Below are 57,671 nucleotides of genomic sequence, written 5' to 3'. Positions count from 1 at the left end.
ATCATTATGGTAAATGGCATACCTATGTGATTCCATTGAAAACTGTTCAAGTTCAAGTGAGCCAACAAGACTCTGTTCGACAAGCTTTAGCCATAGAGCTCGCAATCAACATGTTTTTACCTTATTTAATCATTATGCCCTTCGCGATTTATGGCTTAGGTTTTATAATTAGAAGAAATTTTGCTCCATTTGAGCAATTTAAATCCGAATTAAGTACACGTAAACCAAATGAGCTGACCGTAATTGACCCTCAACAGTACCCTATTGAGCTAGTACCCAGCATTCAAGCAATCAATCAATTATTTCAAAGGATCTCTGATGCCCAACAAGAACAAAAACAATTTATTGCAGACGCCGCTCACGAATTAAGAACACCAATTACAGCATTAAATCTTCAAACTAAAATTTTACTCAAAGAGCTCCCCCATCACGAATCATTAATCAAAATGAATAATGGTTTACACCGAACTCAGCATTTGGTCGGACAGCTTTTAAATCTCGCTCAACAAGATTCATTGAATGCCAGTAACGAGAAAAAAATGAGTATTCGGTTAGATGAACGTGCTTATCAATCTATTGAACAATTGATTCATTTAGCTTTAGCCAAAGAAATCGATTTAGGTATGGAACGTTATGAACACGTTCAAATTATAAATTATTCATCTGCTATAGATTCAATATTAACCAACTTAATAGAGAATGCGATTAAATACACGCCTCCCAATGGCATCATTAATGTTTCGACATTTCAAGAGAATGATATAGCTATCATTCAAGTCGAAGATAGTGGCCCAGGAATTTCAGCAGATCTCTATGAACGTATTAAAAAAAGATTTTATCGAGTTGAGCAACATCAAGAAATTGGTAGTGGCTTAGGTTTATCAATTGTTGAAAAAGCGGTAGAACGTATGGGGGGTAATCTTATCTTTGATCGCAGCCCTCAATTAGGTGGTTTATTGGTGAGAGTGGAAATTAAACTACATTAATTGCTTAGGCTAATTTAACCTTTTCTTTTAGACTAAATATTACGACATTGAACATCCAAATCAGCCAACCAGTCCAAAGATTATGACTAAAAAAATGCGCTCCTCTGAGCATTTGTGTCCATCCCATAAGCATTCCCAAGAGAATTGCACTCAATAATGCAAAACCTGCAGAAGCATGACCTCCAGGAAAACAATGCCCAACTTTACTAATGAGACTCCAGACAACTGTCATTCCCTGAGGTTGAGCTGCATCCCATGGACACATCAAGTTCGACTGTGATTTGAACAACGCTATTAAAATAATTGAAATTAAAGCAACTGCAAAAATTGTGATGTAATTTTTAGAGGTTTCCAAACGTTGATTTCTCGATTTGGGATGAGCAACCATGACTGCAGATATCAGCATACTGCAGTACATCGCGATTAGCACATATTTAACCCATTCATGCCCGACTACACTTGGCCAAAATGCATCTTTTAAATAGAACACTCCTTTTGAATTTAAGCCTAATTGAATCAATTTCATGTCGACTGCACCATGTACTGGAAATAGATTGACCAAAATGAAATAGCTCAAGATTAAGGCGATACATTGCTTGCGATAGAAAAAACTCATACGAATACATCGAATAAAAATGTATTTAAATCAATCAGGCTTAAAATTTTCTGAACGATTTGACATCAAATAGACTTTTATACTGCATAACGATATGCTTAAACCAACCTGAGTTGGGTTTAAAAAATAAAAAAGTGTTAAGGATAACCACGATGCAAACTCAAGAATTACTCATTCCGAATGGCAGCTATCAAATCCAAGCGGATTTATATATGCCAGAGCCGATCACAAAAGATTCTAGTATCATCATTATGGCTCATGGCTTAGGTGGAGAAAAAAGCTGTGGCTTAAACTCTTTCGCTGAAGCTTATGCAGAATTGGGATATAACTTATGCGTATTTGATCATTCTGGTTTTGGATTAAGCAGTGGTCCTGTTCAGCATCTTGTCGATAAAAATAGTCAACTTCAGGATTGGAACGTCGTTATCGACTATATTCAATCCCGATTCTATATCCCGAAAAAAAATATCATTTTATGGGGGTATTCGTTCAGTGGTGCGCATGTTCTAACATTAGCAAGTGAACACACCTTTAAAGCAGTGATCTCTAATTTTCCACACGTTGATGGTTTAGCGAGCTTGACACTGTATCCGAAAAAATATTTATTGCCTGCAACCATGATTGCATTACAAGATTTAGCCCTAGCAAAAATAGGTAGAGTCAAAACCATGCCTGTAGTTGCAAAAGATCGGTTTGCCATTTTGGCGGGTGAAGATTGCTATGATGCATATTATCGACTGATCCCAGACGGGATACATTGGAAAAATGCTGTACCAGCTCGAATCGTTGCAACCATTGGTTTATACCGACCAACAATGATCGTACATAAAATTCAATGCCCTGTTTTTGTGTCAGGTGCGGAACTAGATTCACTTATTCCTATCAAAGCAACACGTAAACTCGCACAAAAACTAAAACAAGGTGAATATCGTGAGTTCGTCTGCGGTCACTTCGATCTATTCCATTCGCCCGTTTTTGATCAACTCATCACAGCGCATCAACATTTTTTGGAAAAACTAAAATAAACTTTTAAAGGTGGTAGTTATATCCCTTACTGCTTAAGTAAAATTCACTGATGAAATGGCATTCTTTTAGAATGTCATCAGTGACTTGTTGATGCTGATAGTAGCTGTGTTTCATTAATGCAAAAACCATTTCAACCAAATACACCGCTTCCTCTTTTCTATTCAATTTCAGCGGATGAACTTTCTGCTCAAATACCGCTTGTAAATCATGAGCAATCTTCTCAATGACGATTTCCTGTAAATTAAAACCATCAACATGTACTGGCCCACCCAGAATCAAAATACTTGCAGCAGGATTTGAATTGTAGAACTCAGCCACCTTAGAAATTAGATCCAAACAAATATCACGTGTTGACCAAGTTTGATAGCACTCATTTTTAAACAAAACATAGGCCTGCAGTTCATCTAAATAACGTTTCACCAATATGCTGAACAAATGATTAACTGTTGGAAAGTATTGATAAATCGTAATCTTAGGAAGATCGGACTGTGCTGCAATTTCGGGAATAGTACAGTGATTGATGCCTTGTTCTTCTAATATTTTCTTCGTTGTTTCTAATACAAGTTCTAACCTTGCTTTACTTCTTTTTTGTACAGGAAGCTTAATTTCATCAAAAAGCATTTAAACAAATCCCCTGTCTTGCTGTTTAAAAATAAATCGATTATAGTCATAAAACCAACTATAGTTGGTTATGAATAAAAAGAACATCATTCAAGGATATGAATATGAACACAGTCTGTATCATTGGTGCAGGTCCGTCAGGAATTACGGCTGCTAAAAATTGTCAACAAAATGGTATTGCATACGATATCTTCGAGAAGAATGACAAAGTCGGTGGGAATTGGGTGTTTAATTCTAAAACTGGTCATTCTTCAGTCTATGAGAATACACACATTATTAGCTCGCGTACAATGTCTGAATATGAAGATTATCCAATGCCAGACAGTTACCCTGATTATCCACGACATGATCATTTGCAGCAGTATTTTGAAAATTATGCCAAACATTTTGGTGTATATGACAAGATTAAATTTCATCACACTATTAACCATATTCATAAAAATGAAAATAAAAAATGGGTGGTGGATTACACCGATGATCAAGGTAAAGAACAACAGAAAATATATGACTATTTAATGGTTGCCAATGGTCATCACTGGAAACCGAAATACCCTGAGTATGAAGGTGAATTTACTGGCAAGTGGATGCATTCACATGATTTTAAAGGTGTAAATGACGACTGGCGTGGAAAGAAAATTTTAGTCATTGGTGCAGGTAATTCAGGCTGTGATGTTGCCGTAGAATCAGCACGTGTCTCAAAAGATGTGTATATATCGATGCGCAGTCCACAATGGTTTGTTCCAAAATTTATGTTTGGACATCCCGCAGACATACTCGTCAAGTCAATGGAAAAACTTCCGCCCAAAATGCGCCAAAAAATTCTGACCAAATTGGTAAAAGCATTCAGTGGAAATTACGCAGATTTTGGCTTGCCTGTAAATGACAAACCGATGCTGACACAACATCCAACGGCGAACTCTGACTTCATTGACTATGTGCGTCACGGTAAAATCAAACCAAAACCAGCGATCAAGCGTCTCAATGGTAAAATTGTAGAATTCGTCGATGGTACTCAACAAGAGTTTGATATTATTTGTTGTTGTACTGGTTTCTGGACCGTCTTCCCTTTCTTCGATAAAGATTTTATAGATTTCCAACATGCTGAAAAATTACCGCTTTACCGTAAAATGATGCATGCAGAACATGACAATCTTTATTTCATTGGTTTATTCCAGCCACTAGGTTGTATTTGGCCAATTTCAGATCATCAAGCCAATTTGGCATGTCAGGAAATCTTAGGAAAATATAAACGTCCTGCTGATATGAAAAAAGCGATTCAGCATGAGTTAGATCATCCACATTACAACTTTGAAGGCGGTCAACGTCATGCAGCAGAGGTTGACTATAATGACTTCCGCGCTGAACTCGTGTCAGACCTTAAAACTGCTGGGGTCATCATTCCAGAGCGTAAACCTTTGGTTTCAATCCGTAAATTAGTTGGTTCTTTACTGACTGCATAATTTAGTGTATTTCTAGGTCATCAGTGAGTGTTACGTTAATCGTGAGCACTCACCTTACATAAGTATAATCAACTCAAAATAACAACTTAAATGATCAATAGCAGGAGCTTTGCATGCACGGACGTATGATGTTTCAACCTTTATTAATCAGCAGTTTACTAGAACATGCTGCTGAATTTCATAAAGACACCCTGATCGTTTCAAAAAACACCGATGGCACACTTTACGAAACCAATTGGGGCGATGTATCGGATAATGCTAAACGTGGTGCAAAGGCATTGAATGAACTTAAACTCATTCACGGCGATTGTATTGCAACATTAGCTTGGAACAATCATCGTCATTTAGAGGCTTGGTATGCTATTTCTGGTAGTGGTTTAATCTGTCACACCATTAACCCAAGATTATTTCCAGAACAACTGATTTTCATTATTAATGATGCACAAGATAAAGCGATTATTTTTGATAAAACATTCCTACCTTTGATTACAGGAATAAAAGCACATATTCCCCTTGTGCAACATTTCATTTGCTTAGATGCACCTGATGAAAAGATTCGTCAATCCTTACCCGAAGTCTTGTTCTACGATGATTTAATTGCACGTCAAACTGCAGAATATACATGGCCTGAATTTGATGAAACCACTGCAAGTTCACTATGTTATACCTCTGGAACAACAGGCAATCCTAAAGGTGCTCTCTATTCTCATCGCTCAACTGTTCTTCACAGTTTAGCGGCCAGCTTACCTGACTCACTCAATCTATCAGCCAAAGATATTATTTTACCTGTAGTTCCGATGTTTCACGTTCATGCATGGGGAACACCTTATGCCGCAGCGATGGTAGGTGCTTCAATTATATTACCAGGGCCGGGTCTTGATGGTGAGAGTCTAGTTAAACTCATTGATCAATATGAAGTGACTGTTGCACTTGGTGTTCCTACCATTTGGCAAAGCTTGTTGATTGCTGCAAAAGCAATGAACAGTTCACTGACCTCTTTAAAACGTAATGTCATTGGTGGCTCGGCTTGCCCACCAAGCATGTTAGCGACATTCCGTGATGTATATGATTGTGAAACCATTCATGCATGGGGGATGACTGAAGCTAGTCCACTTGGCACTGCCAATCAATTCAAAGCCAAACATAAACAACTTTCTCAGGATCAACAAGCAAATCTACGTCTTTCCCAAGGTCGCCCGCCGTTTGGAGTCAGGATTCGTTTAGTGTCTGAAGAAAGAGGAACCGATCTTGTTCCACATGATGGTGAGACTATTGGTAATTTACAAATCAAAGGACATTGGATTGTTGACAAATACTTTGGTCAGTCCGACTCACCATTGACCAGTGATGGATGGTTTGATACTGGAGATATTGCGTCTATAGATGCTGATGGCTATCTGCATATTAGTGATCGTGCCAAAGACTTGATTAAATCTGGTGGAGAATGGATCTCTTCTGTAGAGCTTGAAAATATCGCAATGGGTCACCCAGAAATTGCGATGGCTGCGGTCATCGCAGCACAACATCCAAAGTGGGATGAAAGACCTGTCTTAATCGCCGTTAAACATCCTAATAGCCAAATCACTGAACAACAACTCATTGATTACTATGCTGATAAAATTGCTAAATGGCAAACTCCAGATAAAGTGATTTTTGTCGATGCCATACCGCTTAGCGGCACTGGAAAAATGCTAAAAAGAAAACTTCGCGAAGAATATGGACATGTATTAATGTGAGTTCAGGTTAATTTCTCAACTCACTCATACTAACTAAATAAAGCTGTAACTGTACATCAGTTACAGCTTTATATTTAAGCCATTACGAATAATTAAATTAGCAGTATCACGACCTGACAGATATGCACCATGCACAGTGCCTGCATAATCGGTATGACAATGTTCACCTGCAAAATATACTTGCGCTGGATGCTCTTTTTTAAAGATCTCTACATCATCTTTAGTATGTTCAACTTTTGGAAAACTAAATGAACCTAAACTAAACGGATCACTCCCCCAGCGGGTAATTATGATGTTCTGAATTTCATTGGAGTGCATGCAAATCTTCAATATTTTCTTGATATATTCATGCACCTGTTGATCCGTTGCTTGATCAACCCATTCTGACTTTGTACCTCCAACGAGAAGTAGATAAGTCGGTTTATTATATAAACGACTAAAATCTAAAATACTATACAGCTCACGCTCATCCCAAAAAAATGCCGTATTGTGTTTAAGTGCATTCCCATTAAATTCTAGAGCTTTTGAAAATTGTATAAATATTTTATTGAAAGATCCAAAACCCAGCTTTTGAATCGATCGGACTAATCCACTAGGCAAAGGCGGCTCAAACTTAATTTTATCTTGCTTTAAAATACCGAGTGGAACTGTCACCACAACTTGAGAACCTATGTAAAGCTGTCCACATGCTGTTTTTATCTGCACTTGATGAGAGTCATGATCGATTTCAACAATATCTGCATTCGTATGAATCTCTAAATCAGTAGCCAGAACTTTAACAATCTGTTCATAACCTTTTGAGAATATCACTTCATCGCCTGAGAAGTAGCCTTCAAAATCCATAAAATTATGGGCTAATTGCTCTAAATCAGTCGCAAAAGGATCATTGGCAAGCCTTGAGTAATACTGCTTAATTTTTTGTGTGATGACGTCTCGATCAAAATAATGAAGTTGAAAACGTATCGTTCCTAAAAAATTCTCAAGTTGCTCAAAAGCGGAGATATCCTGCTCTTTTGATTTATTTTGAAAAACCTTCTGAACATCACGAAGGCATTTTTCAAATTCTAAGCTCTCTTGTTCGGTAAATGGCTGACCATTGGCATGAAAATAATCCACTTGATCATAATTAAAAACTTGAGTATTGATCCGATTGGACTCTGCAATTTTCCATATCGGATTATTATCAATACCATGTATCCATGATGCACCAAGGTCAAAACAATGACCATCAATGTTTTGTGTATGTATTCTCCCACCTATACGATCACGTGCTTCTAAAACAACAACATTAAATCCTGCTGATTTTAAATGCTGAGCACAACTTAATCCTGCAACACCAGCGCCGATAATATAAATAGGATGATTAAAGTCGTTCATTCATTTTTTTATTAGAAAAAATTCGCTTAAAGATATCGCGTTCAAAACTGTGAAAATAGTCGTGTGATGTAATAAATTTAAAATGATTGGTAACTTAAAAAGAGTTTAAAATTGTTTGAATCGAATAAATCACAAAAAAACGGCCATGAAGACCGTTTTTTTAGAATGCTTTGACTTTCTCATTAATCTGCTGATATATCTTCGAATAAAACTGAAGATAAATAGCGCTCTCCAGCATCAGGTAAAATCACCACTATGGTTTTACCTGCATTTTCAGGACGTTGAGCAAGTTCATGAGCGGCCGCTAATGCTGCACCACTTGAAATCCCCACAAAAATCCCTTCTTTGATTGCAGATTGACGAGCAAAATCAATTGCTGTTTGATTTTCAACCGCGATAACTTCATCCACCAAATCTAAATCTAGGTTTTTAGGAATAAAGTTTGCACCAATGCCTTGGATTTTATGTGGTCCCGGAGTGAGTGTTTCGCCACGCTTCGCTTGTCCAATAATTGGTGAGTCTGCTGGTTCAACTGCAACTGAGTAAAGGGCTTGATTTTTAACTTTCTCAAAATAACGCGAAATACCAGAGATCGTACCTCCCGTACCTACACCAGCCACTAAAATATCAACCTTACCACCCGTTGCTTCAAAAATTTCAGGTCCAGTTGTAGTTTCATGAATGGCAGGATTTGCTGGGTTTTCAAATTGCTGAGGTAAATAATAAAGCTCTGGGTTCTCAGCAACTAAACGTTCTGCTTCTTGAACAGCACCATTCATCCCTTTAGCTGGATCGGTTAATACTAAATGAGCACCCAATGCTTTGAGTACTTTACGGCGCTCGATACTCATACTTGCAGGCATAGTCAGTGTGATGTCATAACCTTTAGCAGCAGCAACAAAAGCTAGCGCAATCCCTGTATTACCACTCGTCGGTTCAACAATATGCATGCCTGCTTTAAGCACACCACGTTGTTCTGCATCTGCAATCAAAGCAGCACCAACACGGCATTTTACTGAAAATGCTGGGTTACGTGCTTCCACTTTAGCAAGAACTGTAGCCCCACCCTGTACTACACGATTAATGCGAATAAGCGGTGTATTACCAATCGCTTCAGCGTTATTACTGTATACCGCGATTCCGCGATTTGAAGTTTGTGGAAATTGAGTCTCTGTGGTCATGAACAATCCTTATATTCATAAAACAATACTTTTATCATAATCCTTTTTCATTTTAGATATATAACCATTTGTACGATTTTCATATAAGATAAAATGAATAAGTTATTCTAAATATGAAATTATCACTTTACTGCTTTTAATCCATAAAAATTAGACATTTGACAAAAAGTTCTTAAATTTTGATAACCAGCCTGAAGGTATAGATTCTTAATCTCTTTCACCGTCATTAAATTAAAGTCATCATGTATTCTTTCCAACATGACCTGACTTTGTTTTTCACTTAATCCTATTTTTGTCACCAAATTTTTTAATACTAACTGATCATTTGGTTCTTCGAATTGCATCAGATCGAAACTCAGAACCACACCATCTTGTTTCAAAGCATGGTAAATATCACCTAAAAAACTCTTTTTGTATGCATGTGAAACAAAATGAAAAACCAAAATACTCAATACTGCATCAAAATTTTCAGAATATTTCTGGAGCACCGTCGTGTCACCTTGCAGAATTATGACTCGGTGCATTTGCTGCTTAAACTGAACGATCTGTTTTGTTTTTTCAAGCATCGCTGCCGATGGATCAAACACAACAAACTCCGCCTTTGGAAAATGATCTAATAAATAATTCAGTTCAAATCCAGTTCCGCACCCGACAATGGCAATTTTAGCCTCTTCTTTGAGATGAGTTTCAAGCAGCGCTAATATATGTAGATGCATCAGTTCATATCCTGGTATGAGCTGCCTGATATGTTCATCATAGTTTTCTACGATTTTTGGGTGATCAAAATTCTTTGCCATATCGCTCTTCTACTATTTTTTAAAATTAAGCCGAACTTAGTGAACTAAGTTCGGCTTTGTTGTTTTTCTAGCTTGAAGTTAAAAATATTACTCAATGACGATTAAGCACTCTCATCAAAAATATTGAGTTGCTCACGCATATATTCTTGGAGTTTAAACTTCTGAGCCTTACCAGAAGCAGTCATTGGGAACTCTTTAAGAAAATGTACATATCGTGGCACTTTATTATGTGAGATATTGGCTTTGCAGTAATCTTTGATCACTTGTTCAGAACATTCATGTCCTTCATGCAAAATAATACAAGCACATAACTCTTCGCCATATTTCGGGTCAGGAAGTCCAATCACTTGGACATCGCTAACAGCAGGATGTTTATATAAGAAGTCTTCAATCTCTTTAGGGAATAAATTCTCACCTCCCCGAATCACAACATCTTTAATGCGACCTTTGATTTTGATAAAGCCTTCATCATCCATTTCAGCGATATCACCGGTATGCATCCATTTTGCGACATCTACGACTTCTCGTGTTTTTTCTTCTTCATCCCAATAGCCCAGCATGACTGAGTATCCTCGTACACACAACTCTCCGAGTTTGCCACGAGGCACTACTTTACCGTGTTCATCGACTATTTTAATTTCGATATGTGGATGAACTCGACCAACAGTGCTCACTCGTTGTTCTAGCGAATCTTTGATCGAACTTTGTGCACTTACTGGCGCTGTTTCAGTCATGCCATAACAAATCGTGATATCTCGCATATGCATACGCTCAATGACGCGCTTCATGATTTCTTTTGGACATGGACTGCCAGCCATAATGCCAGTACGCAATGTAGTCAAATCAAATTCGTCAAATTGCTCATGATCAAGCATGGCAATAAACATGGTAGGCACACCATATGCCGCGGTACATTTCTCTTGTTCAATCGCTTTAAGACTATCAAGAGGATTAAATACAGCTGATGGATAGATCATGGTTGATCCATGTGTAATACAGGCGAGATTACCCATCACCATACCAAAGCAATGAAATAACGGTACAGAAATACAAACTCGATCTTGAGAAGTCAGTTTGATTGCCTCTCCCACAAAATACCCGTTATTCAGAATATTATTGTGTGTCAGCATGGTCCCTTTGGGGCTACCTGTCGTTCCGGAGGTAAACTGGATATTGATGGTTTCATCGAATTGAAGACCAGATGCTATCTCATTAAGTTGATCTAACTGCTCTGAAGTCGGTTCAACCAATAAATCACTAAAGCGATAAAACCCAGTATGTTGTTGATCATCTATTTTGATCAAATACTTTAAATGCGGCAATTTTTCAGCATTTAAAACGCCATTGGTCGTATGCAAAATTTCTGGTGCAATTTGCGTCAAAATTTCTTGATAATTGGTCGTCTTAAAGGTCGATGCAATGATTAATCCTTTGCAAGATACTCGATTGAGTACGTATTCTAGCTCGTAGCTTTTATACGCAGGATTTAAGTTGACCAAAATAATTCCAGCCTTGAAGGCTGCAAATTGTGCGATCGTCCATTCCACACAATTAGGGGACCAAATCGCTAGACGATCTCCCTTTTCTAAACCGATTTTTAATAAACTACATGCAAAAGCATTTACTTTCTCTTGTAACTGCTGATAGGTCAAACGTACATTTTGATGCACACTGACCACAGCATCCTGATCGGCATATTGTAGGCATGCTTGATCAAATTTATGGCCTATGGTCATACCCAATAAGGGTTGCTCACTGGTGCCATAGGCATAACTGAGTCGTAATTGCGTCATTGAATCATACTCCTTGATTCTATTTTCTTATATCAATCCAATATTTCGTTATTAATTACGCGATTACTCGTTTAAACACGACATCCTTTTGTGTGAATTAAATTAATTTTCCTCCTTTGCCTTAACTGCATTGACACAAAAGTCTGCAATTTGCTTAACGAAATAACCTTTATAACCGTCATCAAACATCACATTACGCGATGGATTTAAAGGTTCAATCACAACGAATGTCATCGCACCAACCACGCATAATGCAGCTGTATTTAAATCTTCAAATTCGAACTCACCATTGACCTTTCCTTCGGCAAGAATCTCCTTAATGGATTGTTTTATCAGTTGCTTACTTCTAAAACGTTCATGCTCAATCGTTGGGTCTACGGGCTCAAACATGAGTGAATATGCAAGTTGAGGGCTATTCAGAGCACGTTTTACGAAAGCAGTGACGGCCTTTGTCAACTTCTCAGTCGAAGTCCAATCATTTTTTGCAATCTGATTCAGAATATCGACCTCACCTTTGATGGCCTGTGAAAGCACTTCAATCAAAATCTGATTTTTGTTCTCAAAATAGCGATAGACCAAACCACTCGAGACACCAGATTTATCTGCAATCGCTTGCACTTGTGCATCTTTAAAACCACCACCCGCAATAAGTTCGCGCGCGGATTGCAATATCGATTGACGATTTTGCTCCATACGCTCTTGCATCAAAGTGGATCTTTTATAACTCATAATTGTTCACCCAATCAACTAAAATGAATTATAAATCATTTTCTGAATCTATATTCACTTTTTTAAAAAATAACTGTATTGTATTTCTCAAGCAAGGACAAAATGCTTCACTGGAAATAAAAATTAAATTTTAGGATGAATGAAAATGAATTTACAGAGTATCGACTTTGGACTAGACGAAACACTAATCGCTTTACGTGATTCTGTAGCTGCATTCTGTGCAAAGGAAATCGCACCTATTGCTCAACAAGTTGATCAAGACAACTTATTTCCAGCTCACTTATGGAAAAAATTTGGTGATATGGGGTTACTTGGACTTACCGTGAGTGAAGAATACGGTGGTGTCAATCTGGGTTATTTGGCTCATATCATTGTCATGCAGGAAATTTCACGAGCATCTGCTTCCATTGGACTTTCATATGGGGCACATTCAAATCTTTGTGTGAATCAAATTAACCGTAATGGTAGCGAAGAACAAAAACAAAAATATCTTCCTAAATTAATTTCTGGCGAATATGTCGGCGCTTTGGCAATGTCTGAACCGAATGCGGGTTCAGATGTCGTTAGTATGAAATTACGTGCTGAAGAGCATGGTGATCACTTTGTACTTAATGGCTCAAAAATGTGGATTACCAATGGTGGAGATGCTGACGTGTTGGTGGTTTACGCCAAAACCGACATCAATGCTGGTGCCAAAGGCATGACCGCTTTCATCATTGAAAAAGGTATGGATGGCTTTAGTCATGGTAGCCACTTAGACAAACTCGGGATGCGTGGTTCAAATACTTATCCCCTATTCTTTGACAATGTCAAAGTGCCTAAAGAAAACGTCATGGGCGGTGTAGGTAACGGTACAAAAGTGCTCATGAGTGGATTGGATTACGAACGTGCAGTTCTCAGTGGTGGACCTCTAGGCATTATGGATGCATGTTTAGATGTTGTTATTCCATATATCCATGAACGTAAGCAATTCGGTCAATGTTTAGGTGAATTCCAACTCATGCAAGGCAAAATTGCGGATATGTATTCTACATGGTTGGCAAGCAAGGCTTTGGTTTATGCCGTGGGTGCAGCGTGTGACAAAGCTGATCATGATCGTGGTTTACGTAAAGATGCAGCAAGTGCCATTCTCTACTCAGCTGAAAAAGCAACCTGGATGGCTGGTGAAGCAATTCAAACCCTTGGGGGCAATGGTTATATCAATGATTACAGCACGGGTCGATTATGGCGTGATGCCAAACTTTATGAAATTGGTGCAGGAACTTCTGAAATTCGACGCATGTTAATTGGTCGTGAGTTATTCAACGAAACCAAATAATTCAAGTTAATACAAGGAAGTCATTGATGAACGAAATTAAAAGCAAAATCAATCCACGTAGTGAAGAGTTTAAAATCAATCAAGCTGCGATGCTTGAATTGGTCGCAGACTTAAAAAAACAAGCTCACACCATTGCCTTAGGCGGTGGAGAAAAAGCACGTCAGAAACATTTAGCACGTGGCAAATTATTACCGCGTGAGCGCATCGATCAACTCATTGATGCAGGAACTGCCTTTCTTGAAATTGGTCAACTCGCTGCTTATCAAGTTTATGCTGACGATGTTCCAGCTGCAGGTGTGGTTGCAGGTATTGGTCAAGTGCATGGTGTGACTTGCATGATCGTTGCCAATGATGCAACAGTTAAAGGAGGTACATATTATCCTTTAACTGTAAAAAAACATTTACGTGCGCAAGAAATTGCTGAACAAAATCATCTTCCTTGTATTTATATGGTCGACTCAGGCGGTGCATTTCTGCCAATGCAGGATGAAGTATTCCCTGATCGCGATCATTTTGGACGAATTTTTTACAACCAAGCACGCATGTCGAGTAAAGGTATTGCACAAATAGCCGTGGTTATGGGGAGTTGTACTGCGGGTGGCGCATATGTCCCTGCCATGTCCGATGAAACGATTATTGTCCGCAATCAAGGTACGATTTTCCTCGGTGGTCCACCTTTGGTAAAAGCTGCAACAGGTGAAGTGGTGACTGCTGAAGACCTTGGTGGTGGCGATGTTCATACCCGTTTATCTGGTGTCGCAGATCATCTTGCAGAAAGTGATGAACATGCGATTCAAATTGCACGCAATATTGTTCAAAACCTAAATATCGAACCGAAAGCATTTAAGACCGAAATTGAAGAACCACTTTATAGTGCTGAAGAACTCTATGGTGTCATTCCGAGTGACTCACGCAAACCCTTTGACATCCGTGAAGTGATTGCACGTATCGTGGATGGTTCAAGACTTGATGAATTTAAGGCTCGTTTTGGTACAACCTTAATTACAGGTTTTGCATCTATCTACGGCATGAAGGTCGGAATCATTGCCAATAACGGAATTTTATTTTCAGAGTCTGCACAGAAAGGCGCGCATTTCATCGAATTATGTACGCAACGCAATATTCCACTGCTCTTTATCCAAAACATCACCGGTTTCATGGTTGGTCGCCAATATGAAAATGAAGGTATTGCCAAAAACGGAGCTAAATTGGTGATGGCAGTAGCGACCGCAAATGTTCCTAAAATCACCTTGGTGGTCGGTGGTTCTTTTGGTGCAGGCAACTATGGAATGTGCGGTCGAGCATATTCTCCTCGCTTCTTATGGACTTGGCCGAATTCACGTATTTCCGTGATGGGCGGTGAACAAGCTGCTAGTGTTCTCTCCACGATTAAGCGTGATCAAATTGAGCAACGTGGTGAAACTTGGTCAGCTGAAGAAGAAGATCAATTCAAACAACCTTATCGTGATCAATTTGAAAAGCAAGGACATCCTTATTATGCATCTGCACGTTTATGGGATGACGGTGTGATTGATCCAGCAGAATCACGTCATGTCTTAGGTCTGAGTTTGGCTGCTGCATTGAATGCACCCATTGAACCAACTCAGTTCGGCGTGTTCCGCATGTAAGGAGAAAATGACATGAGTTATGAATTTTTACAGCTTGAAATTGAACGCCAAGTTGCGACCGTTTGGATTAATCGTGCTGAATTACACAATGCATTCAATACACAAGTGATAGAAGAGCTGAATCACTGTTTCACAACTTTAAATGCTGATGATGACGTTCGTGTTGTCGTTTTGGCAGGTCGTGGTAAAAGCTTTTCTGCAGGTGCGGACCTTAATTGGATGAAGCAAGCAGGTCAAGCATCAAAAGTGGAAAATGAAGAGGATGCTTTGAAACTTGCCAAAATGTTACAAAGTTTAGCCACGCTGAAACAACCGACTATTGCACGTGTCCATGGTATTGCATTTGGCGGCGGCATGGGGCTTGCTTCAGCATGCGATATTTGTGTGGCTTCCATTGATGCTAAGTTTGCCACTTCAGAAGTGAGATTAGGTTTAGCACCTTCAACGATTAGTCCATACGTGATCCGTGCCATCGGTGCTCGTCAAGCATCTCGATACTTTCTCACGGCTGAACGTATTTCTGCAGAGCAAGCAAAGCATATTGGTCTCGTCCATGAAGTTTGTCAGCCAGAACAGTTGGATGCCACCGTATCGGAAATCATTGATGCAATTTTGCTTGGTGGCCCTGAAGCTCAAGCTGCATCAAAGTCTTTGATTCGTTTAGTTGATCATCAAGAAGTCACAGAAGATTTACTGATTCAAACCGCCCAACACATTGCGCACGTACGTCAAGGTGATGAAGCCAAAAATGGCTTAACTGCTTTTTTAAATAAACAAAGCCCAGCATGGATTCAAGCAACGGCAGAACAATAAAAAGGAATTCAATATGTTTAAAAAAATTCTCATTGCAAACCGTGGCGAAATTGCATGTCGTGTGATTCGTAGTGCACAAAAATTAGGTATCGCAACGGTTGCAGTTTACTCAGATGCAGATACCCAAGCGCAGCATGTCAAATTAGCCGATGAAGCTATTTATATTGGTGAATCCCCTGCTGCACAAAGTTATTTACAAGCAGATCGTATTATTCAAGCTGCACTTAAAACAGGAGCTGAAGCCATCCATCCAGGTTATGGTTTCCTATCTGAAAATGATCAATTTGCGGAAGCTTGTGAAAAAAACAACATCACCTTTATAGGGCCTCCAGTGGCTGCCATCTTAGCCATGGGTTTAAAGGCAACATCTAAAGCATTGATGGAAAAAGCAGGTGTACCACTCACACCTGGGTATCATGGCAGCAATCAAGATGCAGATTTTCTTAAACAACAAGCTGATCAGATTGGTTATCCTGTGCTGATTAAAGCCAGTGCAGGTGGTGGTGGTAAAGGCATGCGCTTAGTTGAGCGTGCTGAAGACTTTCTTCCTGCACTGAACTCATGCAAAAGTGAAGCGAAATCAAGCTTTGGCAATGATGACGTTCTAATTGAACGTTATGTTGTCAATCCTCGTCATATTGAAGTGCAAGTTTTTGGTGACAAACATGGCAATTATGTTCACCTCTTTGAACGTGATTGCTCTGTGCAGCGCCGTCACCAAAAAGTCCTAGAGGAAGCCCCAGCCCCTAAAATGGCCGAAGTTAAACTCGAAGCGATGCGTGAAGCTGCGATTAATGCTGCCCGAGCAGTAGACTATGTCGGTGCTGGAACGGTTGAGTTCATTGTTGAGCAAGATGGTACAGCTTACTTCATGGAAATGAACACTCGCCTTCAAGTTGAACACCCTGTGACGGAAATGATCACAGGACAAGATTTGGTTGAATGGCAATTACGTGTTGCTTATGGTGAACCTTTGCCAAAACAACAGTCTGAATTAAAAATTCATGGCCATGCCCTTGAAGCTCGTGTTTATGCAGAAGAGCCAGAGAAAGGATTTCTCCCAGCAATTGGAAAAATTAATTATCTTCATTATCCGACTCAAAATGAATGTGTCCGTGTTGATAGTGGCATTGTGCAAGGTGATGAGATCACAACGTTCTATGATCCAATGATTGCTAAACTCATCGTATGGGGAGAAAACCGTGAAGCAGCTCTCGTCCAGATGCATCATGCTTTGAGCCACTTTCATGTCGAAGGCTTAGGCAACAATATTGCATTTTTAGATCGCTTAGTGGCATGTGACTCTTTCAAAAATGCCAATCTAGATACCAATTTAATTCAGCGTGAAGATGAGTTCCTATTTAAAACCACTACCCCTTCTTCGGCTGAAACAATTGTCACAGCAGCATTTATTGAACTGCATTCTCAGTTAAATGAATCCAAGCGTACAAGCCATCCAGTTTGGAAAGCAAAACCCCTTTGGAGAAATAATGTTGATGCGCGTACACCGATAAAACTTGAACATCTCGGACAAACGTATCAAGTTGAATTTATCTCAACTTCGCAAGGGTTCGAAGCACAGCTTGATGGCCAAAGCTACGCTATCTCAGGTCAGTTGCTCAATGAAAATCTCATAGCGATCTATACCTCTTTTGGTCAAGAGAAAATCAGTTTCAAAAAAACCAATGATGCGGTCACCCTCTTTAAAAATGGGCAGACTTTTAAATTTGAACTCATCAAACCTAATTTTAATACAGATGATCAAGCCTCATCTGACTCAAATCTAAAAGCACCAATGCCGGGTGCAGTGACACAAGTATTTGTTTCAGCAAATCAACGTGTAAAAAAAGATGAAGTGTTATTAACGTTAGAAGCAATGAAAATGGAATACGCTATACGTGCACCATTTGATGGTGTCGTAGTCGCAGCTTATTTCCAACAAGGTGATCAAGTGAAAGCTGGTGATGAGCTGGTTGAGTTTCAAGCTGCTGAGGAGAATGCGGCATGATGAAAACAACCAATCAAACCACACCAAATCACGATAATTTTGTGAAAATCGTTGAAGTTGGACCTCGTGACGGTCTTCAGAATGAAAAAATACCTTTAACATTCGAAGACAGACGCAATCTTATTCTTGATTTGATGAAAACTGGCTTGAAGAATATCGAAGTCGGTTCTTGTGTATCTGCAAAGTGGGTACCTCAAATGGCAGAAAGTGATCAACTCTATGCTAGCCTACCACATGATGAAGATATCCAGTTCAGCTTACTGACACCAAACCTTAAGGGATTCGAGTCAGCTTTAGCTGTAGGCTGTAAAGAAGTTGCGGTTTTCACCGCTGCTTCTGAAAGCTTCACTCAAAAGAATATAAATTGTTCAATTGAGGAAAGTTTTGAGAAGTTTGCTGATGTATTACAGCTTGCTCAACAACATGATATTAAAGTACGTGGATATGTTTCATGTATCGTCGACTGCCCTTATGAAGGTCCAATTGATCCATCTAAGGTTGCTGAAGTCAGTGCAAAGTTAATCGATCTAGGTTGCTACGAAGTATCCTTGGGTGAAACCATCGGCACAGCTACACCTGATCGAGTTGCCAAAGTTTGGAATGCATGTTTGGAACGAATTGAAACACAACTTTTAGCAGGTCATTTTCACAATACCTACGGCATGGCAATTGCCAATATCTATCAATCACTGACACAAGGCATCCGCATATTTGACTCATCGATTGCAGGACTTGGCGGTTGTCCTTATGCCAAAGGTGCTTCGGGTAATGTATCCACTGAAGACTTATTTTATCTCTTGTCCAATATGGGCTATGAGACTGGCATTGACCTAGATGCCCTGATGCTTGCGAGTCGTAACATTAGTCAAGTTTTGCAACGAAACAATCCATCTAACTATGCCAATGCGTATTGGCAAAAAAAATGTGCTTAGTACGTATCAGCATTATGAAATAATGAAGATCAGAAGCTGATTCAGGATGAACAAAATAAAAATACAATGAGGTGTTCAATGACGAACAAAGTGTATGAAAGTGCTGAAAGTGCACTGAACGATATCATTCAAGATGGTCAAACCTTAGCTGTTGGTGGTTTTGGCTTATGTGGTATTCCTGAGGCTTTGATTGCTGCCCTGAAACAAACAGGAGCTAAAGAGCTGACTTGTATTTCAAACAATGCAGGTGTAGATGGTTTTGGTTTGGGATTACTACTCGAAACAAAACAAATTAAAAAAATGATCTCTTCCTATGTCGGAGAAAATAAAGAATTTGAGCGACAATACTTAAATGGTGAACTTGAAGTCGAGCTAACCCCTCAAGGCACTTTGGCTGAAAAACTCCGTGCTGGTGGAGCTGGGATTCCTGCATTTTTTACCCAAACAGGCGTAGGTACGTTGATTGCAGAAGGTAAAGAAGTACGTGAGTTCAATGGTAAAGAATATATTTTAGAACCCTCTTTAACTGCAGATGTCGCTTTGGTCAAAGCGTATAAAGCAGATAAGGCAGGTAACCTAATCTTTAGGAAAACAGCTCAAAATTTTAATCCCGTTTGTGCGATGGCTGGGAAAATCACAGTCGCTGAAGTTGAGGAAATTGTAGAGATCGGTGAGCTCGATCCCGATTCGATACATTTGCCCGGCATTTATGTAAATCGTATCGTTCTTAACACCACACCAGAAAAAAGAATCGAACAAATGACCTTAAAGGCGGAGGCATAAGTTATGGCATGGACGCGTAATGAAATGGCACAACGAGCTGCCTTGGAACTCGAAGATGGATTTTATGTCAATTTAGGGATTGGATTGCCAACATTGGTTGCGAACTATATTCCTGAAAATATCAATGTTTGGCTCCAATCTGAAAATGGTTTGCTGGGAATTGGCGAATTTCCAACAAAAGAAACCGTAGATGCTGACCTGATTAATGCGGGTAAGCAAACTGTTACGGCGCGAGCAGGCGCTGCATTCTTTTCCAGTGCTGATTCATTTGCCATGATCCGTGGTGGGCACGTGAATATAGCTATACTTGGCGCTATGGAAGTCTCTGAGCAAGGTGATCTTGCGAATTGGATGATTCCAGGGAAAAAAGTCAAAGGTATGGGAGGAGCAATGGATTTGGTGGCTGGCGTACAAAAAGTCGTCGTGCTAATGGAACATTGTGCCAAAGATGGCACCCCAAAAATTGTTCCGCAATGTTCACTGCCCCTTACAGGTAAAGCAGTCGTTCATCGCGTGATTACAGATCTAGGGGTTTTGGATATCACGCCTCAAGGGGTAAAACTGATAGAACTGGCTCATGACGTCAACTTTGATGAAATACAGAAAGTGACTGGAGTTCCCCTAATTCAATCGCAATAAGATCGCTAAAAAAACCACGCCTAAGCGTGGTTTTTTTATTTAGAAAGCATTCATTAAAGAGACGCCAATACCCGCATAGGTAGCACGATGATTATAATCAATCAAACTCTCACCATACCCATCGAATAATTGAAAATGACCTCTAAGTTTGCCACTGATTGGAAATGCCCAATCAAATTGAACAGCTCCTCGAGAATCATCCCCACCCTTAAGTGAATGTCTTAACATCAAACTAAAATCATGATCATTCCAACGGTAAAAAGTCGTTAAATCACCACGACCAATATAGTTTTTAATGTCAGGATTGTTATCATCATTGAAATCTTCTTCGATTCGATACCAAGGTCGAATCATCATAGCGAAATTATCACGCTCAAATCCTAAGCTCAGCATCACACGGTTCCAACTACGTGATAAAGGATCCGAACGTCCATTTGATTGATGATTTAGCGTTAAACCGAGTAAGCGACCATTTAAACCTAAAAATTCATAGTTGGTTCGAAACACAATACTTGCTTCAGGTTCATAATTCGTTTCACGAAATGGTCGTGATTCTTCAGAGTTGTAAACCTGCCAACGAGATGACTGGGTATAACCTAACCAAATATCGCCATTATTCCCGATTAAGTTTTCAACAGCTTTGGTTTTCAGTGAAATTTGAAACTTAGACTCTAAAGACTTAAGGTTTTGATCATCTTCTACGGTGTTTTGAGGGTTTGGGCTCGATGGAAATTCGTTCTTATCAGACGTCCAAAATGCAGGAAGTAAATATACAGGTTGATGTGCACGTATATTCCATGTACCTAATTTACTGTCTTCAGCCAATTCCCATCGTTTATCAAGCAACGATGAATTTGGTGTAATTACAGGACCTTCCACTGAAAACAAGTTTTCAACTTTTTGTTCGATTTTAGACTTTAAATCCTGTGGTTCAACCTGCGGTGCTGGTATTTCACGCGCAGCCTGACGCTCAGAAACATACGCAGGTTGCTCAAGTTCAGGGGCTTTGAACAATGCATCATAGCAGGCTAAACGCTCTGCATTTGAATCAAGTGCAACGCACGCTTGTGGTGACGCTGGATTCGCTGGTACCACATCTGTTGCCCAAACAGTCTGTATAGGCAAACACATGAACGACGACACACCCAACCATATTGGTGAACGTTTTATTCTATTTCGCATTGGCAAAGCCCCATTTATAATTTTAATTCACTTGTTTTATTGCAAATCCAAGTTCTGCAAGTTGCTCTTTTTTAGCCATTGGTGCTACAACAGCCTTCGTTGGTTTTTGATTCACTAAATACGTTTCTGCTACACGTTTTAGATCATCTAACGTTACATTGAGCAAACGCTCTCGTAAAGTTTTTCTGAATTGAGGCGTACGTCCATGCAATAATGCATAACATGCAGTAATTGCTTCACCTGCTGGAGAACCAGGCTTATCCATGCTCGATACAAGACCAAGAATCGCCTCTTCAAGTTGGTGTGGTTTTTGTTCAGTATTCAATAACCAATCAATACTTGCTTCAAAATCTTGGAAAGTTTCTGCTAAACGTGGATCACGATAACTATAGAATCTAAATGCACAAGCATTGCCATCATAGCTTGCACCACCACCATAAGCGCCTCCTTTTTCACGGATTGCACTATGTAGGAAACCATTACGTAGATAACCCGCAAGCACCATTAACGGTGCTGCATCCGGATGAGAAACTTCAACTGCTGGATAAGCAGAAGCACAGAATTGGACATTGGATTGAATCAGCCATGCTTCGTCATTTTGCGTTTGTTCAAAATTAACTTCAGCAAGACGCACTGGCTCACGCTTCACTTCAAGTTTATCCCAAACATTTTGAATTTCTTCAATTAAACGTTCAGACTGTTGCTCTTCACAGACCAGTAGGAACTGTTTAGGCGCGAGTAACAACAAACGGTGAATATTTTGCAACTCTTGAATGAGGTTCGCATATGCTTGTTCATCTGTTTCAATGCTTTGAACAAGCTCGCTCAGCCAATTAAGCGCACCTAAGCCGGTATTATTATAATCACGCAATGCCAATGCACTCATATTACGAGAAGCAATCTGCATGGCATAGCTATGTCCAGAGCCAGACAAACGGGATGCCCAACGCGTCTTACGCTGTTGTAAAAGTTCAATAATACGGTCCTTTTCATCAAAACGCAGTTTCTCAAATGCCAGTTTTAACAATTGAATCGTATCTAGTTTGTGGGCAAGCGATTTGGTTGTCAGCGTTAAAAATGCGCTAATTTTACCTTTATCATCAACTTTACTACGTAGAGATGCCCCCATACCAAGGCCACCACTTACCGCTGTTTGTAATTGCTGTAATTCTAAATAATTATATTGACCTGCACCAACCTCCCCCATGAGCACGGAGAGTAAGTTAAAGTAAGGTGATTTCACGACTTGATCAGGAATTTGAATAATCACTTGTTGATAATAAATTCCGTTAGTACCAGCATGGTATAAGTTCAAGGGTGTATCTAAGTTATTAGAAATGATTTCTCTCAATTGACCTTGAACGACTGGAAGTTCGGCAGGAATATCGTCTAAACCAACTTTCGGCAATAAATCTAAGTTATCCGGAGTCGCCTGTCTTTCATTTAATGCCTCAGTCTGGCGTACAATTTCCGCTTTTTCATCATCTGTTAAGCGTGCGCCTATATCAGCTAAACGCTGTTTTTCTGCTTCAGCCTCTAATTTCGACTTATTCGCATCTGGTACAAGCGTCATCTGTACACGATGCGGATTATCAATCAAATGGGTCTTGATCAGATTAGGCAACCACATCGGGTCTTTCAACTGCTCTTTCACTTGCTCAATGGTCGAATCTACGTCCCAAACATGTATTGGATCATTATGATGAATTGCACTGCTTAAACCATTGAGGATGAGGCTTAGACCATAAGGCGTGCCATCTCCACCAATTTCTCGTTGGTGTAATTCAATTTGATGCAAAATCGCATCAACCAATGACTGATCTACAGGCTTCGAGGCAACCTCGTTCAGCACATTCAACACACCGTTTTTGAATGTTTCTGCATGTTCAGGATTTGAACCTTGAATACCACAGTAGAAAGTCATTTCATAGTTAGAATCATCAAGACCTAAAATTGGTCCTGTAGATTGAGCATAACCACACGTTTCTAAATAGTGACGTAATGGTGAAGCAGAATCTTCCAATAAGATCCCTTCAGCCAAACGTAAGCCTAAACGAAGTTGAATATCACTAGATTCAGGAAGTAACCATGCCAGTACATGGTAGGTTTTATCTTTCAAATCTTCAGCATCTACCGCGTAAGTCTCTGTCACCTCAATAGGTGCTTCTAGACGCTCTTCTGGTGTCGAATATAAGGTTTGACCTTTCTTAAACTTAGATAACGCTAAAGTTTCAAACTGCTCTTGTAACTCATAGGCAGATTGATTACCAAAAGTCATGAAAATAGCGTTACTTGGATGATAATGTGACTTATAGAAACTGACTAACTCTTCGTAAGTTAAATCAGGAATATCCTTAGGATCACCACCTGAATTATAGTGGTAAGTCGTTTTAGGGAATAAATGATGAGCAAGTTGGTGATATAACTGATCTGAAGGCGAACTCATTGCACCTTTCATTTCATTAAAAACCACACCCTTGTAAACAGGCTCACCATTTTCCAACTCAATTCGGATACCTTCTTGAGCGAAATCCAAAGGGTTTAAATTGGCTGCAAATGCTGCATCCAAATAGACGGAAAGTAAGTTTTGGAAATCTTTTTTATTCTGTGTCGCAAATGGATAAGCTGTCCAATCGGCAGCTGTAAATGCGTTCATAAACGTATTTAGAGAACGACGGATCATTAAAAAGAATGGATCACGTACAGGAAATTTTTCAGAACCACATAATGCAGTATGCTCAAGAATGTGTGCTTCGCCTTTTGAATCCATCGGTTGTGTACGGAAAGCAACTAAAAAAACATTTTCATCATGTTCAGTTGCTAGATGAAAATGCACAGCGTCAGTTTCTTTATGACGGTATTCTGAAACTAATATATCGAGTGCGGCTACATGATGTTGACGTACCAACTGAAACGCGGGATGAACGGTGTTTTGAATGGTTTCAGTAACATCTACGGTCATGTGTGCTCCTTAATTTACATAAATTTTAACAAAGATCATTATACTGATAGTTCAATACAATTCATCATTTATACAACAAACTCTAACTATTTTCCGAGTAAAATAGTCAGATTAAAACTAAATCAATAGAACTATATCGGAATTAAATAATTCATTTCGATTAAATGCGGGTTAAAGCTTGAAAATCAAGCAATACGCTACTGAATTCAATCGCATTGGTGTAAAATCGTTTTCTTTTTTCGTGATGTGAATTTAGACATGGCTAAAGTTGACCTTTTTGCGATTGGCAATGCCCTCATTGACCAAGAATTCAAAGTATCTGATGAATTTCTTTTAGAGCAAAATTTGCAAAAAGGTACTATGCAGCTTACAGATGGGGAAACTCAAGCCCGTTTATTTCAAAGCTTAAAAAATTCTCAAGAATATAAAGGTCAAGCCTCTGGGGGATCTGCAGCTAACTCAACAGTGGCTTTTAGTGCCTTAGGTGGTCAAGCGTTTTATGGATGCCGTGTTGGCAATGATGATCTTGGAGCGTTGTACTTAAAAGGTCTAAATGATGCAGGAATACAAACCTCTGAACGTTCGATCAGTGAAGGCGTAACTGGGACTTGCATGGTTTTGGTCAGTCCTGATTCAGAACGTACCATGCATACTTTCTTAGGTATTACAGCTGAACTCAGTAATGAACAAATTGATTTTGAAGCGCTAAAAACCGCTAAATGGTTATATATAGAGGGTTACCTTTCTACGAGTGATACGGCACGAGCTGCCGTGAAGCAAGCGCGTGCAATTGCGAAAGCAAATAATGTTAAAATTGCGTTAACGCTCTCTGATCCTGCTATGGTGCAGTACGCGCGTACAGGCTTGGACGAATTATTAGATGATGGTGTAGATGTTCTATTCTGTAATGAACAAGAAGCATTGATGTATACACAAACTGATGACTTACAAAATGCTCTTGCTGCACTTAAAAAATTAAGCTCTACCGTCATTATTACGCTTGGAGCAGACGGCGCTCTTGTAGCAACGGAATCAACTGAACTTCAAGTGAAAGGACGTAAAGTTGTTGCTTTAGACACGAACGGTGCTGGTGATGCTTTCTCTGGTGCATTTTTATATGCATTAAATGCTGGTAAAGATTTACAAACAGCGACTGAATTGGCTATTTTAATCTCAAGCCAAGTGGTTGCTCAATTTGGTCCACGTTTAGACGTAGCTGATTACGCTAAACTTCTTAAAGAATTTCAAATAGAAGTCGCATAAAATGAATAAAATTTGCATGACTGAAGACATTCCTGAAAGAGAATCTCGATCTTTTGAAACTGAAAATGGTGACAACATTTTCATTACGCAACGAGATGGTTGCTTCTATGCGTATCAAAATGTATGCCCACATTTGCAAGTTGAGCTCGAGTTTCTTGAAAATCAATTCTTAGATCGTGATCAAGAGTTCATTGAATGCTCTACTCATGGTGCTTTATTTGATGTAGAAACTGGTGTGTGCATTTCAGGCCCATGCCAAGGTGAATCTTTAGAAAAAGTCGAGATTAAAGTTCATTCTGATGGTGGAATTTACTTAGAATCTTAAGTCATGAGGTGAATGACATGCTGGCATTTTTAATGGAAATTGATTTAATGCCATTTCATATGTGCGTGTTTGCATTGCTAATGCTCAGCATGGCTGAAACCTTAGGCTATTTTGTTGGCTTAAGACCTAGTCAATTTATAAAAAAATTAACACCTTATTGGCTTATTCGCCTTCCTTTGCTTCAAGTTAAATTTTCCAAAGTTCTCATTCTTGTTTTTTTTCTGATCAATTTTAGTTTTGCTGGATATTTTCTTCAGCTCATTGTATTTGCAAGCCAGAAAACCTTTCTAGCTTGGTACTATGTTTTATTACCCGCTTTAATTATCGCAATCTTCTTTACGGTATTTATGATTCATTGTTTGGATCAAGTGATCAAACCCAAGTACAAATCCGAGCACTCAAATTTGCTTGGTCGACTAGCAACTGTTTCCAGTGGTAATGCACGACCTGGCTTCTCTGCTCAAGCACGCGTTCGCGATGAATTCGGTCAATTACATTATGTACAAGTTGAACCAGAGTTTGGGGAACTTGAATTTCAATCTCAAATCCTCCTGATCCGTGCAAAAAGATCTCATTTTATTGCTAAAAAAATTGCAAAAACAAATCAACTTTTCAATGTTGATCAGCATTAATGAGCTATTAACACCCCACTTCAATTATATGCATTTGATTTGAAAATAGTTCATTCAAGGTATTTTTGACGCCTATTAAATTTAAATCCAATCAACTCAACGATTATATAAAATTAATAAAATCTTTATAACCAACCATTTTAATCAGATTTAAAACCAACCAATTTAATAAGCTTTAAAACAACAATCCTATTATTTTAGTTGGAATTAAAATATTAATACCAAGTAATTTAGTCTATTTTATTTTTAAATATAACCATTTTAGTCGGATTTAATTTTATTTAAAATAAAATTATAAACAACTGTTTTTATTATATTTTTTATACTAAAAATATTTATAACTATAAAGTATTTATTTTAAATAAAAAAAAGATAATAATAATTAAAATAGATTCAAATAATGCATTTAAATATGGTGATTAAACCTTCAAGTTTAAATAAAAATTTAATCAAAGAGATTACTCTGATTCTAATTATCAAAGTAATCATTCTTATCGTGATTAAAAATATCTGGTTTGATGCACCTACCATTCCCAAAAACTTTGACCATCAAGTCGCTGAACGAATTACGGGCAGCGAACTTAAAATGAAGGAGACACGTTGATGATTTCTGAAAGCGTGGTCGATCTATCGCGGTTTCAATTTGCAATGACCGCAATGTATCACTTTATATTTGTACCCCTCACTCTAGGTTTGGCATTTATCCTTGCCATCATGGAGACCACCTACGTCATTACAGGTAAAGAGATTTACCGAGACATGACCAAGTTTTGGGGTAAGTTATTCGGGATCAACTTTGCTTTAGGGGTAACCACTGGACTAACGATGGAATTCCAGTTTGGTACAAACTGGGCTTACTACTCACATTATGTAGGTGACATTTTCGGAGCGCCATTAGCAATCGAAGGATTAATGGCCTTCTTTTTAGAATCTACTTTTATTGGTTTATTCTTTTTCGGCTGGGAACGTCTTTCTAAAGTCCAACATTTATGTGTGACATGGTTAGTGGCTTTAGGCTCTAATATGTCAGCACTTTGGATCTTGGTTGCAAATGGTTGGATGCAAAACCCTGTCGGGGCCGCATTTAACTATGAAACCATGCGTATGGAACTGGTAGATTTTGCCGCACTAATATTTAACCCAGTGGCACAAGTTAAATTTGTCCATACTGTTTCTGCGGGTTATGTGACTGGTGCAATTTTTGTATTGGCAATTTCAAGTTATTACTTACTTAAAAAACGTGATTTGGCCTTTGCCCGTCGTTCATTTGCCATTGCTGCTATTTTCGGTCTTGCTTCGACATTATCCGTAATTTTACTGGGTGATGAATCAGGATATGAATTAGGTGATGTTCAGAAAACCAAACTCGCTGCAATTGAAGCAGAATGGGATACACATCCAGCACCAGCTGCATTCACATTATTTGGTATCCCCAATCCCGAGACGCAAACAACAGACTATGCTGTGAAAATTCCATATGTCATGGGTTTAATTGCGACTCGCTCTACAACTGAACAAGTCACAGGGATCAAAGATTTAATCGCACAACATGAGCAACGTATCCGTAATGGTATGGTCGCTTATGCACAGCTTGAACAACTTCGTGCTGGAGATCAATCACCAGAACTCAAAGCTGCATTTGACGAGACTCAAAAAGATTTGGGTTATGGTCTATTGTTGAAGAAATACACACCAACTGTGGTTGATGCTACTGAACAACAAATTAAATCTGCAGCTTTAGATACTATCCCTCATGTTCCAAGTTTATTTTGGGCATTTAGAGCGATGGTGGCGTCAGGTTTCTTGATGCTCTTGTTGTTCATTCTTGCAACGTACGCTGTCATGAAACGTAATGCTGAAAATAAAACTTGGTTGCTCAAGTTTGCACTGATCGCCCTTCCACTTCCATGGATTGCAGCTCAAACAGGTTGGTACGTTGCTGAAGTTGGTCGTCAACCATGGACTATTGGTGAAGTTTTACCAACACACCTATCTGCATCAAGTATTAGTTCAGCGGATGTATGGGGTTCAATTTTAGCACTCGCTGCTTTCTATACAGTGCTGCTCATCATAGAAATGTATTTAATGATCAAATTCTCAAGACTAGGACCAAGCTCTTTACATACTGGAAAGTATCATTTCGAAAAACTAGCAGCAGCCAATAAGTCAACTGAGGAGATTTAACATGATTGAATATGAACTTCTCAAAATCATTTGGTGGGTATTGGTCGGCGTCCTCCTTATTGGGTTTGCTTTGACTGATGGATTTGATATGGGCTCTATGGCACTGATGCCGTTCGTCGGTAAAGATGATGAAGAGCGTCGTGCTGCTATCAACACGATTGCACCACATTGGGATGGAAACCAAGTTTGGTTTATTACGGCGGGTGGTGCACTTTTCGCAGCTTGGCCAATGGTATATGCAACAGCTTTCTCGGGTATGTACTGGGCGCTGTTACTCGTATTATTTGCTTTATTCCTTAGACCTGTTGGTTTTGACTATCGCTCTAAGCTCGAAAATACTAAATGGCGTAATGCTTGGGATTGGGGCTTATGTATTGGCGGCGCAGTACCAGCACTCGTTTTTGGTGTTGCATTTGGCAATATGTTCCTTGGCATCCCCTTTACACTTGATGAAACTGTTCGTTCAACTTACACAGGAAGCTTCTTTGCACTTTTAAATCCATTTGCCTTGGTCTGTGGATTGGTCAGTTTGACGATGCTTGCTGCGCATGGTGGTGCATGGTTAATGCTACGCACTGAAGGTGCATTAAGAACACGATCTGCTCAAGCTACACGATATATGAGTATTCTTTTTCTCATCTGTTTTCTCGGTGCTGGTGCATGGTTGTATTTCGGCAATATCGAAGGCTACACGCTTGTAACACCTTATGATACGAATGGTGTAGCTAATCCACTTGCTAAAGAAGTACTCACTAATGCCAATCATGGCTGGATGAACAATTATTCTATTTATCCAATCACAATATTGGCACCGGTGATGGCAATTATCGGAGGAATAATTGTGTTTTTAGCATCGTCTAAAAATAAAGCGGGACTTAGCTTTGTGGGTACATCGTTCGCTGTGATTGGCACAATTCTCACTGCTGGTTTTGCCCTATTCCCATTCCTGATGCCATCTAGTATTCATCCAAACATTAGCTTGACGATGTGGGATGCAGTATCTAGCCAAATGACGCTTTCAGTAATGACTGTTGCTGCATGTATTTTTGTTCCACTGATCTTGGCATACACCACTTGGTGTTACTACAAAATGTGGGGTGTGATTACCAAGAAACATATTCAAGACCACACGCATAGTCTGTATTAAAACCGAATCACTGTTAGGAGAAAATTATGTGGTACTTCGCATGGATACTAGGTGTGTTAATGGCATGTTTCGCGAGTGTACTTGCCGCCATTTACATGGAACAACATCAAGACTTAGATGGTGAATGAGATGAGTGAGCTTGCGATGTCAAATTCTGAAAAACGTAAATACTCATTTGCAATGATCATTTCATTTCTGATGGCATTGCCTCTCGCTACCATATTACTCATCCACCCAAGTCTGATGTTGGATGCAAGTGGTAATTACAGTCATCGTGCCATGATGCTGATTATGATTGGAATATCTGGTGGATTTATCCATGGCGTAGGGTTTATACCACGTTATTGGATATGGAAGTATTTATTTAGTCCATTTGTAGCATGGCCATTGATGATTTATGGTTATTATACTTGGCTGTTCACTTAATTTATAAAAAAGCCCTCTATGAGGGCTTTTTTATATCTGTTTAAGCATTTCGACTAAGTGAACTTCTTGAATTGGCTGCCCAACACCCGAATCAACTGGATAGCTATCCGTTTTTGTTGTTATTTCATACCCACATCTTTGATAGTAATGAATCAATTCTACACGTTGACTCAGCACCCACATTCTTATGAAGTCTAGATGTGAATAGTTTGATTCGACTCGATTCTCAATAAACTCAAGTAATCTTTTTCCATAGCCACAATTTTGCAGATCTGGATTAACGGCAAATGTCCCTATTTCAGCAGCACAATCAGAAACCGTTAAAGCTATACACCCTACAATAGAGTGATTTTCATCCAGAGCAACATATAAAATCTCAGATGATTCAAGTTGCTGTGATCCTAAAATCAGATTGAGTAAAGCTTCTTCAGTAATGCGTAAACCCTCAACTAACATTGCTTCATTGGTCCATGATCCAACATGTTGATCACGATATGCTGAATTAATTAACTTAAATAATTCAGCATGATCATGAGGTGAAGCAATTTGAAATACTAAATCTTTCAATTTTAAGCTCTAATTTTTTTGCTTAAGCATACATTCAGATGGCCACATTTTGTAATATTAAATGTTTTATTGCGTTGCAAGCCAAGTCATAAATTTTTGACGTTCCTGCTTTGAAGAATTTTTCCATACTTCAATCAACGTCTGACCATCATGAGTATTTGAATTTGTATTTTTAATGTCAGCTTGTTCCACTGTTTGATTATTTATTGATGGTGAACTTGACTTGATCATTGGGCTAGCTTGTGGCTCATTATGCAATATCTGATTGATCGTACCGCCTAGCAAACTTTGCGAGGTCATTTGAACAATCAGATTATTTGAAATGAGTTGATTATTTTGATTATAAATTGCCAATTGAGGATTTTTGGCGAATGTTTTTGCTTGGTCCAAATCTCGTGGTGGATGAATTAAATCCAATTTGTATGACTTATTATCCTCTAGGGTTGGCAATTTCAAAGTAAGAATATCCGACTTTACGATCTCATGATTATTTAAAGGTAGTTCAAAGTATTGATTATATCGAACATTCACCAAAGGTTGATTCACATCAATTTGGTATTGTTTTTTTGATTTAAATAGTCCTGATTTAACCTCTTGATTATTCACTGAAATTACGACCAGTTCCTCTGGAACCACCAAGGTCGCCCCTGCAAAAATTTGACTGCTCAAACCCGTAAATATCAATGCAGACGCAATTTTTAATTTCATAAATAACTCAATATTAGATTGTTAGATATGACTACTATGCTACCAAGCGATGACAATTTAATGACAGAACTCGTCATAAAAAAAGGCACCGAAGTGCCTTTATATGATTTGGATTAATTAAAAGTTTTAAAACGAATCTCGTCATCAATAAACGTTTTATCTCCAGCGGGCGCTTCGATTGAACCGAGCACAAGCTGAGCACGAAGTTTCCAAGAAGCTGGAATTTCAAATGTTGAAGACACTTCTTCATCCACAATTGGATTGTAATGTTGTAATGATGCTCCAATATTTTTTTCTGACAATGCAGTCCAAACCGCAAATTGAGCAATAGCTGTTGAATGTTCAGACCAGATTGGGAAATTCTCAGCATAAAGTGGGAATTGCTCTTGTAAACCTTTCACCGTATCTTGATCTTCATAAAACAATACAGTTGCATGACCCGCTTTAAAGCTATTGATCTTATTTTGAGTTCCCTCAAATGCTTCTGCAGGAACAATTTTACGTAAAGTTTCTAAAACGATATTCCAAAATTTGTCATGTGACTCACCAAAAAGTGTTACAACACGTGATGTCTGTGAGTTAAATGACGATGGACTTTGACGTACCGCTTCTTTAATGGTTTCTCCAATCTGAGTATTGTCTAAAGAAACATTCTTACCAATTGAATAGATGGTACGGCGATTTTTAATTTGATTTAGAAAAGACATAACTTATTCCTTATTTTTAACATTCATTGTGTGCTAACGATGATGCTATCTTATTCATATTACGAAACCTTTTCAGCCTTATCTTTATAACAAAGTGTTCTATTTTTGGAACAAATTGCATATTTAATGTATTGAGTCAAAAAATTCGGCTTTCTCATATTTGAATAACTTTATGAATTTTAAGTATTTATAAAAAAAGCTCCGTATAAGGAGCTTTTTAAATTAACCCAAGAATAATTATTTTTCGTTATCGAATAATGCAGCGACAAATGATTTTGCTGAGAACGGTCTCAAATCATCAATCTTTTCACCTACACCAATAAATCGGATTGGCACATGTGTACGGCTCGCAATATTAAATAGCACACCACCCTTTGCCGTACCATCCAATTTAGTAATAGTAAGACCCGTTAAACCTACAGCTTCATCAAACATTTCAACTTGGTTAATCGCGTTCTGTCCTGTGCCAGCATCCACAACAAGCATCACTTCGTGCGGTGCAGTCGCATCAATTTTTTGCATAACGCGTTTTACTTTTTTGAGCTCTTCCATCAAGTGACCTTTGTTATGCAAACGCCCTGCGGTATCTGCAATCAATACATCGATCCCTTTCGCTCGTGCACTTTCAAAAGCATCAAAAATTACAGAAGCACTGTCTGCACCATGACCTTGTGCAACGACATGAATATCGTTACGTTCACCCCAAATTTGTAGCTGTTCAGTCGCCGCAGCACGGAAAGTATCGCCTGCCGCGAGCATGACTTTTTTACCTTCGCCTTGCAATCGTTTTGCGAGTTTACCAATCGTGGTTGTCTTACCTACACCATTTACACCTACAACCAAAATCACATAGGGATTTTTATTCGGATCGATATGTAACGGTTTGACACGTGGTGCTAATAAAGCAACTAATTCTTCTTGAAGAGCTTTATAGAGAGAATGAGAGTAGATCAAATCGCCACGCGCAGTTCTTTCAGTCAAATTGGCAATAATTGTTTTCGTCGCCTCTACCCCAATATCTGCGACCAATAATTGCTCTTCAACTTCTTCGAGCAGCTCATCATCAATCTCTTTACCACCGACTAGAATATTCATCATTCCATCAGCTAAATTTTTACGAGATTTTGATAAGCCTTCTTTCATACGACTGAAGAAACCACCTTTCGGTTTTGTTTCTTCAACGGCCGGCACCGTTTCCAGCTTTTCTACTTCATTGTTTTCGATAATAGGCACATTAACGGCCGGGAGGCTCGGTAAGGTGACATCGTCATCACCAATATCCGCATCAATCAAGAATTTATTTTGCTGTTCTTGCATGCCGATTCCTTGAAAAGCATTGCGATTAAAAGAATGGAGTTTAGCATAGATTGCTTTAAATTCACGATCTGCAATTACTTTTAAAACGATCAACCAAATTGCAACAGTTCAATCTTGAATAAATATACGACATCATCAAGAATAATTTTAAAGTCATTATTCGGATTAATTGTGTCTCTCAGCCGGCTCAAATTCTCTCTGCAACTCATTTTCAAACAAACAATCATCATTGCTGCGATTACATCAGCACCGATGATGACATTTGCAAATCAGCAAACTGCTCAACTCTCTCGAAACACCGTCGAAACAACACTGGATAATGGTTTAAGAGTCATTATTAGAGAAGATCACCGCGCACCTGTAGTAATTAGCCAAATTTGGTATGCCGTCGGCAGTAGTGACGAGTCAGGGAATTTACTCGGTATTTCACACGTTCTAGAACATATGATGTTCAAAGGCACTAAAAAAGTACCGAATGATGAATTTACACGCCTTAGTCGAATTTATGGTGGTAGTGTCAATGCATTCACATCCACAAATTACACCAATTACTATCAATTCTATCCTAAAAAATATCTTCCACTGGCATTAGAGTTAGAAGCAGATCGAATGCAAAATTTAGTTCTGCGCCAAGAAGATTTCGAACCCGAAATTAAAGTTGTAATGGCTGAACGACGGCAACGAACAGAGGACAATCCTCGAAACCTTGCTTTTGAAAGATTTAAATGGATAGCATACCCGACCAGTCACTATCGCCAACCAGTGATTGGCTTAATGAAAAATCTGAATAACATTCAATTGAATGATTTAAAGCAATGGTACGAAACTTGGTACGCGCCGAATAATGCAACATTGGTCATTATTGGGGATGTAGATCCTGAACAAACCATTCGAGATGTCAAAAAATATTTTAATAAGATTCCCAAAAAATCAGTTCCTGAGCGAAATGATGTGCTTGAATTTTCAAGAATTGGATATCGCTTCATGCAGCAATATCAGGCTGTACATGTTCCCAACTTGTTTATGGCTTGGAATGTCAATTCCATTAAAACAGCAAAAAACCCTCAAGACGCCTACGCTTTAACCATTATTCAAAATCTATTGGACGGCGGAATTTCAGCACGTCTACAAGAGAGACTGATCCGAGATAAGCGAATTCTGACTTCAATTAATGTGAGTTATGATCCATATAATCGTGGGGATAGCCTATTTTTAATCTCTGCCATACCAGCTGAAGGTATTAGTCTTGAGCAAGCGCAAAAACGCATACAGCAGGAACTAGATTTATTCAAATCAGAATTGGTCAATGAAAAAGAACTCAATCGGGTCAAGGCGAATTTCATTTCCAATTTAGTGTTTAGCCAAGATGATGTTATTGGGCAAGCTCGACTCATTGGTTTGCTCAGCATCAATGATCTAGACTATCGCATGATTGATCAACTCCCTGATTACTTCGATAAAGTCACACCTTATGATTTACAACGCATTGCCAATATTTATTTTAATCGTGACAATTTGAGCGTTTTACATCTTTATCCTGAACAGAAAAACAATAACTAGGTGTTTTATGAATTATTTGTCTTCTCTATTTTTAACGAGTGTGTTGTTTAGTGCCATTTTGAGTTCACTGTCGCATGCGGAGGAACTTATAGAAGCGGAACCAATTGAACAGATCATCGAAGAAGATCCCAGTGGTCTAAGCTCGATTAAAAACTTGTTAAGCTTAAAAGAGATCACAAAATCTTCCCAAAATTATAAAGCGCCTTTTGTTCAAGAACTTAAAAACTCTTTAAATGTACGAACCTTATTTGTCGAAACGAATGATCTGCCAATGGTCGACATTCAAATTACATTTAATGCTGGATCTGCACGAGATGAAGTCATTGGTCAAGGACTTTACGGTATATCCAATATGGCAGCTCGCCTTATGCTTGAAGGAACAGATCAGCTCAGTGCCAAACAGATTACCACCACATTTGAGGGATTAGGCGCCAAATATTCTTTCAACGCCTATCGTGATATGTTTGTTGTTCGACTAAGAGTGTTAAATGATCCTGAAAAATTTGACCCTGCACTGAACTTACTACTGCATTTAATCAAGCATGCCACCTTTAAACAATCAGGCATTAATCTCGCGCTCAGTAATACTCAAATTGGGCAAAAACAACTTCAAGAGAATCCATCCAGACTAATGTCAATACAACTGTACCGTATGCTGTATGGGGATCATCCATATGCTCAACCAACAGCTGGGACAGTCGGTAGTTTAAAAAAAATTACGCCTGAATTACTCAAAGAATTTAGGGATCGATTGCTTGTCGCTCAAAATTCCAATATAGCAATCACAGGACAACTCACTCAAGATCAAGCTCAACAGATCTCGGAACTGATTAGTATCAATTTACCGCAAGGGCAAAGGCAGCCTGACCTTCCAACTCCCGTAAGTGAATCAGGTTTTAAAATTTCAGTACTAAAACGCGAAAGTCTACAAGCACATGCATTATTGGGTCATTTATCTTTAGAACGAGCACATCCAGATCGTGCCGCTTTGGAAGTTGCCAACAGAATGTTTGGTGGTGGGAGTTTTAATTCAATCTTATCAAAAGAGTTACGAGTTAAACGAGGACTCACTTATAGTGCATCGAGTACGCTGACTACACCACAAGTACCTGGCGTTTTTAGTTTTGGATATGCGACACAACAAGACCAATTGCTTGAAAGCTTAAAGCTCGCACATCAAGTATTCATTGACTTCAAAAAACAGCCGATTACTGACTCTTTACTTAAAGAAAATAAAGAAAGTATTCTTCGGTCTTTTCCAATGACTTTAAATAGCAATGCAAATATTAATGCCCAAATCGCATCAATTGGATTTTACGGACTTAATTCCAATTATCTAAATGAGTATCAGGAGCAGATTCGAAAATTAACTCGCCAAGATATTCAAAATGCAATACAAAAACATTTACACCCCGATCAAATGACTGTTATTGCTGTCTCTGACCGTGTCACTGCCAAGGAGATCGAAGAAATACTGAATCAAAATCTTGGGCTCAAGCTGAATAAGATTGAAAACTAATCCAACTTTTCAATCGCTGGATAAATTTTTATATGAGCATTCTCGATATGATAAGCATTCAGCAAACGATAAAATTCAATATTTTTAATCTTAGGTTTTGCAAGTAACAAAGTTGCCATTTCATGCGTTCGCTCTAAACGATTTTGAGCCGCGAGCGCTTGAACTTGTTCAAAGTGAGCTGAATTAATTGGACGATTCAGTGCAATACTAGAGACAATAAGAATAAAAAGTACAATGCCTATGATGAAAGCATTTTGAATCTGCTCAATATTTAATTGTGAGAAAAGATCAGACGAAATTTTTTTTAAATGGAGCATGTACAACCTCGGATTAGCTTAAGTGTAATCCGAGATGCTTTAAAAATATAGTGTTAACGTTGATTTAAACAAGAACCATTATGCAAAAAATGGCGCTTATTCACCTTTAAGAGACAACATTCTGCACAACACCAAAATATAAGATAGCAGCGATCACCGCGAGTACGATAAAAATAGTGAAAACACTTAAACCACCTTCAGCATCATCAGGGTGTTCTTCGTCAATGACGGCGATACGTTTTAATTCGCCGTCATAGTAGCGATAAAATTCAGCTTTTGCTGCAGGATCAAGCGTCTGCGTATAATCATGCACACGTTTACGCTGCTCTAAACAGTAGTGACCTAAATGGATTTCTTGATGAAAAATTGCTTCATCAAGTTGTTTTTTATGATGATGTGCAAGCGCAATAATATCGGATGGCTCTGGTGGATTGCCAAATGTGAAACCATCAATGGTATTAGTCATAAGTCATTCTCCTTTATAGTTATTTACAGTTTTATCATAAACCCAATATAAAATGATAAAAGTTTAATCCTGTAAGTATTTTTTAAAAGATTTATCTTGAAAATTTATTTGACAATTAACGCAAATTGTAATATTAGTTTAATATTACTTTGTTATATTCCATTTTGACCTAATTTAGGTCTTTATAACTGTAGTACTAATCATAATTAGAATAAGGAGTTTTATATGATTAAACAATTCTCTCAACAAGACCTCGAACATATGTATTCGAATGCTGTAAATACCATTCAATTTGAAATGAATTTTACAGACGCAGTTTCAGAACTTGAGAATGCAGCACGTGCGGGTCACGGTAAAGCAGCGATGTTTCTAGCTGAACTCTATCTTCAAGGTTTCCGTGTAGAACGTGATTCTTTGAAAGCACAGTATTGGCAAAACATGGCCACAATGCAAGCATAAATAAACGTCACATTCGTGGCGTTTTTTTAGCTTTTTCATTACATATTTGCTTACCAAACTTTAAATTAATGCAACTAAACTTTAAGAAAAAAACATTAGACTGAACTTATCATCATTGGTATTGAATCATTGAACGATCATGAACACCTTTGTACAGTTGCAACCAAATTCAAAGCATTTTTTACTCAAAGTTAATATCCTTAAAACCATGATGTATTGTGGAGTACTGTGGGGACTGTACAATCCAGAACATCAAGGTTGGGCCATCCGATCAATCAATCAAGAATACATATTCCCCTTCTGGCTCAATTCAGTGCAGGCTTTACATTATGCAAAAATTCACTGGCCGCACTATCAGCCTCGAAAAATAACGCCTGATGATTTTAAAAATTCATTACTCCCAACCCTAACGCGACTAAAAGTCACACCTGCACTCTGCAATCATCGAGATCGCCACTTTAAGCTCACTATTCCACACATGCAGATGCTATTTTTTCAAAATCATTTGAGCCCATCTATTTAGCAGAAAATTCTACTAAAACAATTGTAAAGATTTAAGATTTCAGTTATTAACTTATACATGGACGAATAACCAATAAGAGGAAACTTTATGACAACAGTAGCTCAAGTTCTACAAAATAAAAACAATTCAGAAATCTCTACCATCACACCTGATGCTACGGTTTTAGAAGCAATCACATTAATGGCAACAAAAGGTATTGGTGCCGTTGTTGTCGTACAGGATGAAAGACTTGTTGGAATTTTATCTGAACGGGATTACACGCGTAAAATTGCACTTATGCAACGTACATCTGACTTAACTACAGTCTCAGAAATTATGACTGGTACGGTTTTATCTGTAAGTAAAACCAACACCGTAGATGAGTGTTTAGATTTAATGACAGAACGTCATATTCGCCATCTGCCAGTATTAGAAGACGATAGACTCGTCGGAATTGTATCTATTGGTGACTTAGTTAAAGCCGCGATGGAAGACCAAAAAGTGTTGATCGAACAACTTCAACAGTATATTTCAGGATAAAGCTAAGCTCCCATCTCGGGGGCTTTTTTGATAATTCCATCATGATCTCAATTTTGAACAATAGATTGAAATTGGTCATCTTTTACAATGATTTTCTTTTATTGAGTCATTGAACTATTTAAACAGCATCAGTAAAGTCATTACATTATGGAATTTTTTTGCCTAAGGACTGATGATGTATAAAAAGTTATTGTGTTACACCGCTTTATTTGTAACTGCTTCCACTTATGCATCTGAACTTGAACCAACGATAAAGAATCAAATAGAGCTGCTAAAAAAAGCAAAAACATATCAAAAAAAGACACTTATCACGCCTGCATGTAATACCTATGAAAAAGCCTACAAAATGGGATATTTAGGGGCTGATCAAGATATGAAAAATCCAAGAAAAAACAAAGAATTTGTTGAAGCCGCCCTGCAAACTTCTGCCTGTTATACAAATTTGAATTATACAGAACAACCCCAAAAATGGCTCGAAGGCACTGTAACACTATTTAAGTTAAAAAATTATTTTGCAGTCCCAAACTTAGATGGCCGACTCAAAGAAATTCAAGATGAAATGATGTCGATCGCAGAAGTGCTATATTTCAAAAAAAATGCTGACTATCGCAATCCCTCTTCTGAAGTGACCAATGCCTGTGCTGCATCTGAAATTGGCTTCAAAATTGGTTATTTAGGTGATCCTGATAAAGCTAAAGATCCTGCATACAATGCAACATACGTACAACATGGTTTATTTCATGCCGCTTGCGTTTCTCTACTTCCATCCAAGGCTAAATCTGAGAATCCAGCATTTACGAGTTATTTGTCTTACGCAATTTTAAAAGAACTTGCCACCAAATATGACAGCAAAAAAGCACACGAACTAAGTGCACCAGCTGATGAAATTATGAAAACCATGGTTCAAGCTCAACAAGCTCAACAAGCTCAACAAGCTCAACAAGCTCAACAAGCTCAACAAGCGACTGAAACACTTGTTCAAGATTTTTCAATCGAAACGCCGCTCATTCCTATTGAAATTTCCTCCTTTGAAAATATTCTTACGCCTTTGAATGAAGAACCACCAGAAATGTAATTAAAAAAACCAGCCTAAGCTGGTTTTTTTATGTGTTAATTTAAACCTAATTTTTCTGCCACATAGTCCGAGTCTTTATCACCTCGACCTGATAAATTCACCACCACAATGGTATCTTTGGACAATTGTGGAGCTTCGCGTATCGCCCAAGCAACAGCATGTGAACTTTCTAATGCAGGCACAATCCCTTCAACTCGAGATAGAGTCATGAATGCATTCAGACATTCTTCATCAGTTGCTGTTGAGTACTCAACACGACCAATATCTTTTAAGAAACTGTGTTGAGGCCCCACACCAGGATAATCTAATCCAGAAGCAATTGAATGCACAGGTAATGGCTCGCCATTTTCATCTTCCAGCACATAACACGCCATACCATGAAGTTGACTTGGTTTACCTAAAGTTAATGTTGCCGAATGTTGATCAGTATCTAAACCATGTCCTGCTGGTTCAACACCAATCAATTTCACACTACCATCATTAAGGAATGCACTGAATGCTCCCATTGCATTTGAGCCACCGCCAACACAAGCAACAATATAATCAGGATATTTGTTAAATCTGTCTTGTGATTGAACTTTAATTTCATCACCGATAATTGCTTGGAAATCACGCACCATTTTAGGAAATGGATGTGGACCAACGACTGATCCGATGGCATAAATAAAGCTATCAGGGTCTTTCAAATACTCTTCGAAAGCACTATCAACAGCATCTTTTAATGTTGCTGTTCCACGAGTGACTGAAATTAGATTCGCACCCAAAATTTTCATTTTCACGACATTTGGATGTTCTTTTTCAATATCAACTTGACCCATATGAATTTCACACGGGATACCAACCAAGGCACAAGCGGTGGCTAATGCGACACCATGTTGACCTGCCCCAGTTTCAGCAATGACTTTTTTCTTGCCCATGTATTTAGCAAGTAAAGCTTCACCCAAACAATGGTTAATTTTATGCGCACCTGTATGGTTCAAATCTTCACGCTTCAGATAAATTTGAGCACCGCCCAATTGTTCTGAAAGTCGTTTGGCATGAAATAAAGGACTTGGACGACCTACATAATGCGCAAACAGCTCTGAAAGCTCATTTTGAAATTCAGGTGTTTTACGAATTTCTTCATAAGCAACATTGATTTGATCCATTGCTGCTTTTAAATGAGGTGGAATGAATTGACCACCATATTCACCAAAAAAACCTTCTTCATTTGGCAATGCCACACCATTGATTTGATAGCTCATATCAAGATCCTTTAGATGAATATAATTTAAAAAAGTTAGCGCGAGAGGAATTTAGTTATATCTTCAATGCCTTTTAAAGTCATTGGATACATATGATCTTCAAATAATTCTTTGATCATTCCTATCGTTTGAGTGTAATGCCAGTAATTCTCAGTTTCAGGATTCAACCAAGCCGTCTTTTCATAATGCTGGCGCAAACGACGCAACCAAATTTCACCCGACTCTTCATTCATGTATTCGACAGAACCACCAGCAGATTTTAATTCGTATGGCGCCATACTTGCATCACCAACAACAATCACTCGATAATCTTTACCATAGGTATTAAATAAATCTAAGGTATTCATTTTTGTCGAAGTACGGCGATGATTGTCTTTCCACACGTAATCATAAAGACAGTTATGGAAATAGAAATATTCTAAAGTCTTAAATTCTGTTTTGGCTGCACTAAACAGTTTTTCACATTGTGCAATATAGGCATCCATAGAACCGCCTACATCGAACAACATCAAAACTTTAATTCGATTACGACGCTCTGGCACCATCTGTACATCAAGAATTCCCTGCTTAGCCGTTTCGCGAATCGTTTGATCTATATCAAGCTCTTCTTCAGCACCTTGACGCGCAAATTTTCTCAGACGACGCAACGCCATTTGCATATGACGTGTTCCCAAAATTTGATCATCATCAAGATTTTGGTATTTACGTTGTTCCCACACTTTCACCGCAGATTTTTTACGTCCCGGCCCTCCAATTCTCACCCCCTCTGGGTGATCACCAAAAGCTCCAAACGGTGAAGTGCCACCAGTGCCAATCATACGATTACCACCTTGGTGTTTTTTATGTTGCTCACGCAAACGCTCTTCCAGCATTTTCATGAGCTCTTCTAAAGAACCTGCTCTTTGTAGTGCTTCACGTTGCTCTGGCGTTAAGTGTTTTTCAAGGAGTTCTAAATCAAACCATTCTTTAGGAAGTTGATTAACTTTACTGAGTAAATCATCTACATCAAAGGTTTGAATGCCCTGAAAATAATCCTTCATAGCACGATCATACTTATCGAAGTAACGCTCATCCTTGACCATGACTGTCTTCACAAGCTGATAAAAATCATCTTGATCTGCAAAAACCAAACCTAGACTAATTGCTTGATTTAAATCAATCAGCTCGCGCGTCGTTACGGGAATTCCGTATTTTCGCAAGGTGTAAAACAGTCTTACGAACATAGTATCACCTATCGACGAGTCATAAATGCGAGGCGCTCAAGTAGCTGCACATCTTGCTCATTTTTGATGAGCGCACCATACAGCGGTGGAATTGCTTTTGACTTATCATGGTTTCTTAAAATATCTTCAGGCATATCATCAGCCATCAATAAGCTTAACCAATCAATTAATTCAGAAGTTGAAGGTGGCTTCTTAAGACCAGGTATTTGGCGAAGCTTAAAGAAGACCTGAAGTGCCTCACTGACCAATGTCGTTGAAATTCTTGGAAAATGAACTGCAATAATTTCACGCATGGTCTGTTCATCTGGGAATTCAATATAATGAAAGAAACAACGGCGTAAAAAAGCATCAGGAAGTTCTTTTTCATTATTTGAAGTGATGATCACAATTGGACGCTGTGTTGCAGTAATTGTTTCACCAGTTTCATAAACAAAGAATGACATTTTGTCTAGTTCATGAAGCAAATCATTTGGGAACTCGATATCTGCTTTATCAATCTCATCAATTAATAAAACGCAACGTTCTTCAGAGGTAAATGCTTCCCACAATTTACCTGGTTTAATATAGTTTTTAATATCATAAACACGCTCATCACCCAATTGACTATCGCGTAATCTTGAAACGGCATCGTATTCATAAAGACCTTGTTGAGCCTTCGTCGTTGATTTGATATGCCAAGTAATCAGTTTTAAACCCAGGCTATCAGCAACTTGTTCAGCCAATAATGTTTTACCTGTACCTGGCTCACCCTTCACTAGAAGAGGCTTTTGCAACGCTCGAGCGGCCTTCACAGCAAGCTTGAGACTATCTGTGGCGATATATTGATCAGTACCCGTAAATTGATGTGCATCAACAGACATAATGAAACCTTATTTTTTTATTTGGATAATTAAAGTGGTGGTGTCTTCACTGACGATGTGTGTCTCGGATTCTTTTGTTTAGAAGCGTACTTAGACCAGAAATAACCTGCCAATAACCCTAAAGCAATAACAAAGGCAATCAATGAGAAATTGGACCAGATCAACGGTGAATCTTTTGTTAATACCCCAAAGATCAAACCAAAAGTAGCGGGTGCTAAGGCGGAATTGGGACCTTCAGAAATCGTTGGTGTTGCCAAAATAGCAAACACAAAAATCCATGTCACTCCACCTAAAGGTGAAGGTAGGCGTTTCGCTATGCCGTACCAACACCACAGAATAATCAAAGTTCCGAGAATATAGACGGTAATTGCAATGTTATATTCTGGAATTGAATCCAACATTGAAACAAACTGATCCCATCCTCCAACTTGATTATCACGCACCGCGTAGTCCCTCTGGCTCTACCGCATTAGGATTGATCAATCCTTCAGGCGGCAATTGTAAAAAGAATCCTTTCGTCTGAATTGAATCCATCACATGTAAAACATTTGCACGCGCCAATTTGCGTTCTGCATGTAATTCCAGTGACATCACAAATGTCGCTCGGCCAAATGCATTTTTCATTGCATCAGATAATACTGATAACGGATCAACAGCTTCTTGGTTTTCCGCTTGTTCAGGACGCGCAACGTAAATATACATTTCGTCTTTCTTACTAGATTTGTAGATTTCACACCACATGATTCAAACAACACCTTTTAAACTCAAAGCAAAGCATACATCAAAAAAAACAGCGAAACATTAGCGTTTGTTAACGCATCAGTCTAGTTTAGGATGACTGGTAATTCTTTAATCAAATTTTGAGAGAAGTCATTCATTGACTTTCATTTGCATACTCAAATATTGTGCATCTTTATGAAGCAACTCAATTAATGGCTTCGTCAGTAAATCATAACGCCAACCAAGTAAATACTGAGGTAAATCTTGTTCATCGCCATGAAAAACCACATGCTGATATAAAGCACCAAGCCATTTTTTTCGCATTAACACTTCTTTGGGGATCACCAACTCTTCTGCAAGATTACCAATCATGTTATCAACATCATGGGTAATATCTTTAGATGAATGTTTAATTGGTCGAGCAATTCGTAATGGCCATTCTTCCATTGGGGGCAGCAACGCCATAATATCCAAAATCGTTTTACCGTGCTCACGAACCACATTCGGACGAATATTTTTAACTTGAGATAATTGGAAGGTATTTTTTGGATTTTTTTCCACCAAATCAATCATAGTGGCATTTTTCAGAATAAAACTTCGAGGCTGATTTAAAGCCTTCACCATTTCTTCACGCCAAACACTGAGCAATTGTAGCTGCATTAACTGCTTTCGAGAGTGTCTATAATTTCCGACATCTTCGTATAGTTTCTCTTTCGGTGTTTCTGTCGCAATCTCAAGCGTGAGGCTCTTACAGTCCTCTAGTACATACTGATAATGCCCTTTTTTCTCTAATTCATTTTTTAGCACATCGGCTAAATTCATAATATATAAGACATCATTCGCTGCGTATGCTTTTTGCTCTTCAGTTAAAGGACGTGCAAGCCAATCTGAACGTGTTTGATCTTTATCAATTTCTATATTTAAAATTTCTTTAAGCGCATTTTGATAACTGACCTGTAATCCGCGTCCGAGAAAAGACAAAGCCACCTGAGTATCAAATACATTATTAAGATGATTGCCTTTTGAATAATGGTAAATCAGATCAATATCTTCACCACAAGCATGGAAAATATTTTGCTTTGCAGCAAAAACTTTAGGCCAGAAACTCGAAAAATCTAGACGTGTACCGTCTAATAAAAACACCTGATCTGCGACATTGATTTGCAAGACACCCAATTTTGGCCATAGTGTATCAACTTTGATAAATTCAGTATCTAAACCATAAACATCTTGTTGACTCATTAGTGTCAAAACATGCTCGAGTTCTTTTTGCTCTTGGATAAATTGAAACATCATAAAAAACAATGTGCTAGATTGGTATCGAGATGTATTTTAGCTTAAATTATCAATTTTAAATATAAATTTTCAATTAAAGCGTCAAGCAAATCTATGTATACACTGTAAATAGTTATAGAACATGAAAAATTTAATATTTTTTTCGACTAAAAAACTATTCCGAAAAGTGATATTTCTCTAATCAAAAAAATAAGCACAATTTGTGCTTATTTCATTTGCATACGATTATGAACTGCTTGGCTTAAGGTATGACTATCGACATACTCAAGCTCCCCCCCTTGTGGTACACCTTGAGCAATACGCGTCATTTTGATATTCAAATGACGTGTAGCTTCAACCAAATAATGTGCCGTAGCCTGTCCTTCAACCGTTGCATTGGTAGCGAGAATAACCTCTGCTACCTGACCTTCAGCTAAGCGTTGAACTAATGCAGGTATGCCAACCTCTTCAGGCCCTATACCATCTAAAGGAGATAAATGCCCCCCCAATACATGATATTTGCCTCTGAAACTTCCACTTTGCTCAATTGCCATCACGTCTGCAGGAGATTCAACCACACAGAGCAAGGTATCATCTCGGTCTTGCGACAGACAAATGTCACACACCTCATTCTCAGTCAATGAGTGGCAAATAGCACATTCATGGATATGATCAGCGGCATCGCTAAGTGCTTCAGATAATGCCAAAGCACCCTGCTTATTCTTCATGATCAAATGCAACGCCATGCGCTGAGCCGACTTAGGCCCAACGCTTGGTAAAATTCGCAGTGCTTGGACGAGTTGGTCAAACCGTTCGCTGAACACTCGGCAATATCCTTAAAATAAACCTGACAAGCCAGGAGGTAATCCCATACCACTATTTGCAGACTTCATTGTTTCTTCTGAAATTGCTTCTGCTTGGCGTGCAGCGTCATTCATAGCAGCTGCAATCAAATCCTCAATCATATCTGGATCGTCTTGAAGTAATTCTGGATTGATTTCAATGCGTTTTACCACATTACGGCAAGTCATTGTCACTTTTACCAAACCACCACCAGCTTCAGCATGCACTTCTTTCTGTGCAAGCTCCTCTTTCGCTTTCTTGATGTTGGACTCTACTTCCTTTTGCATGCGCTGTGCTTGTTGCATAAGCATGTTAATGTTCATTTGTATACTCCGAACAAATTTAAATTAGACTAAATCAAGACCACGTTGAATGTCTGCAATAATATCATCAACGTCTTCCAAACCTACTGAAAGACGAATTAAACCTTCTGCAATGCCAGCTGCAGCCTTCGCTTTATCAGACAATTTACCATGAGTAGTCGTTGCAGGATGAGTAATCGTTGATTTTGCATCCCCAAGATTCCCAGTAATAGAAATAAATTGAGTGTGATCAATCACTTTCCAAGCAGCTTCTCGCCCACCTTTTACCACGAATGAAACGATACCACCAAAACCTTTTTGTTGCTGTTTAGCCAAATCATGACCTACATGATCCGCTAAGCCAGCAAAGAATACTTTCTCGATTTTATCGTGCTGATGAAGCCACTCAGCAATCTTTTGTGCACTTTCAGAATGAGCCTTCATACGTAGACGAAGCGTTTCCAAACCTTTTAGGAAAACCCAAGCATTGAACGGACTCATAGAAGGCCCAGTTGTACGAACGTAGCCAAAAACTTCTTCAAGTAATTGATGATTACCTACGACAGCACCACCCAACGCACGACCTTGACCATCTAGATATTTTGTCGCTGAATAGACAACTAGATCCGCGCCCAATTTTAATGGTTGTTGTAGCACTGGCGTACAGAAACTATTATCAATTGCGAGTAAGGCATCATTTTCATGCGCGATATCTGCTAATGCACGAATATCAGCAATTTCCGATAATGGATTTGACGGAGATTCTACAAATAGTAGTTTAGTTTCTGGTTTGATCGCAGCTTTCCAAGCATCTAAATCTGTTAAATCAACAAAATTGACAGTCACACCAAACTTAGAAATGTATTTTTCAAATAAGGCCACGGTTGAACCAAATACTGCTCGAGAACATACAACATGATCACCAGCCTTTAAGAATGACATCGCCACCGCCATGATCGCAGCCATACCCGTACTTGTTGCCACTGCACGTTCAGCACCTTCCATTGCAGCCAATCTTTTTTCAAACATTGCGACTGTTGGGTTTGTAAAGCGAGAATAAATATTACCGGGCTCTTTCCCAGAGAATTTAGCTGCTGCTTCTGCTGCATTTGCATATACAAATGAAGAAGTTAGAAACATCGGTTCAGCATGCTCACCTTCAAAACTGCGCGTATGACCTGTACGAAGTGCTAATGTATCAAGTTGGTATTCAATGTCGTCTTGCTGGCTCATTGCTCTAAATCAGTCCTAAAAACTGCCTTTGTGAATAATTGCCAACATTTTGAGCGCCCAAAGCATTTAAGGTCAAGGTAAAATATATAAATATCGCTTAGACTTCGTTCAAATCACATGCTTATGAGATCTTCAACCTTCATGGAACATTTAAAAACTAACTGGCGTTCTAAACAAAGCAAGTTAAAAAATTTAGGGACACGCATTTTTTACGGTAAATCTTTGGTTTTATCTCAAGCAACGCCGTATGAAGTGATAGGTACTCATAAATCGAGTAAAATTCGATATTACGCATCTGAAAATAAAAAATATGTTGAGCCATTGGTCTTTGTCGCGCCTTTAGCGATCAAGATGGATATTTATGATCTTTATCCATACCGTTCTCTTATCAAATATTATACAGAGCAAGGTTTTGATGTGTATTTATTGGATTGGGGACACTTTAGCTATAAAGATCGCGATCTCAACTTTTTAGGTTTTATTGATGATGCAATCCCGAATTGTATCGATCAAATACGCACACACGCTAAATCTGATCAAATTTCTTTACATGGCTGGAGTATGGCGGGAATATTTGTTCTGTTGTACACAGCGCTCAGACAGCCGAACCATGTAAAAAATCTAATCGTTTTAGGTAGTCCAATTGATAGCTTTGCTTCAGGTAGTATCGGAAAGCTATATGCTAAGATGAATCGCTATCTTGAAAGAACTCGTCTACTCAAACATAAAGTTTATAACGGTCGTATTCCTAAGCGCCTCATTCACTCCCCAGGTATTTTAAATGCAATTGGATTTAAAATTTTAGATCCAAAAGGTTGGTATGAAGGCCATAAACAATTATTACTGAATCTTGATGATAAAAAACTTTTGCATGAACATGCCACTTTAGGTTATTTCCTCAATCATATGATTGATTATCCTGCTGGGGTAAACCAAGATATGTTATTCAATGTCTGGTTAAGAAATCCGCTAAAAAATGGTTATATCGAACTTCAAGATAAGAAAATCGAATTAAAAAATATAGACTGCTCTCTTATGATTGGCGCGGGTTCAAGCGATCAAATGGTCACAGCTGATGCTGTTAGACCATTGACTGAATTGACAAATAGTCGTGATGTCACGTTTACTCTTATTCCTGGTGGGCATTTAGGTTTAATGTCGAGTCAAAAAAGTGCCGATCAATTTTGGCCTGAACTTGCTCACTGGTTAGCAGAGCGTTCAACACAAATAGAGTAAAGAAAATGACGACAGTTGCATTTATTGGATTAGGCGCAATGGGTTACCGTATGGCAGCTCATTTACCCAAACACTATGAATCAGTTTTGGTATGGAATCGAAATTTCGAGAAAGCCAAACAACATGCAACTGAATATCAAACACAAGCTGTATCACTTCAAGAAGCTGCCCACGCTGATATCATTTTTAGTTGCTTACCAACGAGTCAGCAAGTCAATGAGATCATTCATCAAGTCGACATTAAACCTGGATCAATTTGGGTAGACTGCACCAGTGGCGTGCCTGATGCAGCTAAAGCACAACAAGCTTTTTTAAAATCAAAAGGTGTATTTTTTCTAGATGCACCTGTTAGCGGACAAACTATTGGTGCTGAAAACGCGACTTTAACCTTCATGGTAGGTGGTGAAAAAGTTGCTTTTGAAGCTGTATTACCAGCGATGCAAGCCATGGGTAAACTGATTAAGCATGTAGGAGACTCAGGATCTGGTTTTGCTGTGAAAGCAGTGAACAACATGCTCTTGGCTGTCCACTTATGTGCCGCTGCTGAAGGTTTTACTGCACTTAAAGCGCATGGTGTGGATTTAAATGAAGCATTAGAGTGCATCAATGCTTCAAGTGGTAAAAGTGGTGTGACTGAAAATGTATTGCCTCAACGGGTATTAAATCGAAGTTTTCCAAATACTTTTGCCTTACCGTTACTGAGCAAAGACACTGGTATCGCAGTAGACCTCATTCATCAAGCAAAATTATCCGCACCTGTCATTACGCTTACTCAAAGTCTAATTGGTGCTGCTAATGCAATAGCTGAACCTAATAGTGATTTTTCGACAGCAGTTAAAATGTACGAATCATGGAGCAAAATTACCTTAGAATAAATTTTCGCCATTGAATTCACATATAAAGCCCATATAATTGAAATGTGACAATATCAAATGTCCATTTCTAAATGAGGATACTCATGAATAAGTTTTTATTAGGTTTAATTACTGCTGTATCTGTTTCAGCTGGGGTTAATGCTTTTGCCGATACTACAAAAGAGTGTGAAAAACTTAAAGATGATTACAACATCATCTATGCATCAAAAGGCTTCTGTTTTAAAGATCCAGATACTAAGGCAAAGTTCGGCAATGAAAATTGCAATACAACTAAACCTAAGTTCTCAGAAAAAGAGCAACAAAAGCTTGACTCCATTAAGCAACGTCAGAAAGAATTGAACTGTAAATAATTCAATCTAATTACATTCTGGGAATAGTTATGGCTTACGATGATCAAAATATTTTTGCAAGAATTCTACGTGGTGAACTTCCTGCAATTAAAGTGTATGAGGATGAGCAAGTTCTTGCATTTATGGACATTATGCCTCAGGCAGATGGTCATACTTTAGTCATCCCTAAATCACCTGCCGTAACTTTACTCGACTTAGATCCAAACACTGCAGCGTACACGATTCAAATCGTTCAAAAAATTGCAAAAGCGATTGAAACAGCACTAGATGCAAAAGGTATAGTGTTGATGCAGTTATCTGGTGCTGCAGCTGGGCAAACCGTGCCTCACGTTCACTTCCATCTTATTCCAAGTTCAATTCATGAACTGGGTAAACACGCAGCACAAATGGGTGATCAAGAGCGTATCAAGGCTTTGGCTGAGAAGATTAAAGCTGCTTTATAACAGATCCTCATAAAAAAAGGAGCTTTGCCTCCTTTTTTTTGTTTTATGCCTTTTGATTACTATAAATTGTTTCTATCCATTTTCATGATAATGAAATAAATTCTTAATATTACTGACTTATTTGTAATGAATACTTAGCACCAATAGAGAACAGTAGTTACAAAAAAACTACTGATCATGATTATTAGGACAATAAATCAGTCTTTACTGGAGCTAGAAATGAAAAAAACACTTTGGGCATTAGCAGTTGGGGCAACACTAATTACACCATCAATCGCAATGGCAGCCGACGTTAAAATTTATGGTCGTGCGCATGTTTCATTAGATTACCTTGATGATGGTAAAGATTATAATGAAGTGGGTTTATCATCTAATTCATCTCGTCTAGGCTTTAAAGTTGAACAGAAACTAGAAAATGATATGACTGTTTTTGGTCAAATTGAACAAGAAATCAACTTTGCTAGCGGTGGACAAAATTCAGGTGTTGATTTTGCAACACGTGATACATTTGTTGGTTTAAAAGGTAATTTCGGTCAAACTCGTGTCGGTCGTTTTGATAGCCCTTTTAAAATAGCACGTGGTCCAGTTAACTATTTCGGCGATCAAGTAGGTGATTTACGTAATGTAACACGTGCTGGTGACTTACGTTTTGATGAGCGTAATGAAAATACCATCGAATATAAATCACCAAAATTCGGAAATGGGTTCAATGTATTAGCAGCACTTTCATTGCACGAAAGCAATTCTCCAGGCTTCACGGAAACAATTGTAGATAAAGATACTGGTGAAGTTATTCAAAAGAAAGGCGACTCTAAAAAGAATAAAGCTTACGATCTTGCATTGACCTATAAAGAAGGTCCTGTTGATTTCGCAGCTGCTTATGAACACTATGAAGAAGATGCGACTCGCGGCGAACGTGATGGCTTCCGTTTAGCTGGTGCTTATAAAATCACACCTGAGCTAAATATTGGTGTTTTATATCAATATATGACTCATGACAATGACGTAAAAAATCCTGATACACAAGTCATTGGTGTTGCAGCTGATTATAAATTTGCACCAAAAACATATATCCGTGGTCAAGTGATGCACCGTGATGTAGATGCTAAAGATGCGAACGCAACACTCATTGCTTTAGGACTTGAACATCGTCTTGATAAAGCAGTTCGTGTTTACGGTAACGTCGCAACTGTGCTTAATGACAAAAACTCAAGCCTTACACCGTGGGAACAAGCACGTACAAATAATGTGAAGGGTTTCAAAGGTGAGGATGCTTTAGGTTTATCTTTAGGTTTCCGTTACGATTTCTAAGCCCTAATTGATTTAAAAAAAGCACACTTATTGTGTGCTTTTTTGATTAAAATAAAATAAATCCAATTATATATATTTATCGAATATATACCAATCAATGTAATATTACTGTCACACATCAAACGTACCATCGCTGCAAGGTCTTTCCTGACGGCTCAAAAAGCAATAATTGGTACTATGCACTCTCTTGAAAACTTTCAACACAATTCAGACACTTACATAAATCGCGAACTTTCATTATTAGAATTCCATAAACGAGTTTTAGCTCAAGCTAAAGACCCTCACCACCCCTTATTAGAGCGACTAAATTTTTTAATCATCTTTTCTCGGAATTTAGATGAGTTTTTTGAAATACGCGTTGCTGGACTTTTAAAACAGATCGAATTAAATCAAATAACAACCGCGCCAGACGCTATTCCCAATGAAATTATTTTAGAACAAATATCTAAAACAACGCATCATGCAGTTCAAGAACAATATCAGATACTTAATAAGGAGCTCATTCCTCAGCTTAAATCTTATGGTATCGAATTTATCCAATATCATGGAATTTTAGATAAATATACTGAATGGATTCAAAACTACTTCAGTAAATTTATTCAACCAGTAATCACGCCCATCAGTTTAGACCCTGCCCATCCTTTTCCCCGTTTAGTCAATAAGAGCCTTAATTTTATTGTCACACTTGAAGGTAAAGATGCTTTTGGTCGTCAGATTGAGCTCGCGATCGTACCTGCACCGAGAACTTTGCCAAGGGCGGTCAAAATTCCTGATGACTTATGCGAAGGTCAGCAACATTACATCCTGTTGTCAGCTATTCTGCAACAACATATCAATGACTTATTTCCAGGAATGAAGGCGACAGGATGCTACCAATTCCGTGTTACACGCAATGCTGACTTAAATTTAGCTGACGATGTAGACGATCTGGCAGTTGCTCTTAAAGATGAACTTTCTTCGCGAAGATTTGGACGTGAAGTTCGACTTGAAATTGATCACAATTGCCCAGAAACGATTAACCAATATCTACTTGATCAATTTTCTTTAGAACCTTCACAACTCTATCGTGTTCAAGGTCCTGTAAATTTAGCTCGATTATTTTCAGATTTTGATTGTCCAGATTTGAAGTTTAAACCCTATCAACCCGTAATACCGAAGATATTAAGACAATCAAAAAGTATATTTGATGTATTAAAACAACGTGATGTCCTTTTACATCATCCTTTTGACTCATTTTCACCCGTCATCAACCTGTTAAAAGAGTCTGCAAAAGACCCTAATGTCTTGGCAATTAAGCAAACTCTTTATCGCAGCGGACCAGATTCAGAGATCGTTCAGGTCTTAGCAGAAGCAGCACGAAATGGTAAAGAAGTTACTGCGATTATTGAATTACGTGCTAGATTCGATGAAGAATCCAATATCATGGTCGCCAACCTCCTACAAGAAGCTGGAGCTGTTGTTGTGTATGGCATCGTGGGCTATAAAACTCACGCTAAAATGATTCTGGTTGTTCGTAGAGAAGCAGATCATCTGAAACGGTATGTTCATTTGGGAACTGGCAATTATCATGCTGGTAATGCAAAAATGTATACCGATTACGGTCTTCTGACCACTGATGATGACATTTGTGAAGATGTCCATAAAATCTTTCAAGAATTGACAGGTATGGGAAAAATGGCAAAGCCTAAAAAGCTGTTCCATGCACCTTTTACCTTGCATGAACAGCTTTTAAAACTCATTGCCAATGAAATCCACCATGCTAAGTCTGGTCATAAAGCGCATATTATTATCAAAGTTAACGCTTTAACTGAACCACAATTAATCGCGGCACTTTATCAAGCGTCAAATGCAGGTGTTCAAATCGATCTGATCATTCGTTCCATCTGTTCATTAAGACCTCAAGTACCACAGTTATCAGAAAATATCCGCGTCAGATCCATTGTAGGACGTTTTTTAGAACACACACGGGTCTACTATTTTCTAGATCAAGGCAATGAGAAATTATATTGTTCAAGTGCAGACTGGATGGGACGTAATTTATTTTCAAGAGTAGAAACCTGTTTTCCGATTGAAGATAAAAAACTAAAGAAAGCGATTATTAAAGATGGTCTACTGAATTATCTGAACGATAATCAACGTGCTTGGGAATTAGATCAAGAACATCAATGGAACAAGGTATGCCCAACTGATGATCAAGAAATTTTTATCGCTCAAGAATATCTAACCAATCTACGTCAAATGTAGTGATCAAACATTAAGTGTGATCCACAATGTCCTTAAATTGAGCATCTAATACTTGGGCCAATGATTGAGGATCTAATCCGATATCTAGCCCTCGTTTTCCACCACTCACGTACACCTTTTTAAGAGAACTTGCCGATTGGTGAATGACTGTCTTAAGTCGCTTTTTTTGAGCAATTGGACTAATCCCACCCACTAAGTAACCGGTCAGACGCTCAGCCACTTTCGGATCAGCCATTTTAAGTTTTTTACAACTGAAAGCATTCGCCGCCTTTTTTAAATTAAGTTGATGGTCCACTGGTAAAATTGTCACAAAATAATTGACATCATCTGTCACTAGAAGTGTCTTAAAAACTTCATGTACAGATAAACCCAATTTTTGAGCTGCTTCTAAACCAAAACTTTCAGCATTAGGATCATGTTCGTATTCATGAACAGAATAATCTATCTTTTTGTTTTTCAGAAATTTACAAGCTGGCGTCATGATGATTTCAGGCATTTAATAATGGCATTATTATAAGAAAATATTGAAGCAATTTTAAAGTTTTTTGATCTATTTATCTTATTCATCAATATATTGCAAAACTACAACACTCCACTTTATCTAGGGCTTGACCCCAATCACCAGCTTACTTATGATTTTTGCAAATTGAATTTGAACGGTTACTATTTTGCTTTTTTTACAACGTTTACAATCACCTCCCCCATCCTTTACTTTCCTTAAATATAGTTTAGTTCTATCATCGTGTATCATGTTTGTTGGTTGCTCATCTTTAGGTGGTGGTTCAGTACAAAAACGTGCGGCAAAACTTTCAACAGGTATTCAAAAGGCATACTCTGTACACCCAGACACCGCAAATAGGGTTTCACCACTAATTGTGCAAAGTGCGCAACAATTTGATGTCGACCCCCTGTTAATGGCCGCTCTTATTCGACAAGAATCGAGTTATCGAAATTACGCAGTATCACCAGCAGGTGCTGTAGGTCTTACTCAAATTATCCCTAGATATTGGCAGCAATCTTGTCCAGGTGACCTTTTTCAAGAAAATATTAATATACATTGTGGGACTTTTATCTTATCAAAATATAATCAATCTGCTGGTAGCTGGAAAAAAGCACTGGCCTATTACAACGTTGGACCTACTGGATACAACACAAATCGAAAAATGAAAAAACAAGGTAAACGTTATGCCAAACAGGTTAAAGAGCATCAAAAAATTTTAAAATCACATTTATAAAAAAAGCCTCTTATGAGGCTTTTATTCTACTGTGTAATTGAAGATGCGATTTTTATTTTTTCAGGAACTGTTTCAATCACTTTTGTCCTTTTAATACAGAATACGGCTATTGCACCAATTACTGCTGGTATAGCAACGGCAATGAAATTCCATTTGTGCGGCAATTCCATTCCTAAAAGAATACCAATGACAATGGGGCCGACAATTGCACCTATACGCCCTACTGCTGAAGCCCAACCAATCCCAGTTGAACGTACAGCAATTGGATAAGATTGCGCTACATAGCTATATATTAAAATACTTGTACCAATTGATGCTGCACCAGCCAATGCCACAAGTAGATAAATAACCATTGGCGGCGAATTGAAACTTAATCCAAATAAAGCAAAAGCTCCAATTACAAACATCGAAATCACTACAGGTTTGAGATGAAATTTGTCTGCTAGAATTCCACCACCAATAGTACCGATGACAGCGCCAATATTTAATGAAAGTAAAAACGTTAAACTACTTCCCAAAGAATAACCTGCAGCCATCATTAACTTTGGTAACCAACTTCCTAATGCGTATGTCATTAAAAGACACATAAAAAAGCAGCACCAAAATAACAACGTCGTTGTCGCTCTATTATCAGTAAAAAGAGATTTAACCGATGCATCAGGTAGTTTAATTTCGTTAAGAACCAAATGAGTTGTAGAATTAACATTTAAATCTGCGTTGATCTTATTAATAATTCCTGAGGCAGGTTCATAATTTTTTTGTTTCACTAAAAATGTTAGTGATTCAGGCATATACTTCCATATAAACGGTAATACTAATAATGGAATTCCTGCAATAAAGAACATAATCTGCCAACCAAATTCAGGTGTAAATTTTACACCCAATAAAGCCGCCATAATTCCGCCAACTGCATAGCCACTAAACATAATCGTAACTAAGGTACTTCTCAATTTTTGTGGTGCATATTCAGAAGTTAAAGTTACTAAATTTGGCAAAACACCGCCTATACCAAGTCCAGCAATAAATCTTAAAATTCCAAATTCTGTTGGATTACTTGCGAATCCTCCTAAAAAAGTAAAACCACTGAACAAGGTTACACAAATTAAAATAACTTTTTTTCGACCAATTTTATCTGCCAACATACCAAAAAGCATCGCACCAAACATCATTCCCGCTAGCGCTGTGCTCGCTAATAACCCAGCTTGGACAGAAGTCATACCCCACTCTTGCATAAGTAGTGGCAACGTTACGCCATTAATTGCTAAATCATAACCGTCAAAAATTACGATAAATAAACACCATAATACGATTGATAAATGAAAGGGTTTAAATTTTGCATTATCAATTACAGCATTCACATTCATTGTCTGCGCTGTCATTTTTATCTCACCTCCAATTGTGAGTATTTTTAAAATAATGAACCTGGATTCATATTTTATATAAATGCATTAAATTAGGATTTTTGTCTATACAACTTTCTAGTGGATTATTCATTTAATAGATTGATTAATAATTCAATTGGCATAAAAAATCATGAAAATTCAAGTTTTAAGAGTTTTATATTTATTCTTAGTTACTAAGAATGAATTCTTATATAACCTTTCGACTGAAATCTTGATTTTTAATACTCAATCTGCAAATTAGGATTGGCATTTTATTTAATAGTCAACTTTGATGCTCTTTGTAAATAAAAATTTCATTGTAAATCATTCATTTTTTGAACCATTCATTATTGTTTATTATTTAGCTTTTCAACTAATTAGTTGGGTTGTTTTTATGATATTAGCCTTATCACTAAGGCATTTATTGTTTAGCATAAATTAACTGAATGGAGCTTCTTATTTAATTATAAGGGTTTAATTATTTTGAAATTCAATTTTTATATATATAAAAAAACACCCCCTTCTATTGAAGGGGGTGTTTAGAATAATGAGCTGGCGATGACTTACTCTCACATGGGTAACCCCACACTACCA

Annotated in this window: 58 protein-coding genes (1 of these 58 running past the window's edge); 32 read left to right on the top strand and 26 right to left on the bottom strand. The window is 38.2% G+C overall.

What is annotated here, in order from left to right:
- Positions 1–986 carry the 3' portion of an ATP-binding protein gene (locus tag AC1M9I_RS12670; protein WP_481587940.1) on the top strand. It extends 328 nt beyond the left edge of the window, so only the last 986 of its 1,314 coding nucleotides appear in the window; its start codon lies off the left edge, out of view; it ends in the stop codon at positions 984–986.
- Positions 987–990: 4 nt separating this feature from the next.
- Here the strand turns inward: AC1M9I_RS12670 and AC1M9I_RS12665 are convergent, their stop codons facing one another.
- Entirely contained in the window at positions 991–1,602 is a 612-nt protein-coding gene (locus tag AC1M9I_RS12665) for a phosphatase PAP2 family protein (protein ID WP_481595175.1), read from the bottom strand.
- A gap of 152 nt (positions 1,603–1,754) precedes the next feature.
- Between AC1M9I_RS12665 and AC1M9I_RS12660 the strand changes: the two genes are divergently transcribed.
- Entirely contained in the window at positions 1,755–2,627 is an 873-nt protein-coding gene (locus AC1M9I_RS12660) for an alpha/beta hydrolase (protein WP_481590880.1), read from the top strand.
- A 4-nt stretch (positions 2,628–2,631) separates the two neighbouring features.
- On the opposite strand, the gene AC1M9I_RS12655 is transcribed toward AC1M9I_RS12660, so the two are convergent.
- Positions 2,632–3,249 carry a TetR/AcrR family transcriptional regulator gene (locus tag AC1M9I_RS12655; protein ID WP_481595174.1) on the bottom strand — a complete coding sequence of 206 codons (618 nt, stop codon included), beginning with the start codon at positions 3,247–3,249 and terminating at the stop codon, positions 2,632–2,634.
- 104 nt (positions 3,250–3,353) lie between these two features.
- On the opposite strand from AC1M9I_RS12655, the gene AC1M9I_RS12650 reads away from it, so the two are divergent.
- Together AC1M9I_RS12650 and AC1M9I_RS12645 are read left to right on the top strand one after the other, a co-directional pair.
- A complete protein-coding gene (locus AC1M9I_RS12650) occupies positions 3,354–4,709 on the top strand; it encodes a flavin-containing monooxygenase (RefSeq protein WP_218947418.1) in 1,356 nt (451 codons plus the stop codon).
- A gap of 113 nt (positions 4,710–4,822) precedes the next feature.
- Entirely contained in the window at positions 4,823–6,445 is a 1,623-nt protein-coding gene (locus AC1M9I_RS12645; protein WP_481595173.1) for a long-chain-fatty-acid--CoA ligase, read from the top strand.
- 60 nt (positions 6,446–6,505) lie between these two features.
- Here the strand turns inward: AC1M9I_RS12645 and AC1M9I_RS12640 are convergent, their stop codons facing one another.
- From AC1M9I_RS12640 to AC1M9I_RS12620, 5 genes are all read right to left on the bottom strand, one after another.
- Positions 6,506–7,822, bottom strand: coding sequence for a flavin monoamine oxidase family protein (locus AC1M9I_RS12640; RefSeq protein WP_481611127.1), 1,317 nt, complete (start codon positions 7,820–7,822; stop codon positions 6,506–6,508).
- A gap of 182 nt (positions 7,823–8,004) precedes the next feature.
- Positions 8,005–9,003 carry a cysteine synthase A gene (gene cysK / locus AC1M9I_RS12635; protein ID WP_481595171.1) on the bottom strand — a complete coding sequence of 333 codons (999 nt, stop codon included), beginning with the start codon at positions 9,001–9,003 and terminating at the stop codon, positions 8,005–8,007.
- 122 nt (positions 9,004–9,125) lie between these two features.
- On the bottom strand, positions 9,126–9,800 hold the full coding sequence (locus AC1M9I_RS12630; protein WP_481592301.1) for a class I SAM-dependent methyltransferase: 675 nt from the start codon (positions 9,798–9,800) through the stop codon (positions 9,126–9,128).
- Between the two features lie 101 nt (positions 9,801–9,901).
- Entirely contained in the window at positions 9,902–11,593 is a 1,692-nt protein-coding gene (locus AC1M9I_RS12625; protein WP_481595170.1) for an AMP-binding protein, read from the bottom strand.
- A gap of 102 nt (positions 11,594–11,695) precedes the next feature.
- On the bottom strand, positions 11,696–12,322 hold the full coding sequence (locus AC1M9I_RS12620) for a TetR/AcrR family transcriptional regulator (protein WP_092768402.1): 627 nt from the start codon (positions 12,320–12,322) through the stop codon (positions 11,696–11,698).
- Positions 12,323–12,467: 145 nt separating this feature from the next.
- Here AC1M9I_RS12620 and AC1M9I_RS12615 point away from each other — a divergent pair, with 145 nt between their 5' ends.
- The 7 genes from AC1M9I_RS12615 to AC1M9I_RS12585 all read left to right on the top strand — a co-directional run bounded on the left by AC1M9I_RS12615 (position 12,468) and on the right by AC1M9I_RS12585 (position 20,443).
- Entirely contained in the window at positions 12,468–13,640 is a 1,173-nt protein-coding gene (locus AC1M9I_RS12615; RefSeq protein ID WP_481595169.1) for an isovaleryl-CoA dehydrogenase, read from the top strand.
- A 26-nt stretch (positions 13,641–13,666) separates the two neighbouring features.
- On the top strand, positions 13,667–15,268 hold the full coding sequence (locus AC1M9I_RS12610) for a carboxyl transferase domain-containing protein (protein WP_481587949.1): 1,602 nt from the start codon (positions 13,667–13,669) through the stop codon (positions 15,266–15,268).
- Positions 15,269–15,280: 12 nt separating this feature from the next.
- Complete coding sequence (locus tag AC1M9I_RS12605; protein WP_481611126.1) at positions 15,281–16,081, top strand: enoyl-CoA hydratase/isomerase family protein; 801 nt, start codon at positions 15,281–15,283, stop codon at positions 16,079–16,081.
- A gap of 13 nt (positions 16,082–16,094) precedes the next feature.
- Positions 16,095–18,089 carry an acetyl/propionyl/methylcrotonyl-CoA carboxylase subunit alpha gene (locus AC1M9I_RS12600; protein ID WP_481593948.1) on the top strand — a complete coding sequence of 665 codons (1,995 nt, stop codon included), beginning with the start codon at positions 16,095–16,097 and terminating at the stop codon, positions 18,087–18,089.
- Positions 18,089–19,021 (top strand): hydroxymethylglutaryl-CoA lyase, encoded by a 933-nt coding sequence (locus AC1M9I_RS12595; RefSeq protein WP_481593967.1) that lies wholly within the window; start codon positions 18,089–18,091, stop codon positions 19,019–19,021. The genes AC1M9I_RS12600 and AC1M9I_RS12595 overlap by 1 nt, the downstream gene beginning before the upstream one ends.
- Positions 19,022–19,099: 78 nt before the next feature.
- A complete protein-coding gene (locus AC1M9I_RS12590; protein ID WP_092768413.1) occupies positions 19,100–19,804 on the top strand; it encodes a CoA transferase subunit A in 705 nt (234 codons plus the stop codon).
- Between the two features lie 3 nt (positions 19,805–19,807).
- Positions 19,808–20,443 carry a CoA transferase subunit B gene (locus tag AC1M9I_RS12585; RefSeq protein ID WP_092768415.1) on the top strand — a complete coding sequence of 212 codons (636 nt, stop codon included), beginning with the start codon at positions 19,808–19,810 and terminating at the stop codon, positions 20,441–20,443.
- A 39-nt stretch (positions 20,444–20,482) separates the two neighbouring features.
- Here the strand turns inward: AC1M9I_RS12585 and AC1M9I_RS12580 are convergent, their stop codons facing one another.
- Together AC1M9I_RS12580 and AC1M9I_RS12575 are read right to left on the bottom strand one after the other, a co-directional pair.
- Positions 20,483–21,574, bottom strand: a complete 1,092-nt coding sequence (locus AC1M9I_RS12580; RefSeq protein ID WP_481611125.1) for a phospholipase A — start codon at positions 21,572–21,574, stop codon at positions 20,483–20,485.
- A gap of 73 nt (positions 21,575–21,647) precedes the next feature.
- Positions 21,648–24,587: an insulinase family protein gene (locus AC1M9I_RS12575; RefSeq protein ID WP_481611124.1), complete on the bottom strand. Its 2,940-nt coding sequence runs from the start codon at positions 24,585–24,587 to the stop codon at positions 21,648–21,650.
- Between the two features lie 258 nt (positions 24,588–24,845).
- Here AC1M9I_RS12575 and AC1M9I_RS12570 point away from each other — a divergent pair, with 258 nt between their 5' ends.
- From AC1M9I_RS12570 to AC1M9I_RS12535, 8 genes are all read left to right on the top strand, one after another.
- Entirely contained in the window at positions 24,846–25,850 is a 1,005-nt protein-coding gene (locus tag AC1M9I_RS12570; protein WP_481595167.1) for an adenosine kinase, read from the top strand.
- A gap of 16 nt (positions 25,851–25,866) precedes the next feature.
- Positions 25,867–26,175 carry a Rieske (2Fe-2S) protein gene (locus tag AC1M9I_RS12565; protein WP_171076765.1) on the top strand — a complete coding sequence of 103 codons (309 nt, stop codon included), beginning with the start codon at positions 25,867–25,869 and terminating at the stop codon, positions 26,173–26,175.
- A 17-nt stretch (positions 26,176–26,192) separates the two neighbouring features.
- Positions 26,193–26,807, top strand: a complete 615-nt coding sequence (locus tag AC1M9I_RS12560; RefSeq protein ID WP_035266601.1) for an OB-fold-containig protein — start codon at positions 26,193–26,195, stop codon at positions 26,805–26,807.
- Between the two features lie 412 nt (positions 26,808–27,219).
- Complete coding sequence (gene cydP / locus AC1M9I_RS12555; protein ID WP_481595180.1) at positions 27,220–27,411, top strand: cytochrome oxidase putative small subunit CydP; 192 nt, start codon at positions 27,220–27,222, stop codon at positions 27,409–27,411.
- Positions 27,411–28,991 carry a cytochrome ubiquinol oxidase subunit I gene (locus tag AC1M9I_RS12550; protein WP_035266593.1) on the top strand — a complete coding sequence of 527 codons (1,581 nt, stop codon included), beginning with the start codon at positions 27,411–27,413 and terminating at the stop codon, positions 28,989–28,991. Before cydP ends, AC1M9I_RS12550 begins: the two co-directional genes overlap by 1 nt.
- Position 28,992: 1 nt before the next feature.
- Positions 28,993–30,138: a cytochrome d ubiquinol oxidase subunit II gene (gene cydB, locus AC1M9I_RS12545; RefSeq protein WP_481595166.1), complete on the top strand. Its 1,146-nt coding sequence runs from the start codon at positions 28,993–28,995 to the stop codon at positions 30,136–30,138.
- Between the two features lie 26 nt (positions 30,139–30,164).
- On the top strand, positions 30,165–30,266 hold the full coding sequence (gene cydX / locus AC1M9I_RS12540) for a cytochrome bd-I oxidase subunit CydX (RefSeq protein ID WP_035266590.1): 102 nt from the start codon (positions 30,165–30,167) through the stop codon (positions 30,264–30,266).
- A gap of 1 nt (position 30,267) precedes the next feature.
- Entirely contained in the window at positions 30,268–30,564 is a 297-nt protein-coding gene (locus tag AC1M9I_RS12535; RefSeq protein WP_092768427.1) for a cyd operon YbgE family protein, read from the top strand.
- Positions 30,565–30,594: 30 nt separating this feature from the next.
- On the opposite strand, the gene AC1M9I_RS12530 is transcribed toward AC1M9I_RS12535, so the two are convergent.
- The 4 genes from AC1M9I_RS12530 to ftsY form a co-directional block, all read right to left on the bottom strand.
- Positions 30,595–31,131: a GNAT family N-acetyltransferase gene (locus AC1M9I_RS12530; RefSeq protein WP_481611123.1), complete on the bottom strand. Its 537-nt coding sequence runs from the start codon at positions 31,129–31,131 to the stop codon at positions 30,595–30,597.
- A gap of 66 nt (positions 31,132–31,197) precedes the next feature.
- On the bottom strand, positions 31,198–31,839 hold the full coding sequence (locus AC1M9I_RS12525; RefSeq protein ID WP_481590863.1) for a DUF2057 family protein: 642 nt from the start codon (positions 31,837–31,839) through the stop codon (positions 31,198–31,200).
- A 113-nt stretch (positions 31,840–31,952) separates the two neighbouring features.
- On the bottom strand, positions 31,953–32,546 hold the full coding sequence (locus tag AC1M9I_RS12520) for a nitroreductase family protein (RefSeq protein WP_481593954.1): 594 nt from the start codon (positions 32,544–32,546) through the stop codon (positions 31,953–31,955).
- A gap of 237 nt (positions 32,547–32,783) precedes the next feature.
- The gene (ftsY, locus tag AC1M9I_RS12515) at positions 32,784–33,863 is read right to left on the bottom strand and encodes a signal recognition particle-docking protein FtsY (protein ID WP_035266635.1); all 1,080 of its coding nucleotides are present in this window, start codon (positions 33,861–33,863) and stop codon (positions 32,784–32,786) included.
- A gap of 252 nt (positions 33,864–34,115) precedes the next feature.
- On the opposite strand from ftsY, the gene AC1M9I_RS12510 reads away from it, so the two are divergent.
- Entirely contained in the window at positions 34,116–35,423 is a 1,308-nt protein-coding gene (locus AC1M9I_RS12510; RefSeq protein WP_481595179.1) for a M16 family metallopeptidase, read from the top strand.
- Positions 35,424–35,430: 7 nt separating this feature from the next.
- A complete protein-coding gene (locus AC1M9I_RS12505) occupies positions 35,431–36,942 on the top strand; it encodes a M16 family metallopeptidase (protein ID WP_481595165.1) in 1,512 nt (503 codons plus the stop codon).
- On the opposite strand, the gene AC1M9I_RS12500 is transcribed toward AC1M9I_RS12505, so the two are convergent.
- Both AC1M9I_RS12500 and AC1M9I_RS12495 read right to left on the bottom strand, forming a co-directional pair.
- Positions 36,939–37,259: a hypothetical protein gene (locus tag AC1M9I_RS12500; protein WP_180028944.1), complete on the bottom strand. Its 321-nt coding sequence runs from the start codon at positions 37,257–37,259 to the stop codon at positions 36,939–36,941. The two genes, AC1M9I_RS12505 and AC1M9I_RS12500, sit on opposite strands and share 4 nt — an antisense overlap.
- Positions 37,260–37,365: 106 nt before the next feature.
- Positions 37,366–37,725 (bottom strand): hypothetical protein, encoded by a 360-nt coding sequence (locus AC1M9I_RS12495; RefSeq protein ID WP_481587962.1) that lies wholly within the window; start codon positions 37,723–37,725, stop codon positions 37,366–37,368.
- 225 nt (positions 37,726–37,950) lie between these two features.
- Between AC1M9I_RS12495 and AC1M9I_RS12490 the strand changes: the two genes are divergently transcribed.
- From AC1M9I_RS12490 to AC1M9I_RS12475, 4 genes are all read left to right on the top strand, one after another.
- Positions 37,951–38,184 (top strand): SEL1-like repeat protein, encoded by a 234-nt coding sequence (locus tag AC1M9I_RS12490; protein WP_035266572.1) that lies wholly within the window; start codon positions 37,951–37,953, stop codon positions 38,182–38,184.
- Between the two features lie 139 nt (positions 38,185–38,323).
- The gene (locus AC1M9I_RS12485; protein ID WP_035266570.1) at positions 38,324–38,707 is read left to right on the top strand and encodes a DUF2750 domain-containing protein; all 384 of its coding nucleotides are present in this window, start codon (positions 38,324–38,326) and stop codon (positions 38,705–38,707) included.
- 87 nt (positions 38,708–38,794) lie between these two features.
- Positions 38,795–39,226, top strand: coding sequence for a CBS domain-containing protein (locus tag AC1M9I_RS12480; protein WP_481595164.1), 432 nt, complete (start codon positions 38,795–38,797; stop codon positions 39,224–39,226).
- Between the two features lie 175 nt (positions 39,227–39,401).
- Positions 39,402–40,301, top strand: coding sequence for a hypothetical protein (locus AC1M9I_RS12475; protein ID WP_481611122.1), 900 nt, complete (start codon positions 39,402–39,404; stop codon positions 40,299–40,301).
- Positions 40,302–40,336: 35 nt separating this feature from the next.
- Here the strand turns inward: AC1M9I_RS12475 and trpB are convergent, their stop codons facing one another.
- From trpB to AC1M9I_RS12430, 9 genes are all read right to left on the bottom strand, one after another.
- Positions 40,337–41,545: a tryptophan synthase subunit beta gene (gene trpB, locus AC1M9I_RS12470; RefSeq protein ID WP_481595205.1), complete on the bottom strand. Its 1,209-nt coding sequence runs from the start codon at positions 41,543–41,545 to the stop codon at positions 40,337–40,339.
- Between the two features lie 35 nt (positions 41,546–41,580).
- Positions 41,581–42,768, bottom strand: coding sequence for a vWA domain-containing protein (locus AC1M9I_RS12465; RefSeq protein ID WP_481611121.1), 1,188 nt, complete (start codon positions 42,766–42,768; stop codon positions 41,581–41,583).
- Between the two features lie 8 nt (positions 42,769–42,776).
- Complete coding sequence (locus tag AC1M9I_RS12460) at positions 42,777–43,628, bottom strand: AAA family ATPase (RefSeq protein ID WP_092768445.1); 852 nt, start codon at positions 43,626–43,628, stop codon at positions 42,777–42,779.
- Positions 43,629–43,657: 29 nt separating this feature from the next.
- Positions 43,658–44,029, bottom strand: coding sequence for a hypothetical protein (locus tag AC1M9I_RS12455; protein ID WP_035266633.1), 372 nt, complete (start codon positions 44,027–44,029; stop codon positions 43,658–43,660).
- Positions 44,030–44,063: 34 nt separating this feature from the next.
- Entirely contained in the window at positions 44,064–44,369 is a 306-nt protein-coding gene (locus AC1M9I_RS12450; RefSeq protein ID WP_035266558.1) for a YcgL domain-containing protein, read from the bottom strand.
- Between the two features lie 129 nt (positions 44,370–44,498).
- Positions 44,499–45,641: a ribonuclease D gene (locus AC1M9I_RS12445; protein ID WP_481593970.1), complete on the bottom strand. Its 1,143-nt coding sequence runs from the start codon at positions 45,639–45,641 to the stop codon at positions 44,499–44,501.
- Positions 45,642–45,850: 209 nt separating this feature from the next.
- Positions 45,851–46,447 carry a recombination mediator RecR gene (gene recR, locus AC1M9I_RS12440; protein ID WP_481593960.1) on the bottom strand — a complete coding sequence of 199 codons (597 nt, stop codon included), beginning with the start codon at positions 46,445–46,447 and terminating at the stop codon, positions 45,851–45,853.
- Positions 46,448–46,459: 12 nt separating this feature from the next.
- Positions 46,460–46,789 (bottom strand): YbaB/EbfC family nucleoid-associated protein, encoded by a 330-nt coding sequence (locus AC1M9I_RS12435; RefSeq protein WP_035266548.1) that lies wholly within the window; start codon positions 46,787–46,789, stop codon positions 46,460–46,462.
- 24 nt (positions 46,790–46,813) lie between these two features.
- Positions 46,814–48,001 carry an O-succinylhomoserine sulfhydrylase gene (locus AC1M9I_RS12430; RefSeq protein ID WP_481595203.1) on the bottom strand — a complete coding sequence of 396 codons (1,188 nt, stop codon included), beginning with the start codon at positions 47,999–48,001 and terminating at the stop codon, positions 46,814–46,816.
- 141 nt (positions 48,002–48,142) lie between these two features.
- Between AC1M9I_RS12430 and AC1M9I_RS12425 the strand changes: the two genes are divergently transcribed.
- The 6 genes from AC1M9I_RS12425 to ppk1 all read left to right on the top strand — a co-directional run bounded on the left by AC1M9I_RS12425 (position 48,143) and on the right by ppk1 (position 54,460).
- Positions 48,143–49,237, top strand: coding sequence for an alpha/beta fold hydrolase (locus AC1M9I_RS12425; RefSeq protein WP_092768451.1), 1,095 nt, complete (start codon positions 48,143–48,145; stop codon positions 49,235–49,237).
- A gap of 5 nt (positions 49,238–49,242) precedes the next feature.
- Positions 49,243–50,112: an NAD(P)-dependent oxidoreductase gene (locus AC1M9I_RS12420; protein WP_481593962.1), complete on the top strand. Its 870-nt coding sequence runs from the start codon at positions 49,243–49,245 to the stop codon at positions 50,110–50,112.
- 83 nt (positions 50,113–50,195) lie between these two features.
- Positions 50,196–50,462, top strand: a complete 267-nt coding sequence (locus AC1M9I_RS12415) for a YARHG domain-containing protein (protein WP_035266544.1) — start codon at positions 50,196–50,198, stop codon at positions 50,460–50,462.
- 29 nt (positions 50,463–50,491) lie between these two features.
- A complete protein-coding gene (locus tag AC1M9I_RS12410) occupies positions 50,492–50,905 on the top strand; it encodes an HIT family protein (RefSeq protein ID WP_092768455.1) in 414 nt (137 codons plus the stop codon).
- Between the two features lie 219 nt (positions 50,906–51,124).
- Positions 51,125–52,216 carry a porin gene (locus tag AC1M9I_RS12405; protein WP_481611120.1) on the top strand — a complete coding sequence of 364 codons (1,092 nt, stop codon included), beginning with the start codon at positions 51,125–51,127 and terminating at the stop codon, positions 52,214–52,216.
- Between the two features lie 177 nt (positions 52,217–52,393).
- Entirely contained in the window at positions 52,394–54,460 is a 2,067-nt protein-coding gene (ppk1, locus tag AC1M9I_RS12400; protein WP_481611119.1) for a polyphosphate kinase 1, read from the top strand.
- Positions 54,461–54,470: 10 nt separating this feature from the next.
- Here ppk1 and ybaK read toward each other — a convergent pair whose 3' ends face one another.
- Entirely contained in the window at positions 54,471–54,941 is a 471-nt protein-coding gene (gene ybaK / locus AC1M9I_RS12395; protein WP_481592275.1) for a Cys-tRNA(Pro) deacylase, read from the bottom strand.
- Between the two features lie 268 nt (positions 54,942–55,209).
- On the opposite strand from ybaK, the gene AC1M9I_RS12390 reads away from it, so the two are divergent.
- Positions 55,210–55,695 (top strand): lytic transglycosylase domain-containing protein, encoded by a 486-nt coding sequence (locus AC1M9I_RS12390; protein ID WP_373683363.1) that lies wholly within the window; start codon positions 55,210–55,212, stop codon positions 55,693–55,695.
- Positions 55,696–55,721: 26 nt separating this feature from the next.
- Here the strand turns inward: AC1M9I_RS12390 and AC1M9I_RS12385 are convergent, their stop codons facing one another.
- Complete coding sequence (locus AC1M9I_RS12385; RefSeq protein ID WP_481611118.1) at positions 55,722–57,074, bottom strand: MFS transporter; 1,353 nt, start codon at positions 57,072–57,074, stop codon at positions 55,722–55,724.
- Positions 57,075–57,671 lie beyond the last annotated feature (597 nt).

The organism is Acinetobacter sp. ANC_7553 (assembly GCF_056779895.1).
Note: the sequence above shows the minus strand (reverse complement) of the source record. Positions and strands in the feature narration are given on the sequence as shown.

What these genes read in the sequence shown, in the direction of transcription:
- trpB (WP_481595205.1), bottom strand. Translation starts at nt 41,545, where the DNA reads ATGAGCTATCAAATCAATGGTGTGGCATTGCCAAATGAAGAAGGTTTT.
- AC1M9I_RS12665 (WP_481595175.1), bottom strand. Translation starts at nt 1,602, where the DNA reads ATGAGTTTTTTCTATCGCAAGCAATGTATCGCCTTAATCTTGAGCTAT.
- AC1M9I_RS12580 (WP_481611125.1), bottom strand. Translation starts at nt 21,574, where the DNA reads ATGTGTTTGCCTATACAGACTGTTTGGGCAACAGATGTGGTACCAGCG.
- cydP (WP_481595180.1), top strand. Translation starts at nt 27,220, where the DNA reads ATGGTGATTAAACCTTCAAGTTTAAATAAAAATTTAATCAAAGAGATT.
- AC1M9I_RS12410 (WP_092768455.1), top strand. Translation starts at nt 50,492, where the DNA reads ATGGCTTACGATGATCAAAATATTTTTGCAAGAATTCTACGTGGTGAA.
- AC1M9I_RS12565 (WP_171076765.1), top strand. Translation starts at nt 25,867, where the DNA reads ATGACTGAAGACATTCCTGAAAGAGAATCTCGATCTTTTGAAACTGAA.
- AC1M9I_RS12525 (WP_481590863.1), bottom strand. Translation starts at nt 31,839, where the DNA reads ATGAAATTAAAAATTGCGTCTGCATTGATATTTACGGGTTTGAGCAGT.
- AC1M9I_RS12435 (WP_035266548.1), bottom strand. Translation starts at nt 46,789, where the DNA reads ATGAACATTAACATGCTTATGCAACAAGCACAGCGCATGCAAAAGGAA.
- AC1M9I_RS12455 (WP_035266633.1), bottom strand. Translation starts at nt 44,029, where the DNA reads ATGTTGGATTCAATTCCAGAATATAACATTGCAATTACCGTCTATATT.
- AC1M9I_RS12630 (WP_481592301.1), bottom strand. Translation starts at nt 9,800, where the DNA reads ATGGCAAAGAATTTTGATCACCCAAAAATCGTAGAAAACTATGATGAA.
- AC1M9I_RS12425 (WP_092768451.1), top strand. Translation starts at nt 48,143, where the DNA reads ATGGAACATTTAAAAACTAACTGGCGTTCTAAACAAAGCAAGTTAAAA.
- ftsY (WP_035266635.1), bottom strand. Translation starts at nt 33,863, where the DNA reads ATGCAAGAACAGCAAAATAAATTCTTGATTGATGCGGATATTGGTGAT.
- AC1M9I_RS12625 (WP_481595170.1), bottom strand. Translation starts at nt 11,593, where the DNA reads ATGACGCAATTACGACTCAGTTATGCCTATGGCACCAGTGAGCAACCC.
- AC1M9I_RS12480 (WP_481595164.1), top strand. Translation starts at nt 38,795, where the DNA reads ATGACAACAGTAGCTCAAGTTCTACAAAATAAAAACAATTCAGAAATC.
- AC1M9I_RS12595 (WP_481593967.1), top strand. Translation starts at nt 18,089, where the DNA reads ATGAAAACAACCAATCAAACCACACCAAATCACGATAATTTTGTGAAA.
- AC1M9I_RS12430 (WP_481595203.1), bottom strand. Translation starts at nt 48,001, where the DNA reads ATGAGCCAGCAAGACGACATTGAATACCAACTTGATACATTAGCACTT.
- AC1M9I_RS12645 (WP_481595173.1), top strand. Translation starts at nt 4,823, where the DNA reads ATGCACGGACGTATGATGTTTCAACCTTTATTAATCAGCAGTTTACTA.
- AC1M9I_RS12445 (WP_481593970.1), bottom strand. Translation starts at nt 45,641, where the DNA reads ATGTTTCAATTTATCCAAGAGCAAAAAGAACTCGAGCATGTTTTGACA.
- AC1M9I_RS12475 (WP_481611122.1), top strand. Translation starts at nt 39,402, where the DNA reads ATGTATAAAAAGTTATTGTGTTACACCGCTTTATTTGTAACTGCTTCC.
- AC1M9I_RS12450 (WP_035266558.1), bottom strand. Translation starts at nt 44,369, where the DNA reads ATGTGGTGTGAAATCTACAAATCTAGTAAGAAAGACGAAATGTATATT.
- AC1M9I_RS12605 (WP_481611126.1), top strand. Translation starts at nt 15,281, where the DNA reads ATGAGTTATGAATTTTTACAGCTTGAAATTGAACGCCAAGTTGCGACC.
- AC1M9I_RS12660 (WP_481590880.1), top strand. Translation starts at nt 1,755, where the DNA reads ATGCAAACTCAAGAATTACTCATTCCGAATGGCAGCTATCAAATCCAA.
- cysK (WP_481595171.1), bottom strand. Translation starts at nt 9,003, where the DNA reads ATGACCACAGAGACTCAATTTCCACAAACTTCAAATCGCGGAATCGCG.
- AC1M9I_RS12490 (WP_035266572.1), top strand. Translation starts at nt 37,951, where the DNA reads ATGATTAAACAATTCTCTCAACAAGACCTCGAACATATGTATTCGAAT.
- ppk1 (WP_481611119.1), top strand. Translation starts at nt 52,394, where the DNA reads ATGCACTCTCTTGAAAACTTTCAACACAATTCAGACACTTACATAAAT.
- AC1M9I_RS12560 (WP_035266601.1), top strand. Translation starts at nt 26,193, where the DNA reads ATGCTGGCATTTTTAATGGAAATTGATTTAATGCCATTTCATATGTGC.
- AC1M9I_RS12460 (WP_092768445.1), bottom strand. Translation starts at nt 43,628, where the DNA reads ATGTCTGTTGATGCACATCAATTTACGGGTACTGATCAATATATCGCC.
- AC1M9I_RS12570 (WP_481595167.1), top strand. Translation starts at nt 24,846, where the DNA reads ATGGCTAAAGTTGACCTTTTTGCGATTGGCAATGCCCTCATTGACCAA.
- AC1M9I_RS12485 (WP_035266570.1), top strand. Translation starts at nt 38,324, where the DNA reads ATGAACACCTTTGTACAGTTGCAACCAAATTCAAAGCATTTTTTACTC.
- AC1M9I_RS12495 (WP_481587962.1), bottom strand. Translation starts at nt 37,725, where the DNA reads ATGACTAATACCATTGATGGTTTCACATTTGGCAATCCACCAGAGCCA.
- AC1M9I_RS12390 (WP_373683363.1), top strand. Translation starts at nt 55,210, where the DNA reads ATGTTTGTTGGTTGCTCATCTTTAGGTGGTGGTTCAGTACAAAAACGT.
- AC1M9I_RS12465 (WP_481611121.1), bottom strand. Translation starts at nt 42,768, where the DNA reads ATGTTCGTAAGACTGTTTTACACCTTGCGAAAATACGGAATTCCCGTA.
- AC1M9I_RS12585 (WP_092768415.1), top strand. Translation starts at nt 19,808, where the DNA reads ATGGCATGGACGCGTAATGAAATGGCACAACGAGCTGCCTTGGAACTC.
- AC1M9I_RS12510 (WP_481595179.1), top strand. Translation starts at nt 34,116, where the DNA reads ATGATGACATTTGCAAATCAGCAAACTGCTCAACTCTCTCGAAACACC.
- AC1M9I_RS12415 (WP_035266544.1), top strand. Translation starts at nt 50,196, where the DNA reads ATGAATAAGTTTTTATTAGGTTTAATTACTGCTGTATCTGTTTCAGCT.
- AC1M9I_RS12620 (WP_092768402.1), bottom strand. Translation starts at nt 12,322, where the DNA reads ATGAGTTATAAAAGATCCACTTTGATGCAAGAGCGTATGGAGCAAAAT.
- AC1M9I_RS12610 (WP_481587949.1), top strand. Translation starts at nt 13,667, where the DNA reads ATGAACGAAATTAAAAGCAAAATCAATCCACGTAGTGAAGAGTTTAAA.
- AC1M9I_RS12575 (WP_481611124.1), bottom strand. Translation starts at nt 24,587, where the DNA reads ATGACCGTAGATGTTACTGAAACCATTCAAAACACCGTTCATCCCGCG.
- AC1M9I_RS12520 (WP_481593954.1), bottom strand. Translation starts at nt 32,546, where the DNA reads ATGTCTTTTCTAAATCAAATTAAAAATCGCCGTACCATCTATTCAATT.
- AC1M9I_RS12655 (WP_481595174.1), bottom strand. Translation starts at nt 3,249, where the DNA reads ATGCTTTTTGATGAAATTAAGCTTCCTGTACAAAAAAGAAGTAAAGCA.
- AC1M9I_RS12385 (WP_481611118.1), bottom strand. Translation starts at nt 57,074, where the DNA reads ATGACAGCGCAGACAATGAATGTGAATGCTGTAATTGATAATGCAAAA.
- AC1M9I_RS12535 (WP_092768427.1), top strand. Translation starts at nt 30,268, where the DNA reads ATGAGTGAGCTTGCGATGTCAAATTCTGAAAAACGTAAATACTCATTT.
- AC1M9I_RS12405 (WP_481611120.1), top strand. Translation starts at nt 51,125, where the DNA reads ATGAAAAAAACACTTTGGGCATTAGCAGTTGGGGCAACACTAATTACA.
- AC1M9I_RS12500 (WP_180028944.1), bottom strand. Translation starts at nt 37,259, where the DNA reads ATGCTCCATTTAAAAAAAATTTCGTCTGATCTTTTCTCACAATTAAAT.
- AC1M9I_RS12550 (WP_035266593.1), top strand. Translation starts at nt 27,411, where the DNA reads ATGATTTCTGAAAGCGTGGTCGATCTATCGCGGTTTCAATTTGCAATG.
- AC1M9I_RS12650 (WP_218947418.1), top strand. Translation starts at nt 3,354, where the DNA reads ATGAACACAGTCTGTATCATTGGTGCAGGTCCGTCAGGAATTACGGCT.
- AC1M9I_RS12640 (WP_481611127.1), bottom strand. Translation starts at nt 7,822, where the DNA reads ATGAACGACTTTAATCATCCTATTTATATTATCGGCGCTGGTGTTGCA.
- AC1M9I_RS12615 (WP_481595169.1), top strand. Translation starts at nt 12,468, where the DNA reads ATGAATTTACAGAGTATCGACTTTGGACTAGACGAAACACTAATCGCT.
- cydB (WP_481595166.1), top strand. Translation starts at nt 28,993, where the DNA reads ATGATTGAATATGAACTTCTCAAAATCATTTGGTGGGTATTGGTCGGC.
- cydX (WP_035266590.1), top strand. Translation starts at nt 30,165, where the DNA reads ATGTGGTACTTCGCATGGATACTAGGTGTGTTAATGGCATGTTTCGCG.
- AC1M9I_RS12505 (WP_481595165.1), top strand. Translation starts at nt 35,431, where the DNA reads ATGAATTATTTGTCTTCTCTATTTTTAACGAGTGTGTTGTTTAGTGCC.
- ybaK (WP_481592275.1), bottom strand. Translation starts at nt 54,941, where the DNA reads ATGACGCCAGCTTGTAAATTTCTGAAAAACAAAAAGATAGATTATTCT.
- AC1M9I_RS12590 (WP_092768413.1), top strand. Translation starts at nt 19,100, where the DNA reads ATGACGAACAAAGTGTATGAAAGTGCTGAAAGTGCACTGAACGATATC.
- AC1M9I_RS12420 (WP_481593962.1), top strand. Translation starts at nt 49,243, where the DNA reads ATGACGACAGTTGCATTTATTGGATTAGGCGCAATGGGTTACCGTATG.
- AC1M9I_RS12600 (WP_481593948.1), top strand. Translation starts at nt 16,095, where the DNA reads ATGTTTAAAAAAATTCTCATTGCAAACCGTGGCGAAATTGCATGTCGT.